Origin of the sequence: Streptomyces sp. NPDC020917, from assembly GCF_044333795.1 — a bacterium.
Classification (GTDB): domain Bacteria; phylum Actinomycetota; class Actinomycetes; order Streptomycetales; family Streptomycetaceae; genus Actinacidiphila.
Genome location: NZ_JBIRRR010000025.1, coordinates 55,168 through 110,039, shown reverse-complemented (window position 1 = coordinate 110,039; position 54,872 = coordinate 55,168). Strand labels below are relative to the sequence as shown.

55 protein-coding genes and 1 tRNA gene (2 of these 56 only partly in view) are annotated in these 54,872 nt (G+C 73.4%); 28 read left to right on the top strand and 28 right to left on the bottom strand.

Features of this window, described 5'->3' with window-relative positions:
* A protein-coding gene (locus tag ACH4TG_RS36200) for a zinc-binding alcohol dehydrogenase family protein (RefSeq protein WP_398246920.1) crosses the window boundary here: on the top strand, positions 1–733 show its 3' portion. The gene continues 239 nt to the left of window position 1, outside the view; the window shows 733 of its 972 coding nt (coding positions 240–972); the start codon falls outside the window, past its left edge; the stop codon is at positions 731–733.
* An 84-nt stretch (positions 734–817) separates the two neighbouring features.
* Here ACH4TG_RS36200 and ACH4TG_RS36195 read toward each other — a convergent pair whose 3' ends face one another.
* Together ACH4TG_RS36195 and cdgB are read right to left on the bottom strand one after the other, a co-directional pair.
* Positions 818–1,987: a threonine aldolase family protein gene (locus tag ACH4TG_RS36195; protein ID WP_398246919.1), complete on the bottom strand. Its 1,170-nt coding sequence runs from the start codon at positions 1,985–1,987 to the stop codon at positions 818–820.
* A gap of 130 nt (positions 1,988–2,117) precedes the next feature.
* Positions 2,118–3,782, bottom strand: a complete 1,665-nt coding sequence (cdgB, locus tag ACH4TG_RS36190) for a diguanylate cyclase CdgB (RefSeq protein ID WP_398246918.1) — start codon at positions 3,780–3,782, stop codon at positions 2,118–2,120.
* A gap of 330 nt (positions 3,783–4,112) precedes the next feature.
* On the opposite strand from cdgB, the gene ACH4TG_RS36185 reads away from it, so the two are divergent.
* On the top strand, positions 4,113–4,625 hold the full coding sequence (locus ACH4TG_RS36185) for a flavin reductase family protein (protein WP_398246917.1): 513 nt from the start codon (positions 4,113–4,115) through the stop codon (positions 4,623–4,625).
* 31 nt (positions 4,626–4,656) lie between these two features.
* Here ACH4TG_RS36185 and arfB read toward each other — a convergent pair whose 3' ends face one another.
* A complete protein-coding gene (gene arfB / locus ACH4TG_RS36180; RefSeq protein ID WP_398246916.1) occupies positions 4,657–5,082 on the bottom strand; it encodes an alternative ribosome rescue aminoacyl-tRNA hydrolase ArfB in 426 nt (141 codons plus the stop codon).
* 140 nt (positions 5,083–5,222) lie between these two features.
* Here arfB and ACH4TG_RS36175 point away from each other — a divergent pair, with 140 nt between their 5' ends.
* The 5 genes from ACH4TG_RS36175 to ACH4TG_RS36155 all read left to right on the top strand — a co-directional run bounded on the left by ACH4TG_RS36175 (position 5,223) and on the right by ACH4TG_RS36155 (position 9,182).
* A complete protein-coding gene (locus tag ACH4TG_RS36175; protein ID WP_398246915.1) occupies positions 5,223–5,798 on the top strand; it encodes a TerD family protein in 576 nt (191 codons plus the stop codon).
* A gap of 113 nt (positions 5,799–5,911) precedes the next feature.
* Positions 5,912–6,400: a hypothetical protein gene (locus ACH4TG_RS36170; protein WP_398246914.1), complete on the top strand. Its 489-nt coding sequence runs from the start codon at positions 5,912–5,914 to the stop codon at positions 6,398–6,400.
* A gap of 114 nt (positions 6,401–6,514) precedes the next feature.
* Complete coding sequence (locus tag ACH4TG_RS36165; protein ID WP_398246913.1) at positions 6,515–7,522, top strand: zinc-binding dehydrogenase; 1,008 nt, start codon at positions 6,515–6,517, stop codon at positions 7,520–7,522.
* A gap of 131 nt (positions 7,523–7,653) precedes the next feature.
* Positions 7,654–8,109, top strand: a complete 456-nt coding sequence (locus tag ACH4TG_RS36160) for a tellurite resistance TerB family protein (RefSeq protein ID WP_398246912.1) — start codon at positions 7,654–7,656, stop codon at positions 8,107–8,109.
* A gap of 41 nt (positions 8,110–8,150) precedes the next feature.
* Positions 8,151–9,182, top strand: coding sequence for a LuxR C-terminal-related transcriptional regulator (locus ACH4TG_RS36155; RefSeq protein ID WP_398246911.1), 1,032 nt, complete (start codon positions 8,151–8,153; stop codon positions 9,180–9,182).
* A gap of 503 nt (positions 9,183–9,685) precedes the next feature.
* Here the strand turns inward: ACH4TG_RS36155 and ACH4TG_RS36150 are convergent.
* A complete protein-coding gene (locus tag ACH4TG_RS36150; RefSeq protein WP_398246910.1) occupies positions 9,686–10,252 on the bottom strand; it encodes a GNAT family N-acetyltransferase in 567 nt (188 codons plus the stop codon).
* A gap of 841 nt (positions 10,253–11,093) precedes the next feature.
* On the opposite strand from ACH4TG_RS36150, the gene ACH4TG_RS36145 reads away from it, so the two are divergent.
* Entirely contained in the window at positions 11,094–11,312 is a 219-nt protein-coding gene (locus ACH4TG_RS36145) for a hypothetical protein (RefSeq protein ID WP_398246909.1), read from the top strand.
* Between the two features lie 412 nt (positions 11,313–11,724).
* Here the strand turns inward: ACH4TG_RS36145 and ACH4TG_RS36140 are convergent, their stop codons facing one another.
* Entirely contained in the window at positions 11,725–12,306 is a 582-nt protein-coding gene (locus tag ACH4TG_RS36140; protein ID WP_398246908.1) for a hypothetical protein, read from the bottom strand.
* A gap of 366 nt (positions 12,307–12,672) precedes the next feature.
* Between ACH4TG_RS36140 and ACH4TG_RS36135 the strand changes: the two genes are divergently transcribed.
* A complete protein-coding gene (locus ACH4TG_RS36135) occupies positions 12,673–13,173 on the top strand; it encodes a Dps family protein (RefSeq protein ID WP_398246907.1) in 501 nt (166 codons plus the stop codon).
* Positions 13,174–13,185: 12 nt separating this feature from the next.
* Here ACH4TG_RS36135 and ACH4TG_RS36130 read toward each other — a convergent pair whose 3' ends face one another.
* Positions 13,186–13,824, bottom strand: a complete 639-nt coding sequence (locus tag ACH4TG_RS36130; protein WP_398246906.1) for a TetR/AcrR family transcriptional regulator — start codon at positions 13,822–13,824, stop codon at positions 13,186–13,188.
* A 249-nt stretch (positions 13,825–14,073) separates the two neighbouring features.
* On the opposite strand from ACH4TG_RS36130, the gene ACH4TG_RS36125 reads away from it, so the two are divergent.
* Complete coding sequence (locus ACH4TG_RS36125; protein ID WP_398246905.1) at positions 14,074–14,481, top strand: hypothetical protein; 408 nt, start codon at positions 14,074–14,076, stop codon at positions 14,479–14,481.
* 25 nt (positions 14,482–14,506) lie between these two features.
* Here ACH4TG_RS36125 and ACH4TG_RS36120 read toward each other — a convergent pair whose 3' ends face one another.
* Together ACH4TG_RS36120 and ACH4TG_RS36115 are read right to left on the bottom strand one after the other, a co-directional pair.
* On the bottom strand, positions 14,507–14,665 hold the full coding sequence (locus tag ACH4TG_RS36120) for a hypothetical protein (RefSeq protein WP_398246904.1): 159 nt from the start codon (positions 14,663–14,665) through the stop codon (positions 14,507–14,509).
* Positions 14,666–14,707: 42 nt separating this feature from the next.
* Positions 14,708–15,079 (bottom strand): hypothetical protein, encoded by a 372-nt coding sequence (locus tag ACH4TG_RS36115; RefSeq protein WP_398246903.1) that lies wholly within the window; start codon positions 15,077–15,079, stop codon positions 14,708–14,710.
* 481 nt (positions 15,080–15,560) lie between these two features.
* Here ACH4TG_RS36115 and ACH4TG_RS36110 point away from each other — a divergent pair, with 481 nt between their 5' ends.
* The 3 genes from ACH4TG_RS36110 to ACH4TG_RS36100 all read left to right on the top strand — a co-directional run bounded on the left by ACH4TG_RS36110 (position 15,561) and on the right by ACH4TG_RS36100 (position 18,055).
* Positions 15,561–16,388: a DedA family protein gene (locus tag ACH4TG_RS36110; protein WP_398246902.1), complete on the top strand. Its 828-nt coding sequence runs from the start codon at positions 15,561–15,563 to the stop codon at positions 16,386–16,388.
* A 236-nt stretch (positions 16,389–16,624) separates the two neighbouring features.
* Positions 16,625–17,161, top strand: coding sequence for a hypothetical protein (locus ACH4TG_RS36105; RefSeq protein ID WP_398246901.1), 537 nt, complete (start codon positions 16,625–16,627; stop codon positions 17,159–17,161).
* A 243-nt stretch (positions 17,162–17,404) separates the two neighbouring features.
* A complete protein-coding gene (locus tag ACH4TG_RS36100; protein ID WP_398246900.1) occupies positions 17,405–18,055 on the top strand; it encodes a phosphatase PAP2 family protein in 651 nt (216 codons plus the stop codon).
* Positions 18,056–18,091: 36 nt separating this feature from the next.
* On the opposite strand, the gene ACH4TG_RS36095 is transcribed toward ACH4TG_RS36100, so the two are convergent.
* From ACH4TG_RS36095 to ACH4TG_RS36075, 5 genes are all read right to left on the bottom strand, one after another.
* Positions 18,092–18,778, bottom strand: coding sequence for a hypothetical protein (locus tag ACH4TG_RS36095; RefSeq protein WP_398246899.1), 687 nt, complete (start codon positions 18,776–18,778; stop codon positions 18,092–18,094).
* 259 nt (positions 18,779–19,037) lie between these two features.
* Complete coding sequence (locus tag ACH4TG_RS36090; RefSeq protein ID WP_398246898.1) at positions 19,038–19,979, bottom strand: M56 family metallopeptidase; 942 nt, start codon at positions 19,977–19,979, stop codon at positions 19,038–19,040.
* Between the two features lie 3 nt (positions 19,980–19,982).
* Entirely contained in the window at positions 19,983–20,429 is a 447-nt protein-coding gene (locus tag ACH4TG_RS36085) for a BlaI/MecI/CopY family transcriptional regulator (protein WP_398246897.1), read from the bottom strand.
* Positions 20,430–20,651: 222 nt separating this feature from the next.
* Positions 20,652–21,263 carry a hypothetical protein gene (locus tag ACH4TG_RS36080; protein WP_398246896.1) on the bottom strand — a complete coding sequence of 204 codons (612 nt, stop codon included), beginning with the start codon at positions 21,261–21,263 and terminating at the stop codon, positions 20,652–20,654.
* Positions 21,264–21,546: 283 nt separating this feature from the next.
* Positions 21,547–22,392 (bottom strand): universal stress protein, encoded by an 846-nt coding sequence (locus ACH4TG_RS36075; protein ID WP_398246895.1) that lies wholly within the window; start codon positions 22,390–22,392, stop codon positions 21,547–21,549.
* Positions 22,393–22,659: 267 nt separating this feature from the next.
* On the opposite strand from ACH4TG_RS36075, the gene ACH4TG_RS36070 reads away from it, so the two are divergent.
* Both ACH4TG_RS36070 and ACH4TG_RS36065 read left to right on the top strand, forming a co-directional pair.
* Complete coding sequence (locus ACH4TG_RS36070; RefSeq protein WP_398246894.1) at positions 22,660–23,361, top strand: FAD-dependent oxidoreductase; 702 nt, start codon at positions 22,660–22,662, stop codon at positions 23,359–23,361.
* 146 nt (positions 23,362–23,507) lie between these two features.
* Complete coding sequence (locus tag ACH4TG_RS36065; protein ID WP_398246893.1) at positions 23,508–24,203, top strand: response regulator; 696 nt, start codon at positions 23,508–23,510, stop codon at positions 24,201–24,203.
* A 105-nt stretch (positions 24,204–24,308) separates the two neighbouring features.
* Here ACH4TG_RS36065 and ACH4TG_RS36060 read toward each other — a convergent pair whose 3' ends face one another.
* A complete protein-coding gene (locus tag ACH4TG_RS36060; RefSeq protein ID WP_398246892.1) occupies positions 24,309–26,033 on the bottom strand; it encodes a GAF domain-containing protein in 1,725 nt (574 codons plus the stop codon).
* Positions 26,034–26,363: 330 nt separating this feature from the next.
* On the opposite strand from ACH4TG_RS36060, the gene ACH4TG_RS36055 reads away from it, so the two are divergent.
* A complete protein-coding gene (locus tag ACH4TG_RS36055) occupies positions 26,364–27,998 on the top strand; it encodes an MFS transporter (RefSeq protein ID WP_398246891.1) in 1,635 nt (544 codons plus the stop codon).
* Between the two features lie 210 nt (positions 27,999–28,208).
* Positions 28,209–29,252, top strand: a complete 1,044-nt coding sequence (locus ACH4TG_RS36050) for a cation diffusion facilitator family transporter (RefSeq protein ID WP_398246890.1) — start codon at positions 28,209–28,211, stop codon at positions 29,250–29,252.
* Positions 29,253–29,275: 23 nt separating this feature from the next.
* Here ACH4TG_RS36050 and ACH4TG_RS36045 read toward each other — a convergent pair whose 3' ends face one another.
* The gene (locus ACH4TG_RS36045) at positions 29,276–30,217 is read right to left on the bottom strand and encodes an undecaprenyl-diphosphate phosphatase (RefSeq protein WP_398246889.1); all 942 of its coding nucleotides are present in this window, start codon (positions 30,215–30,217) and stop codon (positions 29,276–29,278) included.
* A gap of 550 nt (positions 30,218–30,767) precedes the next feature.
* Between ACH4TG_RS36045 and ACH4TG_RS36040 the strand changes: the two genes are divergently transcribed.
* Entirely contained in the window at positions 30,768–31,040 is a 273-nt protein-coding gene (locus ACH4TG_RS36040) for a hypothetical protein (RefSeq protein WP_398246888.1), read from the top strand.
* Positions 31,041–31,389: 349 nt separating this feature from the next.
* On the opposite strand, the gene ACH4TG_RS36035 is transcribed toward ACH4TG_RS36040, so the two are convergent.
* Positions 31,390–32,442, bottom strand: coding sequence for a PP2C family protein-serine/threonine phosphatase (locus ACH4TG_RS36035; protein WP_398246887.1), 1,053 nt, complete (start codon positions 32,440–32,442; stop codon positions 31,390–31,392).
* 183 nt (positions 32,443–32,625) lie between these two features.
* Between ACH4TG_RS36035 and ACH4TG_RS36030 the strand changes: the two genes are divergently transcribed.
* Entirely contained in the window at positions 32,626–33,444 is an 819-nt protein-coding gene (locus ACH4TG_RS36030) for a phosphatase PAP2 family protein (protein ID WP_398246886.1), read from the top strand.
* 368 nt (positions 33,445–33,812) lie between these two features.
* Here ACH4TG_RS36030 and ACH4TG_RS36025 read toward each other — a convergent pair whose 3' ends face one another.
* Positions 33,813–34,778 (bottom strand): acyl-ACP desaturase, encoded by a 966-nt coding sequence (locus ACH4TG_RS36025; protein WP_398246885.1) that lies wholly within the window; start codon positions 34,776–34,778, stop codon positions 33,813–33,815.
* Positions 34,779–35,516: 738 nt separating this feature from the next.
* Here ACH4TG_RS36025 and ACH4TG_RS36020 point away from each other — a divergent pair.
* A complete protein-coding gene (locus ACH4TG_RS36020) occupies positions 35,517–36,578 on the top strand; it encodes a hypothetical protein (RefSeq protein WP_398246884.1) in 1,062 nt (353 codons plus the stop codon).
* Between the two features lie 42 nt (positions 36,579–36,620).
* Here ACH4TG_RS36020 and ACH4TG_RS36015 read toward each other — a convergent pair whose 3' ends face one another.
* Positions 36,621–37,154 carry a hypothetical protein gene (locus ACH4TG_RS36015; RefSeq protein ID WP_398246883.1) on the bottom strand — a complete coding sequence of 178 codons (534 nt, stop codon included), beginning with the start codon at positions 37,152–37,154 and terminating at the stop codon, positions 36,621–36,623.
* Between the two features lie 333 nt (positions 37,155–37,487).
* Positions 37,488–37,561, bottom strand: a tRNA-Thr gene (locus ACH4TG_RS36010).
* A gap of 218 nt (positions 37,562–37,779) precedes the next feature.
* Between ACH4TG_RS36010 and ACH4TG_RS36005 the strand changes: the two genes are divergently transcribed.
* From ACH4TG_RS36005 to ACH4TG_RS35995, 3 genes are all read left to right on the top strand, one after another.
* Complete coding sequence (locus tag ACH4TG_RS36005; RefSeq protein ID WP_398246882.1) at positions 37,780–38,898, top strand: ABC transporter ATP-binding protein; 1,119 nt, start codon at positions 37,780–37,782, stop codon at positions 38,896–38,898.
* 262 nt (positions 38,899–39,160) lie between these two features.
* Positions 39,161–39,589: a hypothetical protein gene (locus ACH4TG_RS36000; protein WP_398246881.1), complete on the top strand. Its 429-nt coding sequence runs from the start codon at positions 39,161–39,163 to the stop codon at positions 39,587–39,589.
* Between the two features lie 138 nt (positions 39,590–39,727).
* Positions 39,728–40,468 (top strand): NDP-sugar synthase, encoded by a 741-nt coding sequence (locus ACH4TG_RS35995; RefSeq protein ID WP_398246880.1) that lies wholly within the window; start codon positions 39,728–39,730, stop codon positions 40,466–40,468.
* Positions 40,469–40,988: 520 nt separating this feature from the next.
* Here the strand turns inward: ACH4TG_RS35995 and ACH4TG_RS35990 are convergent.
* The 6 genes from ACH4TG_RS35990 to ACH4TG_RS35965 all read right to left on the bottom strand — a co-directional run bounded on the left by ACH4TG_RS35990 (position 40,989) and on the right by ACH4TG_RS35965 (position 47,448).
* A complete protein-coding gene (locus tag ACH4TG_RS35990) occupies positions 40,989–42,758 on the bottom strand; it encodes a DoxX family membrane protein (RefSeq protein ID WP_398246879.1) in 1,770 nt (589 codons plus the stop codon).
* 150 nt (positions 42,759–42,908) lie between these two features.
* Entirely contained in the window at positions 42,909–43,865 is a 957-nt protein-coding gene (gene rlmB / locus ACH4TG_RS35985) for a 23S rRNA (guanosine(2251)-2'-O)-methyltransferase RlmB (RefSeq protein ID WP_398246878.1), read from the bottom strand.
* Between the two features lie 114 nt (positions 43,866–43,979).
* Positions 43,980–45,374, bottom strand: coding sequence for a cysteine--tRNA ligase (gene cysS, locus ACH4TG_RS35980; RefSeq protein WP_398246877.1), 1,395 nt, complete (start codon positions 45,372–45,374; stop codon positions 43,980–43,982).
* A gap of 110 nt (positions 45,375–45,484) precedes the next feature.
* Positions 45,485–46,015, bottom strand: a complete 531-nt coding sequence (ispF, locus tag ACH4TG_RS35975) for a 2-C-methyl-D-erythritol 2,4-cyclodiphosphate synthase (protein WP_398246876.1) — start codon at positions 46,013–46,015, stop codon at positions 45,485–45,487.
* Positions 46,005–46,745: a 2-C-methyl-D-erythritol 4-phosphate cytidylyltransferase gene (ispD, locus tag ACH4TG_RS35970; RefSeq protein WP_398246875.1), complete on the bottom strand. Its 741-nt coding sequence runs from the start codon at positions 46,743–46,745 to the stop codon at positions 46,005–46,007. The genes ispF and ispD overlap by 11 nt, the downstream gene beginning before the upstream one ends.
* Before the next feature lie 220 nt (positions 46,746–46,965).
* Positions 46,966–47,448: a CarD family transcriptional regulator gene (locus ACH4TG_RS35965; RefSeq protein ID WP_033174074.1), complete on the bottom strand. Its 483-nt coding sequence runs from the start codon at positions 47,446–47,448 to the stop codon at positions 46,966–46,968.
* A 440-nt stretch (positions 47,449–47,888) separates the two neighbouring features.
* Between ACH4TG_RS35965 and ACH4TG_RS35960 the strand changes: the two genes are divergently transcribed.
* Positions 47,889–48,497, top strand: a complete 609-nt coding sequence (locus tag ACH4TG_RS35960; protein WP_398246874.1) for a DUF461 domain-containing protein — start codon at positions 47,889–47,891, stop codon at positions 48,495–48,497.
* A gap of 143 nt (positions 48,498–48,640) precedes the next feature.
* Here ACH4TG_RS35960 and ACH4TG_RS35955 read toward each other — a convergent pair whose 3' ends face one another.
* Both ACH4TG_RS35955 and ACH4TG_RS35950 read right to left on the bottom strand, forming a co-directional pair.
* The gene (locus tag ACH4TG_RS35955; RefSeq protein WP_222965041.1) at positions 48,641–49,321 is read right to left on the bottom strand and encodes a response regulator transcription factor; all 681 of its coding nucleotides are present in this window, start codon (positions 49,319–49,321) and stop codon (positions 48,641–48,643) included.
* Positions 49,318–50,652, bottom strand: a complete 1,335-nt coding sequence (locus ACH4TG_RS35950; RefSeq protein ID WP_398246873.1) for a sensor histidine kinase — start codon at positions 50,650–50,652, stop codon at positions 49,318–49,320. Before ACH4TG_RS35950 ends, ACH4TG_RS35955 begins: the two co-directional genes overlap by 4 nt.
* Positions 50,653–50,842: 190 nt before the next feature.
* Here ACH4TG_RS35950 and phoU point away from each other — a divergent pair, with 190 nt between their 5' ends.
* Entirely contained in the window at positions 50,843–51,523 is a 681-nt protein-coding gene (gene phoU, locus ACH4TG_RS35945; RefSeq protein ID WP_398246872.1) for a phosphate signaling complex protein PhoU, read from the top strand.
* Positions 51,524–51,923: 400 nt separating this feature from the next.
* Positions 51,924–52,286, top strand: coding sequence for a cupin domain-containing protein (locus tag ACH4TG_RS35940; RefSeq protein WP_398246871.1), 363 nt, complete (start codon positions 51,924–51,926; stop codon positions 52,284–52,286).
* 128 nt (positions 52,287–52,414) lie between these two features.
* Here the strand turns inward: ACH4TG_RS35940 and ACH4TG_RS35935 are convergent, their stop codons facing one another.
* On the bottom strand, positions 52,415–54,019 hold the full coding sequence (locus tag ACH4TG_RS35935) for an alkaline phosphatase family protein (protein WP_398246870.1): 1,605 nt from the start codon (positions 54,017–54,019) through the stop codon (positions 52,415–52,417).
* A gap of 152 nt (positions 54,020–54,171) precedes the next feature.
* Here ACH4TG_RS35935 and ACH4TG_RS35930 point away from each other — a divergent pair, with 152 nt between their 5' ends.
* Both ACH4TG_RS35930 and ACH4TG_RS35925 read left to right on the top strand, forming a co-directional pair.
* Positions 54,172–54,777, top strand: a complete 606-nt coding sequence (locus ACH4TG_RS35930) for a hypothetical protein (RefSeq protein ID WP_398246869.1) — start codon at positions 54,172–54,174, stop codon at positions 54,775–54,777.
* Positions 54,778–54,797: 20 nt separating this feature from the next.
* Positions 54,798–54,872, top strand: the start of a protein-coding gene (locus tag ACH4TG_RS35925; RefSeq protein WP_398246868.1) for an SMI1/KNR4 family protein. 648 nt of this gene lie beyond the right edge of the window; only the first 75 of its 723 coding nucleotides appear in the window; its start codon is at positions 54,798–54,800; its stop codon lies beyond the right edge, outside the window.

The window sequence follows — 54,872 nt, the reverse complement described above, 5'->3', positions numbered from 1 at the left end:
GGGCCAGGAGGTCGCCGCGTTCCTGAACGGCGGCGGGTACGCCGAGGTGGTGGCCGCGCCGGCCGCGACCGTCTTCGCGGTGCCCGAGGGCCTGTCGCTGCGCACCGGCGCGACCCTGCCCAGCGTGCTGCCCACCGCCTACGGCCTGCTGCACGAGGTGGGCCGGCTGCGCGAGGGCGACACCGTGCTGATCCAGGGCGCGGCCGGCGGTGTCGGCACCGTCGCGGGCCAGCTGGCCCGGATGGGCGGCGCGTCGGCGGTCTACGGCGTGGTGTCCTCGCTCGACAAGGCGGAGCACGCCCTGAAGTCCGGCTACGACCAGGTGTTCGCGGCCGCCACCTTCGACGACGACGTGCGGGCGGCGACCGGCGGCCGGGGCGTGGACATCGCCCTCGACCCGGTCGGCGGCGAGACCTTCACCCGCACCCTGTCGGTCGTCGGCCGCTTCGGGCGGCTGGTCTCGTTCGGCAACGCCGGCTCGGACGAGCCGTGGTCGATCGGCCCGGCCGAGACGTACCCGCTGGCGATCTCGGTCGCCGGCTTCTCCATCCTGAACATGGCCGCGGCCGACCCGCAGCGGCTGCGCACCCTGGCCGCCGCGGCCTTCCGCACCGTCACCGACGGCGGCGTGGAGCTGCCGGTGAGCGCGGAGTTCGCGCTGGAGGACGCGGCCGAGGCGCACCGGCTCGTCGAGTCGCGGACGAGCACCGGCAAGCTGCTGCTCCGGATCTGACCGCACGCCGCCGCGGCCGCCCCCGGACGCGGCGCCCGCGCGGCGGGAGCGATCCGCGCGGGCGCCAACAGCCGTCAACTGGCGTCAGCCGGTGGCGCTTTCGGTGCTGCCGGTGCTCTCGGTCAGGCAGCGCGCGAAGTCGACGGCGGCCGCGCGCACGTCGTCCTCGGTCCACTCCAGGGCGGACGCGCCGACGGTCACCTCGGTCATGGACAGCCCCGGCAGACCCGGCTCCAGGAACCGGCCGCGGCCGAACAGGCTCACCTTGGTCTGCTCGGCCTGCCGCACCGACGCCTCGTCCAGCGCCTCCGCCGGGTAGGGCAGCCACAGCTGGAACTGGTGGGTGTGCGGCTGTTCCGGGTGGATCCGCACGCCGGCCAGGCCGGCCTCGGCCAGTCCCTCGCGCAGCGCCCGCGCGACCGGCCCCGCGTGCGCCACGTACGAGGGCAGCCGCGGCAGTTCGGTGTCGAGCCCGGCCTGCGCGGCGAGCACGGCGGGGAACTGCTCGAAGAGCATGCCGCCGTAGCGGTGCCGCCACGCCTTGGCCTCGCCGATCAGGTCGGCGGAGGAGGCCAGCACCGCACCGGACAGGCCCTCCAGCGACTTGTAGAAGCTGACGTAGACGCTGTCGGCCAGGCCCGCGATCTCCGGCAGCGAGCGGCCGAAGTGCGGCGTGCACTCCCACAGGCGCGCGCCGTCGAGGTGCACGACCGCGTCGCGCTCCCGCGCCGCTTCCACGACCGCGGTCAGCTCGTCCCAGGTGGGCAGCACGAACCCGGCGTCCCGCAGCGGCAGTTCCAGCATCAGGGTGCCGAACGGCTCCTCGAAGTCGCGCACTTCCTCCGCCGTGGGCGTGCGCGGGCTGGTGGTGGGGTGCACGGTCCGCAGACCGCTCACGCTCTGCAGGGCGCCGCGCTCGTGCACCTCGGGGTGCGCCAGCGGGTGCAGGGCGACCACCGGGTTGCCGGTGCGGCCCGCCCAGGACCGCAGGGCCACCTGCTGGGCCATCGTGCCGGTCGGGAAGAACGCGGCGTCCGGCATGCCGAGCAGCTCCGCGACCCGCAGCTCCAGCTCCCGCACGACCCCGTCGCCGTAGTGGTCGGCCTCGCCCTCGGCGGCGGCCGCCGCCAGCCGCTCCAGCTTCTGCCGCATCCCCGGCCGCAGCGCCCCGCTGAGCACCCGCCCGCTTCCCTCGACCGCCGCCCGGCGCCGTACCCTGTCCGCTGCCTTGTCCATCCCCCGATCCTCCCCCATCCCCTTCGCGAGGACGCACGCAGGGACGCACCGGCCGCGGGCGCGAAGGCCCGCCGGGGGGGCGTGCGGGTCGGGGAGGCGGGCCGGGGAGGCGGGCCGGGGCGCGGGGCACCGGGCGGCGCTACCGGGGTCAGCCGGCCCGGCGGTGGCTGGGCTTGGCGGAGCGGCTGCGCTTCTCGACGTACATCCGCTGGTCCGCCGAGTGCAGCACCTCCTCGGTGGACATCCCGCACGCGGCCCAGCCGATGCCGAAGCTCGCGCCGACCCGCACCGCGCGGCCGTCCACCCGGATCGGCGGGATGATCGCGTTGCGCAGCCGCACCGACAGGTCGGCGGCGTCCGCCGGGGCCAGGCCGTCCGCGAGGACCACGAACTCGTCGCCGCCCAGCCGCGCGACGGTGTCGCCGTCGCGCACCGCGCCGGTCAGCCGCCGGGCCACCTCGATGAGGACCGCGTCCCCGGTGTGGTGGCCGAACCGGTCGTTGATCGACTTGAAGCCGTCGAGGTCGCAGAAGAGCACCGCGAGGCCCTTGTGGGCGGACTCCTCGTCCTTCTCGTCGGGCGCCACCGCGTGGGTGTGGGAGTCCAGCGCGCCCAGCGGCGCGGCCAGTTCGTCGGGCCCGTAGCCGTAGGAGAAGGCGAACTCGTCGGGGCCGCCGGCCTCCTCGCTCAGCACGACCGCGGACGCCTCCCGGACGTCGCGGTCCTGCGGGCGCGAGCACAGCCGGGCCGACAACCGGGCGCGCAGCTCCGCGCTGTTGGGCAGCCCGGTCAGCGAGTCGTGGCTTGCCCGGTGGGCGAGCTGGAGTTCGCGGCTCTTGCGCTCCTCGATGTCCTCGACGTGGGTGAGCAGGAACCGCGGGCCGTCGGCGGTGTCGGCGACCACGGAGTTGCGCAGCGACGCCCAGACGTAGGAGCCGTCGCGGCGGGCCAGCCGCAGTTCGGCCCGGCCCCCCTCGGCCGAGGTGCGCAGCAGCAGCCCGACATCCTCGGGGTGCACCAGGTCGGAGAAGGAGAAGCGGCGCATGGTGGACGCCGAGCGCCCGAGCAGCCGGCACAGCGCGTCGTTGGCGCGCAGCAGCTTGCCGTGCTGGTCGCCGCCCATCTCGGCGATGGCCATGCCGCTGGGCGCGTACTCGAAGGCCTGCCGGAAGCTCTCCTCACTGGCCCGCAGCGCCTGCTGGTCGCGTTCCAGCCGGACCAGGGCGCGCTGCATGTTCGCCCGCAGCCGGGCGTTGCTGATCGCGATGCCGGCCTGGAAGGCGTACATCTGCAGGGCCTCGCAGCCCCACGGGCCCGGGTGCCGGCCGCTGCTGGGCTGGTCCACCGAGATCACGCCGATCAGCTCGCTGCCCACGGTCTGCGAGGAGTACATCGGCGCGTAGAGCCGGTCGCCGGGGTGCCACTCGTCGGCGAACCGCGGCAGCGGGCCCTCGGTGTGCCACTGCGGCACGTCGTCGTCGATGAGCACCCAGCCCTCGGTGTGCGGGATGAAGCGCAGCACGCCCCACCGCTCCCCCATCGTCAGCCGCCGCTCCCAGGAGGCGCGGGAGCCGACCCGGCCGGCCAGCAGCGCCTCCCCGGCCGCGCTCCCGGCGAAGGCGGCCACGACGAGGTCGCCGTCCGGGCGCACCAGGTTCACGGCGGCCAGTTCGTAGCCGAGGCCGCGCACCACTCCGTCGGCGACCGCCTGGAGGGTGTCGGCGAGGCTGCGCGCGGTGTTGAGGTCCGCGACGACCTGGTGCAGCTGGCGCAGGGTCGCGAGGCGGACATACGGCTCCGAATCGGTGTCCATGCCCCTCTCCACGCCCTCTGCAGCGGCTCCCGTGATGATCTCCGGCGTTCGGTCTTCCTGGTCCCTGTGGTTACGCATGCGCACTCATCCGATTACACCGGCAACTGAATCACAGCGAGCTGTCCGCCCGGTACACAGGGTCAACAATTCCTCCCCCTTGTGACTCAAGTCACACCATCAGGTAAGCAGTTGAATACACAACGTAGAGCCTTTGGTCCTAGGACCTGATGCGCGGGGGTCGGGACCACAGCCCGATGCAGGGCCGTTCCACCGACCCGTAACGTGAGGAGCGTGCTTCACAACTCCCCGGGACGGCATTCTGGGACCACCATGGGTCCGACCGCCAGCATCGACGACTTCCGCGCCGCCATGACCCGCCTCGCCGCGGGCGTGGTGCTGATCACGGCGCACGACGCCGATGACCCGCCACGCGGCGAGGACGTCGGCATGACGGCGACGGCGTTCATGTCGGTGTCCCTGGAACCGCCCCTGGTCCTGGTGAGCGTGCGGGTGGGCTCGCGGATGGACGAATTGCTGGAGCGGCAGCCGCGCTGGGCGGTGTCCGTGCTCAGCGAGAGCCAGCGGCACATCGCGGGCCGGTTCGCCATGCGCGGCCGGATCAGCGACCGCCTGCTCTTCGAGGACATCGCCTACTACCGCGGCGAGGAGTCGGGGGCGCCGATCCTCGGCGGGGCGCTGGCGATACTCGAGTGCGAGACCCAGCAGCGGGTCCCGGCCGGCGACCACACCCTGCTGGTGGGGCGCGTCATGACCGCCCGCACCCCCAGCGCCGACGGCGGCCCCCTCACCTACTTCCGCGGCCGCTACCGCTACCTGACCTGACGGCCGCGGGCCGGCGCGTACCGGGCGGGATCTAGTCCCAGTTCCCGCGGCGGTTCCGCTTGGTCTCGCTGCGCTGCTTCTTCACCCGCAGCCGGCGCTCGTTGATGCCGCGCGGGATCCGGGTGGCGCGACGGGCCTTGGGGGGCGGCGCGGTGGCCTGCGCGAGGAGCGCGGCCATCCTGGCCTCCGCCGCCTCGCGGTTGCGCCACTGCGAACGGTGCTCGGACGCCCGCACGGTGAGCACGCCGCCGGCCAGCCGGCCGGCGAGCCGCTCCAGGGCCCGCTCCTTCCACACCGGCGGCAGCGACTCGCTCGCCCCCAGGTCGAACCGCAACTCCACCTGCGTGTCACTGGTGTTGACGTGCTGCCCGCCCGGCCCCGAGGACCGGGAGAAACGCCACATCAGCTCGGCCTCCGGCACGGAGACCGAACCGCGGATGTGCAGTGGCCCGGACATGACTCCATGATCCCGCGTCCGCGGTCACCCGTCACGGGGATTTCGTCCCATGACGGAACCTCCTGAGCCGCCCCCGCGTATGGAAGTGATGACGGTACTTTCGTCCGCAACACCTACGAGACCACAAAAGGGGACTTCCCATGGCGGTAAGCCTGACCAAGGGCGGCAATGTCTCACTGAGCAAGGAAGCGCCCGGTCTGACGGCCGTGACGGTCGGCCTGGGCTGGGACGTCCGAACCACCACCGGTACCGACTTCGACCTCGACGCGAGCGCCATCGCGGTCAACGCCACCGGCAAGGTCTACTCGGACGGCCACTTCGTCTTCTTCAACAACAAGCAGAGCCCGGACCAGACCATCGTCCACACCGGCGACAACCGCACCGGCGAGGGCGAGGGCGACGACGAGCAGATCAACGTCAACCTCGCGGGCCTGCCCGCGGACATCGACAAGATCGTCTTCCCGGTGTCCATCTACGACGCCGAGGCGCGCAGCCAGAACTTCGGCCAGGTGCGCAACGCCTACATCCGCATCGTCAACCAGGCCGGCGGCGCCGAGATCGCCCGCTACGACCTGAGCGAGGACGCGGCGACCGAGACCGCCATGGTCTTCGGCGAGCTGTACCGCAACGGCGCCGAGTGGAAGTTCCGCGCCGTCGGCCAGGGCTACGCCTCCGGCCTGGTGGGCATCGCCACGGACTTCGGCGTCAACCTCTGACGTCCGCCGCGCCTTCCCGGCCCCCGCACCCCGGCCCCGCGCCGGGCAGCGGGGGCCGTCGGCGTCCCGGGGCGAGTGTCCGCGACCGCCGGGGCGTCTGACACGATGCGCCCGTGATCGACCTCGGATACGCCCTGTCCCGCCGCTTCCCCGACCCGCCGCAGACCGACTACCGGACGGCCGACGTCCGGGCGCTGCGCCACGACCTGTTCTGCGGGGACGTCTACCTGGCGGAGGGCGAGCGGGAGCTGTCCACCCGGTGGGGCTGGGTGCCCGTGCTGGACTTCGCGTGGGCGCTGTGCACGATCGCCGAGGACCTGGACCGCGACCCGCAGGGCAGCCGCGCCGCGCGCCCGCAGCACGCCGAGTTCGACTTCACCGAGTCCACCGACCGGCTGCGCTTCGTCCGCCGCTTCGGGCACGTGGACGTCACCGCCGACTGGGTCCCGGACGAGCCGCCGCTGACCGTGCGGCACGAGGAACTGCGCCGCGAGGCCCGGGACTTCCTGCACGACCTGGTCGCCGATCTCACCGACATGCACGAGGGCCTGGACGGCAACCCCGTCGTGTGGGAGCTGCTCGCCCGCTACCCGCGGGTCTGACCGGCCGGGCGGCGGCCGCGACTTGACCTCAAGCCCGCTTGAGGTTGTTGGCTGGCGTGGTCCGTGCCGGTGCCCCGCGGGGGAGCCGGCCTCCTGACGCGAAGGGACCCGCCCATGCACGCCGTCCGCCTGCACGCCTTAGGCCCGCCGGAGAACCTGCGCTACGAAGAGGCCCCCGACCCGGAGCCCGGCCCCGGCCAGGTCCGGATCGCCGCGGCCGCCTGCGGGGTGCACCTGATCGACACCGTCCTGCGCTCCGGCACCGGCACCGGGCCGATCCCGCCGCCCGACCTGCCGACCGTGCCGGGCCGCGAGGTGGCCGGCACCGTCGACGCGCTCGGGCCCGGCACCGACCCGTTCTGGCTGGGCCGCCGGGTCGTCGCCCACCTGGGAACGGTGCCCGGCGGCTACGCGGAGCTGGCCGTCACCGAGGCGGCCCGCCTGCACGAACTCCCCGGCGGACTGGGCTTCCCCGAGGCCGTGGCGATGATCGGCACCGGGCGCACCACCATGGCGCTGCTGCGGATGGCAGCGCTGCGCGCGCAGGACACGGTGGTCGTGCTGGCCGCCGCGGGCGGCATCGGCACCCTGGCCGTCCAGCACGCCCGGCAGCTCGGCGCGACCGTCGTCGGAGCGGCCGGCGGCCCGGCCAAGGCGGCCCGCGTGCGGGCGCTGGACCCGGACCCGCGGCTGCACGCCGTGGACTACGCGCGGCCCGGCTGGGCGGACGAGGTCAGGGCGGCCCTGGGCGCGGAGCGTCCGGCGACCGTCGTCCTGGACGGTGTGGGCGGGGAGCTGGCCCGTACCGCCGTCGGTCTGCTGGCGCCCGGCGGCCGGCATCTGGTCTACGGATGGGCGTCGGGAACGGGCGGCCGGGGCGTGTTCGCTGAGGGCGAACTCGAGGCACTGGGGGTCGAATCGGCGACCCTGGTGGGTCCCGCGATGCAGAAGTACACCGGAACGCCGGAGGGGTTGCGGGAACTGGAGGCGGAGTCGCTGGCGGCCGCGGCCTCGGGCCGGCTGGTGCCGGCCGTGCAGACCTTCCCGCTCGCGCAGGCCGCCGCCGCGCACCGGGCGCTGGAGTCCCGCGGGACCACGGGCAAGGTCGTCCTGGTCCCCTGATCGGGGGACCGCGGGGCGCGGACGTGGCGGCTTGGGAACTTCTTTACGCTCTCCGGGAGTTGTTCTGAACGCCACACACGACCGTACGAAACCGTACAAACCGAACACGAAACCGCGTAGGAGAGACCGCCATGGCCCTGTGGGACCGCTTCAAGGAATCCGCCCAGACCATGCAGACCCAGCTCACGGCCAAGAAGAACGACCTGAAGAGCGGCGCGTTCCGGGACGCCAGCATGGCGATGTGCGCCCTGGTCGCCGCGGCGGACGGCACCGTCGACCCCTCCGAGCGGCAGCGCGTCGCGGCGCTCATCGGCAGCAACGACGTGCTGCAGAACTTCCCCGCGCTGGACCTCCAGCGCCGCTTCGACGACTACCTCGGCAAGCTCACCGCCGACTTCGACTTCGGCAAGGTGGCGATCCTGCAGGAGATCGCCAAGGTGCAGAAGAAGCCCACCGAGGCGCGTGCGGTCATCCAGATCGGTATCGTCATCGGCGGCGCGGACGGCGTCTTCGACAAGAGCGAGCAGGCCGTGGTCCGCGAGGCGTGCTTCGCGGTGGGTCTCAACCCCGCGGAGTTCGACCTGTGAGTCGGTGAGTGGGGCTGTCGCTGGATTCGGAGGGCCGTCTGATGCCGGGCGACGAGGACGTAGCGCTTGCGATCTACCAGGCGCTCCGGGCACAGGGCGGCATCTCCTCCGACGAGGAGCTCCGCAAGGCCGCGGGGGTGGACGCGGACCAGGCCGGGCGCGGGCGCAAGCGCCTGAACGAACTGGGCCTGGTCCAGGTCGTCGACGGGGTGCTGGAGGCGGTGGAGCCGGACACCGCGCTGGTGCGCACCATGGACGCCTACCACGCCAACGCGGCCGAACAGGTCCGCAACGCGACAGCCCTCCAGCACCTCACCCACTCCCTGATGACGCTGTACCGGCCGGCGGCCACCCGGGACCCCTCGCAGGTCGAGGTCGAGTACATCGTCGACCGGCGGCGCAAGGACCGCACGCTGGTCGCGTTGGAGACCACCAGCCAGCACTCCGTCGACGCGATGCACCCCGGGCCCATGCCGTCGGCGCAGGTCCTGGAGACGTCCCTGGAACGGGACGTGGACACCATGCGGCGCGGCGCGCACCTGCGGGCGATGTACCCGCTGGTGCTGCTGCAGAGCCCCCGCTACTCCGGCTACCTCCAGGAACTCCACGAGGCGGGCGTGGAGGTGCGGCTGCTCGACCACGCCCCGCTGGACATGATCATCCACGACCGGGCCGCGGTCTGCCTGCCCGCCGACCCCGACGACCCGGGCGTGGCCATGCTCGTGGTCCGAGGGGCGGCCCTGATCCGCGCGTACAGCGCCTTCTACGACGACTTCTGGCTGCGGGCCGTCCCCTATCCCATGGCGGAGCCACCGGGCTCCGGGGCGGCCGGACTGACATTGCAGGAGCGGGCGGTGATCCGCCTGATGGCCGGCGGCCTGAGCGACGACCAGATCGCCCGCAAGATGGGCGTCCACCGCCGCACCGTGCAGCGCGCGGTGGCCAAGCTGATGGAGCGGCTCAACGCATCCAGCAGATTCGAGGCCGGCCTCAAACTCGGCCAGGACCCCGAACTGGTCAAGGCGCTGCGCCCCACCCCGTCCGGTGGGCCGTCCGTTCCCGCCCCCCCATAGGTCCGGGAACGAACGGCACCGTGCGATGGGGGTCGACGGGCCTGGCCGGCCCCCACCAAGTCGGACAGCGCCCCCCCCCGGGGAAAAACCGGGCGAGCGTGCCGGTTTGTGCGCCGCCGTCCGACCGCCTGGCCGCGGCGACTCGGGGGAGCCGCGTCCAGGTGGCACCTTCGGTGCTGCGGCACGCTCGGTCGGCGTGGAGTAACGCCTGGAGGGCCGCCCTTGATTGGTACCCGAAGGCACCCGTCCGTGCCTAGCCGGTTACCGGGGGCCCGGTGGCTCGCGCGCGCGGTGAAAGCGTTTCCTACCTGCGTGTTCACCCGCGAGGAGTGACACGTGTCCAAAAAGGGACACGTACCAATCTGGACAGGCTTCAGGCCGTGCGGCGGCCGGTGCCGGCCCGGCCCGCCTCACGGGGCGTCACGGAAAGCGGTTGAGCCGGAGGCGGTCTCCGGCGGCTCCACCGGTCCCCGCGCGACCTCGCCGGCCGGTCCTCGCCCCGGTCAGTCGCCCTGCGCGGTGCCCCGCGCGGCACGCCACTCGGGGGCCAGCACCGACCACACCTCGGTGTCCTGGCGGACGCCGCGGTAGGGGTGGTTGGCGCGCAGCACGCCGTCGCGGCTCATCCCCAGGCGCTTGGCCACGTTGATGCTCGGGGTGTTCTCGGAGGACACCTGCCACTCCACGCGGTGAATGCCGCGCTCCTCGATCGCCCAGTCGATGAGCAGGCGCACCGCGCGGGTCACCAGGCCGCGGCCCACGGCCGAGGGTTCCAGCCAGCAGCCCGCCTCGCAGGTGCCGGCCGCCGCGTCGAACACGCGGAACAGGACGCCGCCGACGAGGACGCCGTCGAGGCGGATCCCGTAGAGGCGGCCGGTGTCGGAGGCGGCTTTGTCGGCGTACGACTGCAGCCAGGCGCGTGCCGCGGGCAGGTCGGGGGTGGCGTCGGGCAGCCCGACGTGCCGGCCGATGTAGTCGCGGCCGCGGTCCATGTGGGCGAGGAATTCCTCGGCGTGCCAGGGTTCGAGTGGTTCGAGCGTTGCGCTGTCGCCGAGGGGGGTGGCGAACATCCTCGCTTCTCCTTTGTTCGCGGTGGCCTGGTGCTGCCAGTTCCTGGATCTTCGCACCCCGGGCCCTCCCTGAGCGGTACCGGCCCGCGCCCCCAGCGGCTCCCGGGCTGCCCCCGGATGTGCGCTGCCGCCTGCCGCGCCGTCGTGGCTTGTCGCGCAGTTCCCCGCGCCCCCAGCGGCTCCCGGGCTGCCCCCGGATGTGCGCTGCCGCCTGCCGCGCCGTCGTGGCTTGTCGCGCAGTTCCCCGCGCCCCTGGCGGTGCACGTTCGGTGGGTGGGGTCGGGGCCGCCACGGGAGTATCTCCTCGGAACTGTGCGTGCGGGTTCTTCCATCGGCTTGCCCGGGTGGATGCACAGTTCCTGCGGGGACACTCCCGCACCGTCCCCTCCCGGCCCGGCCCCCGTCTGCGGGAAGAAATTGGGCCGGGCTCCCCTGCCCATCGGGCGCACCCCAAGGGGCGCGGGGAACTGCGCGCCCAGCCACCCACGCACCGTGCACCCGGCAACCCACCCCCGGAGGCAGCCCGGATTCCCGCCCCGGAGGGGCGATGCTCCAGGAGCGCGGGGAACTCCGCGCCCAGCCACGATGCATGTCGCAGACGGCAGCGGCGCCCAGGGGGCACCCCGGTTACCGAAGGGGCGCGGGGAACTGCGCGCTCAACCACAACCGGTCCGCACCCGGCAACGCACCCCGGGGGGCAGAGTGCGGGCCGGTGCATACTCGGGGGGTGGGTGGAGCCGTGAGGACAAGGCCGTGGGGGCCAGGGGAACGGACCGGGGGTCCGGCCGACGAGGTGTTCGCCCGGGTGCGGCACGCAGTGCCCAGGGTGCTCATCGAGCGGATGACCGTCACACGCCCCGGTGACGACGACAACGTGTACTTCCTGGGCGACGCGTCAGTGCCGGATCGCGTCCAGCTCGATACGTGGCCGGACGGTCAACCACCGTTCGTGGTCGAGGCCGACGCCCGGGTGGAGACCTCCGACGTCGCCGAGGCGGTCGCGATCGCCGTCGCATGGCTGGGGCCGGGTGACGTCGAGCAGCCCCTTGCCCCCGGCTAGAAGGGGACCTCCGGGGAAGGGGTGACGCAGTCGGTGCCCGGGGGCGGGGGGGCGAGCCCATGCCCGCACGGGAAGCGGCATCGCCAGGCCCCACACGGCCAGTTGACCGCAGGTAACCGCCGGGTCCCGGCCGGATACCCCAGCACCCAAGAGAGAGGCACACCCGCCCCGACTCCCCCGCTTCGCGCAGCGGTTCCCTCCGACTGTCAGAAGGGGGAACTAGGTTCGGAGGTGCGCGGCCAGTTCCGAGGTATCCAACTCCGTAGAGCGGCGGCATCCCCGGCTTTGCCAGGGGGCGGCCCGGGTTCGGCCCGGGACCCAACCGGCGGCCGGGCTCAGCTGATGGGCCCAGGCGTAACCTGCCCGCACCGGCCGCGCACCCCCTCGGCACCCCCTCGTCCCAACGGCCGCGTCAGGCCAGCTCGCGGACGACCGGGCCCAGCCAGCGGTGGTACGCCGCGATGTCGTCACGCAGGGCGCGGCTGACCGCGACATGCTGCGACGAAACCCGCCAGCCGGCCGCGCCGGCGACCGGCAGCTCCGTCACCTCGAGCTCGAACGGGTGAGCCTTGCGCCCGAGTTGGGTCTCGATGGCGCGGATGAGGTCGCCCTCGCGGCCCCGGTCGCGGCCGAGCGACGCGGCCTCGTCGTGCTTGCGCACGCCGGCCCACCGCACCGCGTCGTACCGGCACACGCGGAACAGCTCCTCCAACTCGCGGCCGTCGCCGAACCGGGCGTCGGGAAGGAAGAACCCGCGGTCCGCCGTCCCCTGCCGGGCGAGTTCCTGGCTCCACCAGCGGGCCCACTGCGCGGAGACCTCCGCGGTGGCCATGACGGCGAGGGACGCCCGCAGCTCCACGGCGGGCTCGGCTGGGGGCACGTCCACGGTCGCCCGCGGGTGGAGTCCGGCCGCGTCGCGGACGAACAGCCCGATCAGCAGGTGCTGCGGCGCGCTGATCCGCACCATCCAGCTCGACGCCCAGCTACCCCGCATACCGCCCATTCTGCGCCCGCCGCCACTGAACAGCCAGGAGGCGTAGGTCAGTTGACGCCACAAGCGGCGGGGGGACGCCCGCACCCAGGGCGCGTACCGGGCAGACCCCGGGGCGGAGTGGCCGATCATCGCTTCACCGGTCGTTCGCCCATCTCCCCCAGCGGCGATCTCGTATGTCTCGCCAAGATAACGGGTCCATACCGAGCGCTCCGCAGGAGAACCGAGCGCCGAAGGGCGGTCACGCGCCTGGCCCCGGCCGTCCGCCAAGCGGATCAAGCGCGGTGGCGGGGCGGTCGGACGTCGCGGAGGCTGGGGCGCATACCGCTCGCGACATCCCGTTCCGCCGCTTCACCGAGGAGTCACGCCATGCCCGCTTCTCCCGGGGGTTCCCGACGCGCCGAGTCCGACGTCCCCGGGTTCACCGCCTCGCCGCAGTTCGCACAAGCCCTGCAGCAGATCCTGGTGGACCTCGTCGAGCTGCACCTGCAGGGCAAGCAGGCGCACTGGAACGTGGTGGGCCACAACTTCCGCGACCTCCACCTGCAACTCGACGAGATCGTCGACGAGGCCCGGGAGGCCGCCGACACCATCGCCGAGCGCATGCGCGCCCTGGAGGCGTGGCCCGACGGCCGCACGGACACCGTCATGTCCAGCACCACCCTGCCGGCGTTCCCTGAGGGGGCGGTGAGCGTGAGCACCGTCGTCGACCTCGTCGCCAACCGGCTGCGCGCCACCGCCGCCACGCTGCGCACCCACCACGACCAGGTGGACGCCGAGGACCCCTCCACCGCCGACCTGCTCCACGCGATCATCGACTCGCTGGAGAAGTACGCCTGGATGGTCGGCGCGGAGAACCGCTCCGCCTGACGGAGCCGCTCCTCAGGGGGCGGCGTGGTGCGGCGGCGGCGCGTGGCGCGGGCGGGCCGGCCGGCGGGCCGGCGGGGTCGCGGACGACCGGAGCCCGGTGAGGGTGAGGCCGACCAGGCGCAGGACCGCCGCCTCCGAGGGCAGCGCGGCGGCCGCGTCGAGGGCGTGCAGGCAGTAGGCCGCGAGCTCGCCCGGCGCGGTGTCGTCGCGCACCGCGCCCGCCGCCGCGGCGTCGGCCAGCACGTCGCGGAACAGGTCGAGGAGCCGCCGCCGGGCCTGCGCGGCCGGCTCGCCCCGGTGGACGAGGGCGGCGATCTCGGCGTCGTGGCCCGCTCGGTGGTGGGCAATGAAGGCGTACGCGGTGAGGACGGCCGCCAACTGCTCGGCCGGCAGCCCGCCTTCCTCGCGCAGCGCCGTCAACTCGCCCAGGTGCGCCTCGACGTGGCCTTCGTGCCAGGCGATCAGGATGGCGTCGACGTCCGGGAAGTACTTGTAGAGCGTGGCCCGTCCGATGCCGGCCTTCTCGGCGATCTGCGCCATCTTCACCGAGGCGAGGCCGCGTTCGGCCACGAGGTCCGCCGTGGCGGTCAGGATCGCCTCGCGCACCGCGGCCCGGTGCGCGTCCACCGTCTCGTTCCACAGCTTCGGCACGCTTCGAGTCTACGGGATGCCCGGATCATGACACTACGCATTGACAGCGACACTCTGTCTCGTAAAACTCGGTGCCGTCGGCTGGACACGACGACCTGAGGACGGGCTGCCATGTACGCCACCCCCACCGTGCGGGCCGCTGCGGCGCTCCAAGCCGGCGCCGAACGGCTCGGCGGCCTCGTCCCGCGGCGGGGAAAAGGGACCGGGGTGCGGGACGGGGGGCGCCGCCCGGCTGGAAGGATGCCTGCCATGCTTCTGGAGCCCGAGAACACCCTGTTCGTCCGCGGCACGCTGCCGGCGCTTCTGCTGGCCGGGGCGCCGATCCACGACGCGCTGCCCCAACTGGCCGTGGCCGAGGGGCCGATACCCGCCTGCGAGGGGTGGACCCTCATCCCCCAGCTCACCATGTGCGTGGTGGACGGCCCCGGGGAGCACGGCCTCCTCGTCGCCGCCTTCGTCGCCCCCGTGGCGGACGGCCCTGACGCGCGCACCGCCCCCCAGCCCGGCGCCGCCGGCATGTCCGGCTGGTGCGAGGACGCGGAACGGGCCGGCGGCGCCGTCGTCCTCTCCCTCGCCCACCTCCCCGCCACCCCCGACTGGCCCGCCCTCCTCCCCACGGGCTCGCCCCGCGGCGGCTTCGTCCCCACCCCCACCTGACCCGCAGGCGCCGCCCGGAGAGCCGTCAGAGGGCCGGCCCCGACGGCGCGCCCCCGGCTCCCGGGTGCAGCACGAACTGGTGCAGCACGAACTCGGCGATCCCCCGCACCCGCTCCCGGGACCACACCTTGCCGCGGAACACGTCCCGCTGAACCGCCGTCTCCCCCGCCAGGAACCGCCGCACGGGCCACCACCTCCGCCTCGATACCGCCCGAGGCACAGCAGTTCACCCCACCATGCGCACATAGGCACGCTGGATCTCGGCCATGTACGGGCCGAGGGGGAACCTGACCTCCTCGACGACTCCGGAGTCGCGCCCCGGGTACATCAGCTCCGACCAGACGACCGTGCCGCCGCGCAGCCCTATCCGCAGGGCCAGTTCGTCGACGCCGGCTTCGACGCCCGGCGGAGCCGCCACGCTCACCCACCGCGCGACATCCGCCGGATACAACGGCCCGCCCGGACGCAGAAGCCGCGCGGGCTCGAACCCCACAACCCTGCTGTCGCTGCGGGCGATCACGTCGAGACCGTCGACGAACAGGTACGTGTGCGGGCCCGTGCACGCGGGCGCCCCGCCGCAACTCCCGACCAGCAGCATGCTGTCCGCCCCACGCCCTGGCCCACTCCCGACCCGCGCCCCCGGCGCCGCCCGCCTCGGGGACCTACGCGCCATCCGCCCCGGTAATCGTCATACCCACACCCTATGCGGCCCCTCTACGAGCCAATCCGCCGCAACCACCCCTACTCCAGGAGGCGTTCCACCTCGTCCGGGAACAGGGGGCCACGCCGAGGCACTCGTTCGTCCCCTGGACCTCCCGGATGACCTCCACTTTCCAGACCAGGCCGTCCGGAACCGGACCCGCCGGATACGGCTGTCCCGCCTCCGGCCGCCCCGCATTCCGCCGGGTTGCGGCCGGTCCGGGGGCGGGATGGCTTGATCGGGGCGGCGGCGTCGGGGGGAAGTACTACATGATGTAGAAATTGGGGGGAGGTCGGTTGGCGGGAAGGCCCGGCGGAGGGCGGACGGCGAGGGTCCGGCGCGTCCGGGCGTGCACCGGGGAATCTACTACAGGAAGTAGATGCGACGGCGGGCGCAGGAGCACCCGCAGGGGGAGGGCGCGGCGATGGCACCAGGTGGTTCCCTGACCGTTGCGGCCGGCGCGCTGGATCCGCAGGCCATGCTGGCCCGATTCGGCGCCTGGGCGGTGCTGGCCGTGGTCTTCGCCGAGACCGGGATCCCGGGACTGGGCGTGTTCCTGCCCGGGGACACCCTGCTCCTGCCCGCCGGGCTCGCGTGCTCCGCCAGCACGCCGCACCCCGCCCGGCTGCCGCTGCTCCTGGTGCTGGCCTGCGCGGGCGCCGGCTCGCTCGCGGGCGCGCAGACCGGCTTCTGGCTGGGCCGCCGCGGCCGCGACTCCCTGCGGCTCGCCAGGTCGGGCACCCGCGGCAGGGCCCGCATGGCGCGGGCCGAGGCGCTGTTCGCCCGGTACGGGCCGCGGCGCGCGCTGGTCCTGGGGAGGTTCGTCCCGGTCGTGCGCACCCTCGTCCACCCGGCGGCCGGGCTCCTGGGCATGCCCACGGCCACCTTCACCCTGTGGCAGGTCGTGGCCGGGCTCGCCTGGTCGCAGTCGCTGGTGCTGGCCGGATACGCCCTCGGCGAGACCGGGCGGCGCGGATCGGCGTACCTGACGCCGGCCATCGCCGCGGTCGTCGCCATCGGGCTCCTGCCGGCCGTCACCCAGTGGCTGCGCGGCCGCCGGGCCGACCGCCGGGCGGAACGGGCGGCACAGGCGGCACAGGTGGCACAGGCCGACGGTCACCCCGCCGTACCGGATCTCGCGCCGCCGCCCGCGGCGGACCCGGACTCCCCGCCCCAGCCGGGCCCCGGACAGGCGACGCGCCGGTGATCCGTGCATCGTCGTTCCCGGCGGAGGAGTGCGCCTCCGGCCCGGAGGAGCATGGCGGCGGAGCGGGGGAGCCCGGCGCCGAGCGTGAGGGCCCCGCCACGGAGGCGGAGAGCCGCACAACCGAGGCGGATCCGGGCACCTCCCCCGCGGGGACACGCGCCACCCCCGCCGCACCAAGTCCCGCCCCCACGGACGCACTTGCGGCCTGCCCCGACGCCGACTCCGCCCGCCTTCCGGTGCCCGGCACGGCGGGCCGGATCCGCCGCGGCATCGTGATCACCCTCCTCGTGCTGATCCCCGCGGGATACCTCGTGATCTCCGCCGGCCAGAGCCACAACGAGGCGGCCGCCCGCGAACTCAGCGCCGAGCAGGCCGGGTTGGTCAACGGGCTCCCCTCCCCCGTACAGCTGGCCGTCTACCGGGTCCCGGTCCCGGAACAGGCAGGCGGCGTCGCGTTCTTCGAGGCCAACTCGTGGTCCACGGACACGCTGTACGTGCAGTTCACGACCACGCAGGCCGGGCTCGCCGGCTTCCTGGGCCAACTCGGGGCCGGCCCGGACGACTTGCGGGCCGGCCTGCGCGCCGTGACCGTCCCCGCCGCGCAGGCCGCCCAGGTCCCCTGGGCGTTCCCCGACGACCACCGCTGGGCGGGCCTCACGCTGACGTCCCGGGAACCGCACCCACCGCACCCCGCGTACGCGATCACCGTGGACCTCGACGACCCGGCCAGTCCCGCGGTGTTCGTCACCTCGACGGTCCGGTTCGCCCGCTGACCGTAGTGACCAGGAGGCCCCCGGCGGGTCTCCGAGGGGGCCGCCGGCACAGAGTTCTACAACATGTAGTAAATTAACCGGGCAGTCACCTTCACATCACTGCGATGCCATCGGCACGCCTTCGTACGAGGGGGCGGAGGGGGCACACCGCGCTGCCTCGGACTCACGCCGTACGCGCCGTACCCGGCGTGCGCGACGGCTCGACGTGCCCAACGACGTGCTCACACGGAAGGACGTCTCGCTATGACCGCGGCCGCCACCGCGCAGCTGGCCTTCGACGGATCCGGGATCGACGGCTCGCTCTTCACCTCAGTCACCGACTTCGCCCGCGACACCAAGTGGCTCAACACGCCCATGGAGGTGTGGACCAACCTGGGGCTCGGCGTCTTCGCGGTGCTCATGGTCATGGGCTGGTGGACCGCGCGCCGCCGCGACGCCCGGACGATGACCGTCGCGCTGGCCGCACCGGTCGCCGTCCTGACGGCGTTCGCCGTCGCCGAGGTGGTCAAGAAGATCGTGGGCGAGGTGCGGCCCTGCCGTTCGATGCCGCACGCCTACCTGGTCGACACGTGCCCGGCGCCGTCCGACTACGCCTTCCCCAGCGGGCACAGCACGGTGGCCGCCGCAGCGGTGGCCGCGCTGTTCCTGCTGGACCGCCGGCTGTGCGCCATCGCCGCGGTGTTCGCCCTCATCGAGGGCTTCAGCCGGGTCTACGTCGGGGCCCACTACCCGCACGACGTCCTCGGTTCCGCGATCCTCGCGCTGCCCGTGGCCTACCTCACCACCCTGGCGCTCCGCCGCTGGGCCACGCCGCTCGTGGCGAACCTGAGCCGGGGCGCGCTGCGCCCGCTGCTGACCGCGGAACCCGCCGCCGTCACGCCGACCGCAAGCTGAGGGACCGCTCCTGGGCGGCCTCCGCGCCGGTCGCCCTCAGCGCGGGACCGCACCCTCCCGGTCCGCCTCCGCCCGGTGCGCCGCCTCCTCCTGATCCCTCTCCGCCCGGTAGGCGCGCAGGGTCAGCGAGGAGGGCGGCCAGGGCTGGGGGACGGGGCGCAGCCGCCGCCAGTCGTACGGGGGATGCCCCAGCTTCGGGCGGTGCCGGTCGTAGAGGTTGATCAGCGCCCAGCCGCCGACGCACACCACGATGCCGACCCGGCCGGCGACGTCGCCCGGGCCCGACCCGGGAGCCAGCAGGCCGCCGAGCCCGGCCGTCCACAGCCCGTACCCGAGCAGGGGATAGACCACCAGCTGGTGCCAGACCTTCGTCGGCGCGAACGCCTGCTCGCGCGTGAAGAACCCGGCGCGCAGCTCGCCCCGCCACTGCACGAGGCCGAAGCACAGCCATGCCGCTGCGGACGCCAGCGCCCACCACGGTCCGGCCGCCCCCGCCGGCGTGCCCGCGCCGATCCGCCACACACCCAGCCCGACCGCCACGGCCAGCAGCGGATCGCCCAGCAGCACCGCGACGAACCCCGTACGCACGCCCATCAGCCGCCGCTCCAGCAGCAGGGCCAGCAGCCACAGCGCGCCGGGCGTGACGGCGAACGCCGCGCCCGCGGCGACCCAGGGACCGTGCCGCAGCGGCACGCCCAGCCAGGGAACAAAGCCTCCGCTCACATGGAAGACGATCCCCGGGCGGGCCCGCGCTCATGCCGGGCCGGCCCACGGTTCACGCACGGGGCGCAGCCGTACGCGGTGCGGACCGCCCCCCGGGCGACGTACCTCGCTGCGGCGGGCTGCCGGGCCGCCGGGCAGCCGTCACCGAGACGACGGCCGGGGGCCGTGGCCACAACCACAGCCGCAGCCCGCACCCGCACCCGCACCCGCACCCGCACCCGCGAACCGTCGCCCAGGGGCGCCTAGGACACCGGCGCCGTCACCCCGCCCGCAGCTGCGCGGCGGTCGCCCGGTGGGCGTGCATGGCGGCCTCGAACAGGCGCTCCGTGTCGTGTGCCGTCAGGGCGAGGCTGGCGCAGCAGGCCGCCATGAGGAGGGCGAAGGCCACGGCAGAACCGTTGCGGCGCGGCGTCGGCGGTGCCAGCAGGGCCCGTACCCGCTGCGGCACCGGGCCGCCCGTCGCGGCCAGGGCCGCCGCCTTCCCGGCACGACCCGACGCCAGGGCGGCCCGCGCTATCGCCCGGGCCACCAGGGGCCGGTCGGCCACGACGGCGCCGGCGTCCTCGTCCGCCCACCGTTCGACGGCGAAGGAACCCGCCCGCTCCAGCGGCCGCAGCAGCGGCTGGAGGACCGCCGCGAGGTGCAGGGCCAGCGAGAAGAGGTGGTGCCGGTGCCGCAGGTGCGCCCGTTCGTGCGCGAGCAGCGCCCCGCGTTCGCGGGCGTCCAGGACGCGCAGCATCCCGGAGGAGACCACCACGCGCCCGGGCAGGCCGAGCACGGCGAACGCCGCGGGGACGGGATCGTCCACGACGGACAGGTCACCGCCGGCGGCCAGGTGCCGGCACTCCCGCCAGGCTCCGACCATGGCCCGCCCCCGGCGCCAGGACGCCACCGTCGCCATGACCAGCACGACCAGCACCACGCCCGCGCACACCGCGGCGAACTCGCGGTCCACCGGGTCCTCCGCCGCCAGCACGCTCACCGACCACGGACCCTGCGCCGCCACCAGCGGCACCTGCCCCACCGCCGTGAACGCCAGGATCGCCAGCTCGGTCACCCAGGTGCCCGCCGCCACGACGGCGGCGCACGTCATCGCCCACGCGCCCGCACGCGGCGGCATCCTGCGCCCCACCCGCGGGGCGACGACCGCGAGCACCGCGCTCACCAGCAGCGGCAGATACATCTGCACCGGCCAGAACACGGGTCACCCCAGGTGGGGCCGGGCGGGCCGGTCGGGCCAGGCCGGCGCCCCGGGCAGTCCCGGCCGGACGGGCAGCTCGGCGTGCAGGAGGTGCTCCAGCAGCTCCTCGTCCTCAGCCGAGAGGTCCGACACGAAGCGGGCCAGCACGGCCGCGCGGTCGCCGCCCTCGTCCAGCAGCGAGTGCATCCCCGCGGCGACGACGCCCGCCTGGTCGTCCACGGGCGCGTACACGTGGCTGCGGCCCTCGCGCCGCCGGGTCACCAGGCCCTTGTCGCACAGCCGCGTCAGAATCGTCAGCACAGTCGTGTACGCGGTGCCGGGGACGCTCTCCTGGACCACGGCCGCCGTCACCGGCCCGTCCGCCGCCCACAGCGCGGCCAGCACCTCTCCTTCGAGCTCCCCCCGGGCCCGCCGCCGGGCCTCCCCCCGGCCGCCCTCCAGCGCCACCACCCGGCACCTCCTCTTTCCCTCAGCCGTACGGCGTCGTCTTCCCGCTCAAGCTACTACGACTCGTAGAAACCAACCACGGTGGATGCGGGCGCCGGGGAAGGGGACGGGGAGACGCGCCCGGGGCCGCCGGGCGGGAACGCGACAGGGGCACCGCCGGTCGCGGCGGTGCCCCTGGGATGACGGGCTGTGTCGGGCGGGCGTCGGGCCGGGGGCCCTATCCGGCTAGAGGAGCCAGCGGTTGCGGCGGACGAAGGGGATCCGGGCCCAGATCCGGCCCAGGCCCCAGGTGTTGCCCGCGTAGGCGGCGGCCATCAGGACCATCACCGCGGCGTAGAGGACGTGGTAGTCCATGAAGGGGTTGCTGGACATGGTCGGCGCGCCGGTCGACAGGTGCTGGGCGGGCGGCCACTCGGCGGCCCACATCATGGCCATCAAGGCGGTTCCGGCCACGGCGGTGAGGCGCAGCGCGACGCCGCTCGCCAGGGCCAGCCCGATGCCGAGCAGGCCGAGCATGAACAGCGCGTCGGCCCAGCCCTTGCCGGCGATGTCGTGGAAGAACGACTGGAGCGGGCCGGCCTGGACGCCGGACAGGAACCCCTTGGTGGGCGAGCCGCCGTCGATCCAGCCCTTGCCGGAGCCGGTGGCGTAGTGCCAGCCGAAGGTCTTGTCGAGGAAGGCCCACAGGAAGACGAATCCGGTCGCCACGCGCACCACGGCCGCGGCCTTCGCGGCGATCGGGGTCATGACGGCGCCGTGCCGGGGCGCGGTGTCCGCGGCCTCGACGGCCGGCACCTGCATGCTGGAGGTGAGACGGGGCTCCTCGCGAACGGCCATGACGGCCTCCTTCGTCGTGAACGGTGCTGGTCGTTTGGTGACGGCATCACTGTCCTGCGCGGGGCCGGGCCGTCGCTGGGGGCCGAGGTCCCGCCGCGCTGGGCCGAACGTCCCTGTGTGCGAGGCCGGTTGGGGCCGGGAGCGGACAGCACGAAGGCCCGCCGGCGGTACCGGCGGGCCTGAACGGCTGGGCAGGCGAGGCGGGTTGGGTGCCATGACCCCGAAGCGGGCGGGCTCCGGCTCCCCTTGTCCCGCCCACGGGCCCCGGACGTATGCGGTCCGGTCATGCGCCGGGCACCGGCACCACGACCACCGGGCACAGGGACTGACGCAGCAGCACATCGGTCACCGGGCCGAGTTGGCGGCCTTTCCAGGGGTGGCCGCCGCGGTGCGCCGCGACCACGATCAGGCCGGCGTTCCCGGTCGCCGTGATCAGGCCGCCGCACGGCCGTATGCGTGCGGCCGCCGCCCCCGTCCCGGGGCCACGGCGGACGGCACGCGGCGGCGCGGGCCGGTCCGCCACCGCGGGCGAGGAGGCACCCGGCCGCTCGGCCGCGTCGGCAGGCGGCGGCCCGGGCAGGTTGCCGGCGGCTTCCGGGGCCGGCGGCCGGTAGGTCCACGTCTGGACGATGTTCAGCGGCGCCTGCCACAACTGCGCCTCCTCGAAGGCGAACAGCACCGCCTCGGCGTCGTCGTCGCTTTCGAGGCCCATCAGGACCCGGCGCGGGCCGGCCGCCCGCGCGCTGAGGCCGCCGCGGCCGCGCACGACGAGCAACGGCCCCTGCGTGCGCGCCGCCAGCCGCCGGCCGACCGAGTGCGGCGGCAGCCCCGGAAGGCCGGTGCGGCCTCGGGAACCCACCACGGTGAGGGCGCAGGACCGGCTGCGCCGCGCCAGCACCCCGGCCGGATCGCCGGCCTGCGCGCAGGCGGTGACCGGCAGCCCCGGCAGCCGCCGGGCCACCCGGGCGCGGGCCGCCCGCAGCACGGGCCCCGCCTCGTCGGCGTCCCGCACGCAGTACACGATCTCCAGCCGTGCCCCGCGGACTTGTGCCTCGGCGGCTGCCGCGTCCAGAGCGCGGAAGGCGCCCACCGAGCCGTCCATCCCGACCGTGACCAGTGGTGCGTTCATGCCCGTTCCCCTCCGCGTCCCGTGCGTTCTCACCCTGTGGTGTCTCGATGCTCGGGAATCGCCGCCGTCCCCGACAGAGCCGTTGGACGGACCCGTGCAGGTCCGACTCGCCCTCGTGGCAGGGCCGTTCGGCACTCCGCGCGGGCACCGCGCCGGAGGCAGCGTGGTGGTGCGGCGGCGCCCCGGCAGCACGGGCCGCAGGCGCCGCGGCAACAGGTGCGGGGGACAGGCCCGTTGCACCGGCAGGACTGGACGGAGGGCGAGGTCATGAGCGCACACATCGTGGTGCTGGGCTGCGGCCGCAGCGGCAGGCAGACGGCCAACCGGCTGCGCCGCCACTGCGCCCCCGGCACCCGCATCACCGTCGTCGACCGGCGGGACACCCGCGACCCCGAGGCCGAACTCCTCGCCGAGATCGGGCTGTACGGGCCCCACGCGCTCAACGCGCCGGACGACCTCCGGCTGTTCGACGGCATCGAGTTCCGGCACGTCGAGGCGGCGTCGGTGGAACTGGGCCGCCACGAGGTGTGCCTCATGGACGGCACCACCGTCCCGTACGACGCCCTCGTGGTGGCCACCGGCAGGCACCGCCCGGCGGACCGCGGGCCGGAGGCGGAGGGCCGGGGCGCGTCCTGCGTGGCCCGCTCGGCCGGCCTCGGCGACCGTGACGCCCTGGTGCGCGTCGACGCCGCCACGGGCCGGTCGAGGACCGAACGCGACGTGTACGCCGTGGGCGGCGCGGCGAGCGGCCCCGCCGCGTCCGGCCCCTCGCTCCAGGCGCGGATCGAGCGGACGGCCCAGCACCTGAGCCGGCTCACGTGCCCGTCGGCGCCCGGTCCCACGGACCCGGTTCCTCATCCGGCCGCCGGCGCACCGGCCCGGCCCCCCGGCGACGCAGCGACGCTCCGGCTCACCAACTCAGCCGATCCACAACGGCGGAGGCCGACCAGTTCACCGGAGTCGCCGTGAACGGAGGGGAGTTCCGCCTCTGGCCCCGGGCCGGGGGCGATCGGGTCCGTTCGGCCCTATGAGCACGGCGCGCGGCGAGCGATGATCGAGGCCGAGGCCGGCACCGGGCGGGCCGGCGCACCCGACGGCGAAGGTCCTTCCCCCTCATGACCGAGACACGGCAGTTCTCAGCGCAGTCCCCGATCCGGGTCTTCCTGCTGGACGACCACGAGGTCGTCCGCCGCGGAGTCCTCGACCTGCTCGACGCCGAACCCGACATCGAGGTCGTCGGCGAGGCGGGCACCGCCGACCAGGCGGTGGCCCGGGGCCCGGCGCTGCGCCCGGACGTCGCCGTGCTGGACGTGCGGCTGCCGGACGGCGACGGCATCACCGTCTGCCGCGAACTGCGGTCCGCGATGCCCGGGTTGGCGTGCCTGATGCTGACGTCGTTCGACGACGACGACGCGCTGCTGGACGCGATCATGGCGGGCGCGGCCGGCTACGTCCTCAAGCAGATCAAGGGCTCCGACCTGGTCTCCGCGGTGCGCACCGTCGCGTCCGGCCAGTCGATGCTCGACCCGGCCACCACCGCGCGGCTGATGAGCAGCCTGCGCGCCGAGACTCCGGCCGCCGACCCGGGCCAGGAGGCACTGGCGGGCCTGTCCCCGCGCGAGCGGGAGATCCTCGGGCTGATCGGCGAGGGGCTGACGAACCGCCAGATCGGCGAGCAGCTGTATCTGTCGGAGAAGACGGTCAAGAACAACGTCTCGCGGCTGCTGGCCAAACTCGGCGTCGAGCGCCGGGTCCAGGCCGCGGTCATCGCCACCCAGGGCAGCCCGGGGAGCGAACAGGCCCGGCGCTGAGGGCCGTTCGGTCCCCGGCCGCCGGCCATCCGAGCCGCACCTCGCCAGCGCGACGCCGCCCGCGTGACGCCCGGGCCGAGCCGCCTCCCCCCGGGGAAGGCCCCGTCAGCCTCTCGTGCCGAGCGGCACCGTCCACAGCAGGCGGGTGCCGCCGTGCGGCCCGGGGCCGGCGTCCAGGCGGCCGCCGAGCCGCTCCGCGCGGGTGGCGAGGTTGCGCAGGCCGCTGCGGCGGCCGTCCTGCGGCAGCCCGACGCCGTTGTCGGTGACGGTCACCGTGAGCGTGCCGCGGGCGACGACGAAGGTGACGTCGGCGGCCGTGGCCCGGGCATGCCGGGCGACGTTCGACAGGGCCTCGCTGAGCACCGCGACCGCGTCCTCGGCGACGGCCGCCGGCACGTCGGTGTCGAGCAGCCCCTCCATGGCCAGGGAGGGGGTGAACCCGAGGTTCCCCGCGGCCCGTTCCACGCCCGCGGCGGCCCGGGCGCGCAGGCCCTGCGGCCGGCGCTCGGCCTCCGCGGTCCTCAGCCCGAAGATCGTGGACCGGATGATCTTGATGGTCTCGTCGAGGTCGTCGACGGCCCGCAGCAGCCGCTCGCTCGCCTGCGGGTGGTCGACGAACCGCAGGGTGCTCTGCAAGGTCATGCCGGTGGCGAACAGCCGCTGGATGGCGAGGTCGTGCAGGTCCCTGGCGATGCGGTCGCGGTCCTCCAGCAGGGCGATCTGCTCGGCGGCCCGCCGCCGCTCGGCCAGTTCCAGGGCGAGCGCGGCCTGGCCGGCGAACGCCAGGAGCGGGCTCGTCTCGTCGTCCGTGAACGGCGCTCCCCGCTCTCTGCGGGCCAGCAGCAGCGCCCCGGGCGTTCCGCCGTCGGTGACCATCGGCACGGCCACGGCCGGCCCGAGGCCGCCGAACCGGGGCGGTCCCGCGGTCACCCGGGCGTCCTTCTGCACCTCGGCGGTGGTGATCGACTCGCCCGCGGTCACGGCCGCGCCCATGAAGCTGCCGTCGCGGGGCAGGACCAGCCCGCGGTGGTCGTCCGCGTCCGTCCCCGTCGCGATCATCACCCGCAGATCCGTGCTGTTCTCGACCTGCAGCGCGACGGCCGCGAGATCCGCGCCGACGATGGACCGCGCGTGCCGGACGATGCCCTCCAGCACCTCGAGCTCGCCGGCGCCGGACAGCAGGGCGGCGACGATCTCCGCGTTGGCCTCCATCCAGCGCTGCCGTTCGCGGGCCGCCCGGTACAGGCGGGCGTTCTCGATCGCCACGCCGGCGGCCACGGCCAGGGTCTGCAGGACCGTCTCGTCCTCGCCGTCGAACTCGCCGCCACCGCGCTTCTGCGTCAGGTAGAGGTTGCCGAACACCTCTTCCCGCACACGTATGGGGACGCCGAGGAAAGTGTGCATCGGCGGGTGGTCGGGCGGGAAGCCGTACGACGCGGGGTGGCCGGAGATCTCGCTCAGCCGCAGCGGCTCGGGGTGGCGGATCAGCTCGCCGAGGATGCCGTGGCCGGACGGCGGCGCGCCGATCACCGCGGCCTGCTCCTCGGAGACGCCCACCGTCAGGAACTCCGACAGCCGCGATCCCTCCACCACGCCCAGGGCGCCGTACTCGGCGTCGACGAGGACCACGGCGGCCTCCACGATCCGGCGCAGCACATGCGGCAGATCCAGTTCCCGCCCGATGGACAGCACCGCCTCCAGGAGGCTGTGCACCCGGTCCTGCGTGCCGCGCGCCGCGTCGATCCGCACCTGCAACTCGTCGAGCAGCTGGTCCAGTTGCAGCCGTGGAAGCTGCGCACCGTCCCTGCCGGCCCCCGGCTCGTCGTTCACCCGTTCCTCCCCTCGCGCCGCCCCCGGACGGAACGCGCCAAGCTCAGCACACCCGCCCGTCCATGCGGAAGACCGCGCGCGGCGTTCGCGGGATGAGCCAGCCGCATATGCGCCGGGGCCGGCGCGTGGCGTGTGCCGGGCGGAGGCCCGCTGCCCGCCCCCGCCACCTGCCCCCACCCGCCACCCGGACGGACGGTCCCGGCTGCCCTTCCCGCCCGTCCGGGCCCTCAATAGGGGGTAACCGCTGCTCGGAGCCCGGAGCGGTCGCGAGCGGTCGCGCGGGGGCCGGCGCCCGCGGCCCGCGCCGGGGGAACCGGGGAAAGGGGCCTGATGAGCGCGAGCGATCACGGCGACGCCCGGGAAGCCTCCCGGGCGGGGCACTGGCGGGCGCTCGTCGTGCTGGGCACCGCCCAGTTCCTGATGGTGCTCGACACCTCGGTGATGAACGTGTCGATCAGCCAGCTGGTGAAGGACTTCGACACCGAGGTCACCGCGATCCAGGCCGTCATCACCCTCTACACGCTGGTGATGGCCGCCTTCATGATCACCGGCGGGAAGCTGGGCGACATGATCGGCCGCCGCCGCGTCTTCGCCCTGGGCCTGGTCGTCTACGGCACCGGGTCGCTGATCACCTCGGTCGCCCCCACCCTGGCGGTGCTGGCGGTGGGCTGGTCCGTCATCGAAGGGCTCGGCGCCGCGCTGGTCCTGCCCGCGCTCGCCGCGCTGGTCGCCGGCACCTACCGGGGACGCGACCGCGCCGTGGCCTACGGCGTCGTCGGCGGCCTGGCGGGCGCGGGCATCGCCGTCGGGCCGCTGCTCGGCGGGTGGGTGACCACCTATCTGACCTGGCGCCTGGTGTTCGCCGGCGAGGTCGTGATCGTCGTGGCGATGCTCGCGGTGCTGCGCTGGATCCCGCAGGACCCGCCGCGCACCGGCCCGCGCCCCCGCCTGGACGCCGTCGGCGCGCTGCTGTCCGTCGCCGGCCTGGCGCTGGTGGTCCTCGGCGTGCTGCAGAGCAGCTCGTGGGGCTGGCTGCGGCCCCGCAACCCGCCGTTCACGATCCTCGGCTTCTCCCCCACCGTCTTCGTGATCGCCGCGGGCTGCGTGCTGCTGTTCGTGTTCCGGGCGTGGGAACGGCACGAGGAGGAGCGCGGCGCGATCCCCCTGGTGCGGTTCGCCGTCCTGCGCGTTCCGCCCCTGCGGTCGGGCCTGGCCATGCTGCTCGCCCAGAACCTGATCCTGCTCGGCCTGTTCTTCACCATCCCCCTGTACCTGCAGATCGTGCAGGGCTTCGACGCCTTCCAGACCGGGCTGAGGCTGCTGCCGGTGTCCGCCACGATGCTGGTGTCCGCGATGAGCGGCCCGCTCCTGGGCCGCTACGCCACGCCGCGCACGGTCGTACGGATCGCTCTGCTCGTGCTGCTGATCGCGATCGTGTGGCTGCTGGGCACGGTCCAACCGCACATCGACGACGTGTCCTTCGGCTTCGCGATGGCCTTCCTCGGCCTGGGCATGGGGCTGCTCGCCTCGCAACTGGGCAACGTCGTGCAGTCCAGCGTCGAGGAGAGCGCGCGCAGCGAGGTCGGCGGCCTCCAGTACACCGCCCAGAACCTGGGATCCTCGCTGGGCACCGCGCTGATCGGCTCCATCCTGATCGGTGCCCTGGCAGCGGCGTTCACCACACAGATCGAGAACGACCCGGCCATCTCGGCGGCCACCCGGCAGCAGGCCGGGATCACCCTGGAGGCCGGGATCAGCTTCGTCAGCGCCGACCAGGTGCGGGCCGGCGCCGAGAAGGCCGGGCTGCCGGCCGCGGAGACCGACGCCGTCGTCCACGCCTACTCCCAGGCCCAGCTCAACGCCCTGAAAGCCGCGATCCTGGCGACCGGCGTGATCACCCTCGCGGGCTTCGCGTTCACCCGCCACCTGCCCACCGAACGGCTCGCCGCGAAGGAACCGGGCTGACGGGGCGCCGGCACGAGGACCGGCGGCGGCCGGCCCGAGGCCGTCGTGGCCGTGGCCGTGGCCGTGGCCGTGGCCGTGGTCGTGGCCGTGGCCGTGGCCGTGGCCGTGGTCGTGGTCGTGGTAATCGATGTCGTTGCAGCCTTTGACCTGTGACGACGCCAGCGATTGACTCGTCGGTGAGACCATCGATTCCCGGCATCAGGAGGTCCTGTGGCCCACGACCACGCAGCCGGCGGGCACGGCGGGCACGAGGGCCACAGCCACGCGCTCGCGGCCGACGCCGACCGGCGGTGGCTGACCGGGGCGCTGGGGCTGATCGTCGCCTTCATGGCGGCGGAGGTCGTCATCGGCGTGCTGGCGCACTCGCTGGCGCTGCTGTCGGACGCGGCGCACATGCTCACGGACGCCGGTGCGATCGTGCTGGCCCTGGTGGCGATGCGGCTGGCGGCGCGGCCGGCCCGCGGCGACTACACCTTCGGCCTCAAGCGGGCGGAGATCCTGTCCGCCCAGGCGAACGGCATCACCCTGCTCGTGCTGTCGGTGTGGCTGACCTACGAGGCGGTGCGGCGGCTGATCTCGCCCCCGCCGGTGGCCGGGGGCCTGGTGCTGGCCACCGCGCTGGTCGGCGTGGCCGTCAACATCACCGCGGCCTGGTTCCTCTCCAGGGCCAACAGGACCTCGCTGAACGTCGAGGGGGCCTTCCAGCACATCCTGACCGACCTGTTCGGGTTCGTCGCCACCGCCGTCGCGGGCGCGGTGGTGCTCGCCACCGGGTTCACCCGCGCCGACGCGCTCGCCTCGCTGGTCGTCGTCGTGCTCATGCTCAGGGCCGGGATCGGCCTGGTCCGCGCATCGGGGCGGATCTTCCTGGAGGCGGCCCCCGCGGGGCTGGACCCGGACGTGGTCGGTGACGCGATGGCCGCCGCCGACCAGGTGGTGGAGGTACACGATCTGCACATCTGGCTGATCACCTCCGGCCAGTCGGCGCTGTCCGCGCACGTGCTCGTCCAGCCGGGCGGCGACTGCCACGCCGTACGCCGGAATCTGCAGGGCTGGCTCCGGGAGACGCACGGCATCACCCACGCCACGCTCCAGGTCGACCACCTCGGCGAGGAGCAGGACGACGGCTGCGGGAGCCTGCTGCAGATCACCGGCCCCGAAGGCGACGGGCAGGAAGGCCGGGGCCACGACGAGCCCGAGCACGGCGAGGACATCCACGGCCCCGTCCACCGCCCCGGCCCGCACAGCCACTGACCCGGGTGCGGTGCCGGTCCGCGTCAGGCGAACCAGAGCATGCTGCCGACGCCGGCCACCAGGCAGTAGATCGCGAACGGCGTCAGCGTGCGGGTGGTGAACCAGCGGGACAGGAACCGCACCGCCGCGTACGCGCAGATGCCGGCGGTGATGAAGCCCACCGCGACCTGGCCGTGGATGTGGTCGCCGGCCGACCCCGCCAGGCTCGGCAGCTTCAGCAGCCCGGCCGCGAAGATCACCGGCGTGGCCAGCAGGAACGAGAACTTCGCGGCGTCCTCGTGGTCCAGCCCGCGCAGCAGCCCGCCCACCATCGTGATGCCCGAGCGGCTGATCCCGGCCAGCAGCGCCAGCGTCTGGAACAGGCCGATGATCCCGGCCTCGCGGTAGTTGAGGGTGTCCAGCCGGCGCTCTCCGCCGTGGGCGCGGACGTCGGCCTCCGTGGCCGCGCCCGGGCCCGCGCTGAGCTGCGGCGCCGGTGCCGCGGCGCGGGCTTCCGAGCCGCGCCGCAGGCGCTCGCCGGCGATCAGGATCAGCCCGTTGATGGTCAGGAAGACCGCCGCGGCCATGGGCTTGGCGAACAGGGTGCGGAAGGTGTGCTCCAGCGCCAGCCCGGTGATGCCGACCGGGATCGTGCCCACCACCAGGAGCCAGGCGAGCCGTTCGGTGGAGGTGGTCACCTTGCGGGTGCGCAGGGTGGTGAACAGCGCGCGGATGATCGCGACCCAGTCCTTGCGGAAGTAGGCCAGCAGGGCCAGGGCGGTCGCCACGTGGAGGGCGACGATGAAGGCGAGGTAGGGGGAGGACCCGGAGTCGCCGGAGGCGTTCTCGGTGACCAGGTGCTGCCAGGAGCCACCGATCCAGGCCGGCACGAGCACGGAATGGCCCAGGCTGGAGACCGGGAACAGCTCGGTCACGCCCTGCAGCGCGCCGATGGTGACGGCTTGGAGGTAGGACAGATCAGACACGGGGCAGTCCTCATGGAGCCGAGATGGACGGGGCGGAGGCGTCACTCAGGCGCGGCGACGCCGGGCCGCCGATGTCTACACTGCTGTAGACGTTCCAGGCGAACGTAGGAGCCCGCACGCCGGCCCGCAAGCCAAACCGGGTGAATTCCCCCTGAACTCCGCATGACGGCGGGGCCGTTCCCCGGCCCATTCGGGCGACGTACCCCCGTCCCGGCCTCGCGACGGCCGGGCACCACCTGCCGCTGCTTCTACATCATGTAGTAACTTGCCAACGTTGAGCCCTCCGGGCGAAGGAGCACTCGCGGTGAACGTGCCGGTCCGACACATGCTGGGCCTGGCTGCCGTACGCGCCGAGCAGACCGTCCGGATACTCATCCCCCCGGTGGCGCTCGCCTTGTTCGCCGCCCTTCTCAGGCCGCAGGTGTGCGATCGGCCAGGCAGGGGAGGAACGCTCACAGCCCTTGCATGCGCACTGCCGGCGGCACCGGCCGCCGTCTACGCCGCCGCGCGCATGTGAAGGCCCGAAGGTGACCTACCGAGGGGACGATCCGTGTCGCATTCCGCCGACTCCCGCGCCGCACCGAGGCGCCGACGCGCCGCTCCCCCTGGGCCCGCCCCCAGCGGGCAGCCCGGACGGCGCCCCCAGCAGGAGCCGGCGCGTCCGGGACCGGGGCCCGACGACCCCTACGCCGGCACCTTCCGCGGCGCCCTGACCCGCACCGCCGAACTACTGGCCTGCTGCGCGACCTCCGCCATCATGAGCCTGGTCGTCCTCGGCCTGGTCTTCGGACTCGTGATCGGCATCTACACCCTCCTCGGCTGACCCCGGCCACCCGGGCGGTGCGCGCTCCCCTCGGCGTGAACGAATTCCCCCCGCCGCCGAGCGGGCCCCACCGCCCGGGTGCCGTCGTTCCCGTGCGCGCACGTCCGTCTTGCCGCGACGGGTACGTCCCGGTCGTCGCCGAACCGCCGTGAACGGCGCCGTGCCAGGCCGAATCCAGGGGGGAGCCCGAGCCATCGAGCGCGCCCTGCGAGAGGGCTGGTCCCCCACCACCCCCGGCTCCCCCTTCCACCTCGACCTGTCCGCCGGCTACACCCCGTCGCCCTGACCGGCGCGGCGACAGCCTAAAGTGCGGCCTTGCCTCGCCCGACTGCGGCCGCAAGGCCGGAGATCATCCGGGGAGTCGTTTCACGGCGAGGACGGCGACGTCGTCGGCGAGGCGGCCGCCGGTGTGGGCGGTGAGGTCCTGGATGAGACGGCGGAGCAGTTCGTCGGGGCCGACGGACGGGAAGGTCACGGCCCGCTCCTCCAGGGGGTAGAAGACGCCCCGGGGTGATCGCGCCTCGATCACCCCGTCCGTGTAGAGCAGGAGCGTGTCGCCGACGGCGAAGGCGAACCCGTCGCTCTGCAGCTCGGAATCGTCCCTGCCGACGACGCCCAGCGGCGGTGCGGGCACGCTCGGATGGACGACGTCGACCGACCCGTCGCGCAGCACCAGGGGCGGCGGGTGGCCGCAGCTGATCATGGTGCCGTGCTCCGAAGCGTCCGGCAGGTCCAGGACCAGGGCCGTCACGAAGTGCTCGCCGGGGTCCTGTTCGGTGTCGGCGGCCTCCTCGATCTCCGCGTTCACACTGGCCTGCATGGACTTGACGAGGCCGTCCAGCGTTTCGCAGTTGCGGGCGCCCTGCCGGAAAGCGCCCAGGACCATGGACGCCTCACCGATCGCGGGCAGCCCTTTGCCGCGCACGTCCCCGATCAGGATCCGGCTACCGCCCCGGCCGCTCCTGACGACGGCGAACAGATCGCCGCCGATCTGGGTGTCGGCGTCGGCCGTCAGGTACAGCCACGCCACCCGCAGCGGCCCCACCTGCTCCGGGGGCGGGCGCAGCAGGGTGCGCTGGGCGGTCTCGGCGACCACGCGCATCCGGCTCAGCTCCCGGCCGCGCCGGTCCTTGAGGTAGCAGAAGAAGACCACCACGATCGACAGGATCACCAGCGCGATGAACTGCCACAGGTGATTCGCGGTGCCCAGCCCGCCGTTCAGGACCGCGACCAGGGCCTGGGCCCCCACGGCCACGGCCCCGACGATGGCCGTCCGCCCGGGTCCCGCGAAGGAGGCGGCCAGCGCCGGCGCGATCACCAGCAGCGGGCTGAGATGGACGTCGCTCGGGGACTCCAGGCCCGCCACCGTGATCACGACGATCAGCGCCAGCGGAATGGCCATCCACCGCCCCGACACGGGACTCGGCGAATCAACCAGCCTCCGGAAATCCATTCGTTCATTTTGTACCGATTTGCCCCGATAGTGCTATTGCCAGGGGATCGGAGGCCCCTGGTGCCCGGCCCGCCCGCCGGCCGTACCGTCTACAGTCTTGTAGACGGATGGGGACGGTCAGGAGTTGCCCGCATGAGGACATGGCCGCGCCGGTGGCCCGTGACGGCGGCCGCCGCCTGGGTGCTGTTCGCCGCGCTGGCGGCGGCACTCGCGCTGCACGGATGGCGGCCCTTCGGGTTCGAGCGGGCGGCGATCGACTGGAGTACCGGGCACCGGCCCTCGGGCGCCCGGCACGCCGCGATCGCCGTCACCGCGCTCGGCACCGGGGCGCCCCCTTACGTCCTCGCGCTGATCGCCGGCGCCGTCCTGACCCGAGGCGCCCGCGGGGATCGCGGGGATCGCGGAGATCGCGGGACCCGCAGGGACCGAGGCACCCGCAGGGACGGAGGCACCCGCACGCGCCGCCGCGCCGCCGCCCTCCTGCTGACCCCGCTGCTCTGGCTGATCGCGGGCCAGCTCCTCCGCCAGGCGCTGATGCACGGCTTCGGGCGGCCCCGGCCGTCGTCCGCGCACTGGGCCACCACCGTGACGGGGTTCGCGTTCCCGTCCGGCCACTCGTTCACCTCGGCGGTGTGCGCGGGGCTCCTCGTGCTGGCCGTCGCCCGCCGCCGTCCGGGGTGGACCCGCCGGGCCGCCGCCGTGGCCGTCCCGTACGCGGTCATGGTCGGCCTCAGCCGCGTCTACCTGGGCGTGCACTGGCCGCTGGACGTCGTCGGCGGCTGGCTCCTGGCCGCCGGCTGGCTGGCCTGCGGGGCCGCCGTCCTCACCCGCGTCGACCGGCGCCCCGGCGACGTCACCGCGCCGGGCGGGCGAACGCCCGCACGCCGAGCGGATCCCGGCGACCCGACGGTCCCGGCGCGCCGGGCCGCGCTGATACCGGCGGTGCGGTGACGAGCGCCGCGGAGCCCGCGGGAGCGGACCTGGCGCCGGCCGAGCCGGTGCGTGCGGCACCGCCGGGACGCCATGTGCGGCCGCTGTACGCCGCGGGCTTCACCACCGCCTTCGGCGCGCACGGGATCGCCGCCAACCTGGGCGCGCACGCCGCCGGCGCGGCGGTGTCGGTGCTGGCGGCGTGCGCGGCCGTGCTCCAGCCCGGGGCCGGACGGGCCCAGGACCGCGGCCGCCTCGGCACCGGCTCCCGCCGGCGGGGGCCGCACGGCGGGTACGGCCGGCACATCGCCTGCGGGCAGCGGCACGGGCGCGGGCCGGACGCCTGCGGGCAGCGGCACGGGGCGGGCCGGACGCGTGCGGGCCGGACGTCAGGTGCGGGCCGCCCGGCGGGCGAGGAGGGCCGCGCGGCGCTCGTCGAAGCGCGCGGCCTGATCGTTCAACCCGCCCATGAAAAGCCCCAGTTCCTCCTGGGTGCGCAGTCCTTCGGGGCCGAGCCCGGTGCGCTCCAGCACCTTGAGGTGGCGCAGCACCGGGATCAGCACGTCGTCGTGGTGTACCCGCAGGTTGTAGATCCCGCTGACGGCGATCCGGGCCGCCGCCCGCTCGAACCCCGGCATGCCGTGCCCCGGCATCCGGAAGTCCACCACGACATCGCGGATGGCGACCATCGCCTCGTCCGGGGCCAGTTCGAGGGCCGCGGCCAGCAGGTTCCGGTAGAAGACCATGTGCAGGTTCTCGTCGGTGGCGATCCTGGCGAGCATCCGCTCGCACGCCGGATCGCCGGACTCGCGCCCGGTGTTGCGGTGCGAGACCCGGGTGGCCAGCTCCTGGAACGCCACGTACGCCACCGAGTGCAGCATGCTGTGCCGATGGTCGTGCTCGAAGCCGTCCGACATGTGCTGCATGCGGAACCGCTCCAGCTCGCACGGGTCGACCGCCCGGGTGGCCAGCAGGTAGTCCCGCATCACGATCGCGTGCCGGCCCTCCTCGGCCGTCCAGCGGTGCACCCAGGTGCCCCAGGCACCGTCGCGGCCGAAGAGGGTGGCGATCTCGTGGTGGTAGCTCGGCAGGTTGTCCTCGGTCAGCAGGTTCACCACCAGCGAGATCCGGCCGACCTCGGAGACCTTGGACTGCTCGGGCGCCCACGCCTCGCCGCCGAACACCCCGTCGAAGTTGCGGCCGTCGCTCCAGGGCACGTACTCGTGCGGCATCCACTCCTTGGCCACCCCCAGGTGCCGGTCCAGCTCGCGCGCCACGATCTCCTCCAGGGCGTGGAGGAGGGCCGCGTCGCTCCAGCCCTCGGAGCGGGCGAGGTACGGCGAGGTGAGGGGCACGAGTTCTCCTGTGGGGTTGTGGCCGGTCCGCGAGGCACGGGGCGACCGGAACGAGGATGCTTCCTCGCGGGGCAGCGGACCCAGCAAGCTACTACACAAGGTAGAAACCGGCTGGGTATGCGGACCGCGAGATTCCGCGGCTCGCGCCGAGTGCGGCGGCCGGGGCCTCGGCGTCCGCGCGGCCGCCCTCAGCACACCCCTGCTCCCCGACACCGGGCTGGGCGCCGCCAGACGCTACAGCGCCCACGCGAGCCACCGCGACTTCACCGGCCGGCTCGGCGTGGCCCGCAAGCGCGGTGAGGCCGCGGATCGTACCGGCGATCAAGCCGAGGGACCCGGATGCCCGCTTCCCCGCCATCGGCCGCCCACCACTTGCACCCTGGGCCGCCGATCGGCCCCATCGGGCGACCTGCCGTCAGCGGTCGAGCGACGAGCGGCGCTCGCGAGAGGAAGAGGCGCTCGGCGATCTCCTGGTTCGTCGCGCCCGATGCGGCCAGTGCCGCCACCCGACCCGGTCAGCACCGACCACCAGCCTCCCCCTGAACGGCGCCCAGGCCAACGTCCAGGACCTGGCACTGACCCGCCCCTCCTGCTGATCCCTGCGACCGCCGCCGCCACAAGCGACGTCCTGCACCGCACGCAGCCGGCATCGCGACCCGCGACGCCGGCTGCGTCGTCCCCACCGGCGGGGCCGCACGACCGATGACGCCTGACGGACCCCGGGCCTAAGGTGTGCCGGTGATCTTCAAGAAGAAGCGGGGGGCTTCGGACCTCGCCACCACAGTTTCCGAGCTGGAAGAGGCCGTTGCCGAGCGCGACGGCGACCGCACCGGGCGGGCCTTCACCGCTCTGATGAACGGCGTGCAGTCGGCGTCGGACGCCGAATGCGAGCTGGCCGGGCCCCGGTTGGCGGCGCTGCTCCCGGCCTTCCCGCCGATCGGCCCGCGGCCGATGCTGGCGATGGCCGCCGGCTTCTGCGTCGAGCGCGGGGCGGATCCGGTGGCCTGCGCCGAGCCGATCCTCGACGGCGTCCACCGGGACCTGCTCGACTCCCTGGAGTTCGGCCGCCGTTGGACCGCCGGAGGCGGCGCCGAGGACGAACTGCCGGAACCGGACCAGAAGATCATCGACGAGGCGCTGCTGGCCCGCGTCGGCGGCGACACCTACGAGGCCACACGGCTGGCGCTGGCCTGGTGCTCGATCCAGGAGTGGCAGCCGCCGGCGCTGGCCGTGCTGTGCCGCAGCGCGGAGGTGCGCCGTCGGTATGCGTCCGCGCTCCTCCCGGCCTGCCGCGAGCTGAACGGCCTGGAGCGGCACGACCTCAAGTGCCTGGCATACGCGCTGGCGGTCCTGGACGACGAGCCCCTTGTCGTGCTGCACCGGCCCACCGGCACCGGATTCGAGATACGCATAGGTGGGATCGGCGACAACTTCCAGTTGCACACGCTGCTCGCGCACGTCCTGGTCGGCGGAGGCCACGTGCCGGGCACCCCGCCCTCCCCGGAAAGCGTTCGTCTGGCCACGGACCCGGCACCCGCCCGGGGACGCACCGACGTCGTCGCGACCGGAGCCTTCGAACTCCTCGCCCCGGACGGCACGCGCATCTGGAACGAAGGACTCCCCGACGACATCCCCGTGGTCGACGGCCGCCGCCTCCTCGTGCTCGACGAGCCGATGTACCAGCGCAGTTGGAACGCCGACCGGTTCTTCCCGCATCTCGCCGGCACGGCACAACTGACCCGCGTCCTGACCGCGGACGAGACACGGACCTGGTACGCCCGGACGTCGCCGAGCGCCTGAACACGTCGGAGCGCGGCTGCTGCACGTACCCCGGTCCCGCGCTCACGCCTTCAGGGACCGCCCGGCGCCGGGGTTCGCGGACCTGGCCAGGCTCTGGGCGGCGAGCAGGGACATCAGCAGGGCCGCCCCGCAGCTGTAGGCCAGCAGGACAGCGAAGGAGATCGGCGGGTCGGACGTCATCGCGCCCACCAGGTCGGCGGGGTCGCGGAGGATCTCGTAGCGGTCGCCCGGGCGGGTGTCGGAGCGGCACTGCTTGCTGCCCTGGAGGGTCGACGAACGCCCCTGCGCGTCACGGACCTTGCAGGTGTACGAGACCCTGCCGGTCTGTGCCGAGGTACTGCTCTTCACCGCGGTGACGGTGGCCTGCTCGTGCTCACCGCGCCAGTCGAGGATCGCGCTGCGGAAGCCGTACGGGACCATGACGAGCAGGAAGATCCCGAGGACCAGCAGGCCCGCCAGGCGCGCCGGCGACGGCACGCCGAGGATCAGCGGCAGTCCGAGGAGGACGGCCGCGCAGAGCAGGAAGGGGCCGGCCGTCACGAGTGCGGGCAGGTTGTGCGCGACGTCGAACAGCACGCCGCAGCCGATGATAACGGCCGCGCCGGCCAGCCCGAGAAGCGCTCCCGTCGACCGGGGCCGTCGCGGAGTCCACGAGCCGGGCCTGGTCAGCACCTCCCGTATCCACCGCCCGGTCGCCACCACCCGTCCCTCCACCCTCGACGCCCCCGTCGCCCGCATCCTGTAACGGCCTTACCCCCCGGGGTGGTTGACCACGCCTGAGCACCGGCACCCACGGCCGCGGCAAGCACGCGGGCCGCGCTGATCCACCCGCATCTGGAGGGCGTGACCCCGGTCACGACGAAGGGCCAGGCACCGGAGACAACCGCTCCGGCCTGGCCCTTTTGCGCGAGCCCCCTGTCGGGTTCGAACCGACGACCCCCGCTTTACAAGAGCGGTGCTCTGGCCAGCTGAGCTAAGGAGGCGCAGTCGCAGTGTACCGGGGCCGGGGGTGGGCGGGGCGGGGTCCCGCGGACGGGTCCGGGAGGGACGGCCAGGGGAGGTCAGGGGGAAATCAGGGACGGGGGCCTGGTGACAAGGGGCGTTCCGGCAGGTAGCGTCACGGCAGGTCCGCGCACGGTGGACCAGACCTTTACTCGGATCGTCCGGCACGTTCCTGCCGGTGAAGGGACTGCACTCAGTCATGGCAACTGTCACATTCGACAAGGCGACCCGCATCTACCCGGGTGGCGACAAGCCCGCCGTCGACGGGCTCGAGATCGAGGTCGGGGACGGCGAGTTCCTGGTTCTCGTCGGCCCCTCCGGCTGCGGCAAGTCGACCTCGCTCCGCATGCTCGCGGGGCTCGAGGACGTCAACGCCGGCGCCATCCGCATCGGTGACCGCGACGTCACGCACCTGCCGCCGAAGGACCGGGACATCGCGATGGTGTTCCAGAACTACGCGCTGTACCCGCACATGACCGTCGCGGACAACATGGGCTTCGCCCTGAAGATCGCCGGCGTCAACAAGGCCGAGATCCGCAAGCGCGTCGAAGAGGCCGCCAAGATCCTCGACCTCACCGAGTACCTGGGCCGCAAGCCGAAGGCCCTGTCCGGTGGTCAGCGCCAGCGTGTCGCGATGGGCCGCGCGATCGTCCGTGAGCCCCAGGTCTTCCTCATGGACGAGCCGCTGTCGAACCTCGACGCCAAGCTCCGTGTGCAGACCCGTACCCAGATCGCCAGCCTGCAGCGCCGCCTGGGCGTCACCACGGTGTACGTCACCCACGACCAGGTCGAGGCCATGACCATGGGCGACCGCGTCGCGGTGCTCAAGGACGGCCTCCTGCAGCAGGTCGACAGCCCGCGCAACATGTACGACAAGCCGGCCAACCTCTTCGTCGCGGGCTTCATCGGCTCCCCGGCGATGAACCTGGTCGAGGTGCCGATCACCGACGGCGGCGTGAAGTTCGGCAACTCCGTGGTGAACGTGGCGCGCGAGGCCGTCCAGGCCGCCGCCGACAAGGGCGACCGCACGGTCACCGTCGGCGTGCGCCCCGAGCACTTCGAGATCGTCAACGGCGAGAGCGGCTCGCTCTCCAAGGACGGCCCGGCGGGCCTGGCCGTGACCGTGAACGTCGTCGAGGAGCTCGGCGCCGACGGTTTCGTGTACGGCTCCGCGGAGGTCGGCGGCGAGCACAAGGACCTGGTCATCCGGGTCGGCGGCCGCGAGATCCCGGAGAAGGGCGCCGTGCTGCACGTCGTCCCGAAGGCCGGCGAGAGCCACGTCTTCGCCACCTCCACCGGCGAGCGCCTCAGCGACTGACGCAGGCGTCGCCCACCGGGCGAACGTCGCCACGTCCGACAGGGCGGCCGGCCGGTACGCACACCCCGTGCGTGCCGGCCGGCCGCTTTTTCGTGCCCGTTCCCGCACCCGGTGCGCCCGCACCCCGCCCACTCCCATACCGCCCCATATCCGGCTTTTCGGGTGCGTTCGTCAACCTGCGCCCGCCACCCGCCCCGGTTCCCCTCCCTCGTGAGGGTGACTAAATGTCGCCAAATCATCACCAGTCGCTACCATCCGATGCGTGAACCAGGTAGCTCGCCGTCTCGGCAAGACATTCGCTCTCGTTCTTCCGGTCGTTCTCGTCCTGTCGGGGACGCTCGCCGTCACCCGCGTCCCGTGGGCGGCCTCCTCCTCCGAGGCGCAGGTGCTGACCGCCTCAGCGAAGAGCACGCAGCAGGTGGCGGCCGCGAAGGCCGCGACGTCGCCCCAGGAGGCGCTGCGCCAGCGCCTCCTGGCCGAACTCCAGGAGAAGGACCCGGGCGTGGCCCTGACCGATCTGCAGATCGCCATGGCCCAGCACCCGTCGCTCGCGAAGTACTGCGTCTCCCTCGCCCGTTCGCTGGGCCGCGCGGCCGTCGCCAAGTACGACGGCGTCACCCGCCGGGCCCAGGCGTGGTCGCGGCCGGTGTGCGACACCGCCTTCGCCACGGGCGTCGCCTCCGTCGGCTGAATGCCCCCGGCAGTCCCCCGGTAGACCCCCGGCAGGCCGCCGGAACCCCTGCGACGCCCGTGCCCCCGACCCGGCACATGAAGGGCGTGCGGCCCACCCTCCGCGGGCCGCACGCCCTCGTCGCATAAGGTGCGCTGCATGACGCCCGCCCAGCATCACGCTCACACCCCCGTCAAACCGGTCACGCAGGCCGTGCTCCTGGCCGGCGGTCAGGGCTCGCGGCTGCGCCCCTACACCGACGACCGGCCCAAGCCCATGGTCGAGATCCCCGGCACCGGAACGCCGATCATCGGCCACCAGCTCGCGTGGCTCGCCGCCGAGGGCGTCACGGACGCGGTGGTCTCCTGCGGCCACCTCGCGGACGTGCTCCAGGAATGGCTCGACGCCACCCCGCTGCCGCTGAACGTCACCACGGTCGTCGAGCACGAGCCGCTGGGCCGCGGCGGCGGCCTGAAGTACGCCGCGGCCTCACTCCCCCGCTCCGACGAGCTCTGGTACGCCACCAACGGCGACATCTGGACCCGGTTCTCGCTGCGCGAGATGGCCGCCTTCCACGAGGAGCGGGACGCGGTCGCCACGCTCGCCCTGGCCCGCCCCCGGATCCCGTGGGGCGCGGTGGAGACCAACGAGTTCGGCCAGGTGCTGGACTTCATCGAGGCACCGCCGTCGCCGTTCCTGATCAACGCCGGCGTGTACGTCTTCTCGCCCGAGTTCACCACGATGCTCCCGGACCAGGGCGACCACGAGCGCACCACCTTCCCCCGCCTCGCCAGGGAACGCCGCCTGGCCGGCTTCCCCATCCCCCAGGGCGCCTACTGGCGCGCCATCGACACCGCCAAGGACCTCACCGAGGCCGCCAAAGAACTCGGCACGGCCTGATTTTTTGCCGGCCCCTTTCTGCCGGCCTCTCGCCGCCGGGCCCTTAGACCCGGTGTCTGCCGGTCGATCGTGCTCGCTCGCTGCGCTCACTGCGCGCGTTCTCCCTCTAGACACCGGCGGGCCCTTTGGCTCGATGCCTACACGGAGCAACCGGGAGAATTGGTGCGGGCCCATGGGGCACCCCAGACAGGTAGTCCAGGGTCACCCTGACAGCGAACCCTGCGAACATTCGAAGCGTCCTGCCTCACCCGTTTTTGTAGCGCCCGAGCCGAAGGGCCCGCCGGTGTCTAGAGGGAGAACGCGCGCAGGCCCGTGAGGAACGAGCGGGCCGAGCACGATCGACCGGCAGACACCGGATCTAAGGGCCCGGAGGCGAGGGCGCGGCAATAAGGGGCCAGGACGTCCACTCTGCGGACTCGGGCAACCGATCACGTCCAGCCGAATCGTCCACGCTGCGAGCTACGCCCACCGATCACGCCCAGCCGATCCGTCCACATTGCAAGCTACGCCCCCTCGCCCCCTACGCCACGCGATCAGTTCCCCCCGACCCGCCGCCCGAGCCCTCGCCCGCCCCGCCGGAAGGCAGGCCGAGGAGGAGGCCGGTGGGCGAGCCGCTGCCGAGGAGGCCGCCGATCGCGCCGGGCTGGGTGGGCTTGGGGGCGGGCTGGGACGGCGGGGGCGGGGCCTGGTGGGTGGGTGCAGAGCCGGTCGGGTCCTGCGAGCCGCCGCCTGAGGAGGAGCCGGAGCCGCCGGGCGCCGTGCTCGTCGAGCCGCCGCCCGAACCGCCGCTGCTGCCGCTGCCGGTGCTGTGGCTGGTCGGCCGGTGGGTCGGCGGGACGACGGCCGACGGGGTGTGCGCCGCGGGCGGCTTGTGGGTCTTCGTGGGCGCCGCGGTCGGGGACGTCGGCGCCGGTGAGCCGCCGGTGCCGGCGCTGTCGCCGCCGGAGACCTCGGGGAGCGGCGAGCCCGGCAGGTTGTTGGTGGGTGTGACCTGGGGGTCGGGCCGGTCGAGGTGGGTGCTGCTGGCGCGCACCGCGGCGCCCAGCACCGAGCCGATGAGCAGCGTCAGGCCGATGACGACGGTGGCGAGCACGGCGCCGCGGCGCAGCACCCGGCGCCGCAGGTCCCACAGGTCCACGCGGGGGCCGAGGGTGCGCCAGGCGTCGGAGGCGAGCCGCCCGTCGACGGAGTAGACCGGGGCGCCGGCGATGACGAGCGGGCTCCAGGCGGCCAGGTAGATGAAGTCGGGGGCGTCGTAGACCGGGACGGTGCGCCAGCTCACCGTCACCAGCAGCGCCACCGACAGGGCCGCGCCGATGGTGGCGGCGACCCGCTGCCACAGGCCGAAGACGGTCAGCACGCCGACGACGACCTGCAGGAAGGCGATGCTCAGGCCGGCCCCGACGGGGTGGTTGAGCGCGGCGTCGCGCAGCGGCTCGGCGAGCGCCCAGGGGTGCAGCGACCGCAGCCAGGTGACCATCGAGCCGCGCTGGCCGCCGTCGAAGTAGACGCGGTCGCACAGCTTGCCCATGCCGGCGTAGATCGAGACGAAGCCGAGGAACACCCGCAGCGGCAGCAGCACGATGCCGAGGTTCATCCGGCGGCCGGGGTACCAGGCGTGCTTGACCGGCTCGCCGCGTCGGTTGCGCGGCCGGCGCTCGGGCTCCGCGCCGTACGCGTCCGCCGCGTACCGGCCGGCATCGCCGTCGCCGAAGCCGCCGCTGTCGGTGCGGCCGCCGCGCCGGCCGACCACCGGCTCGCGGTCGCCCGCGCCGGGGTACGCGTCGGCCTGCCCGGGCTGCCCGTCGTCGTACGTCTCGTAGGGCGGCGCGTACGCCTCCCGGTACCCGCCGCCGTAGCGCTCGCCGTCCGCGGGCCCGTAGGGGCGCGGCAGCAGGCCGGTGGGGACGTCGCCGCCGGTGCGCTGGCCCACGACGGTCGGCAGCACGGTCGTCTCGTCGATCCGCGGCAGCACCTGGGTCGCCGCGCCCGAGTCGGCGCGGTGCACCGCCTGGAACAGCTCGCCCGCCAGGGCGTCGCCGGAGGCGCCCTGCCCGGACCAGACCACCGGCGCCCTGCGCCGCCCGGTGCTCTGGGGCACGACCGGGATGCTGGCGGTGTCGTCGAGGCCGAGGGCACGGGTCGAGGTCGCCCCGAGCCTCACCCGGAAGCTCGCGTGGTTGACGATGACCTGCGCGGGGTCGCTCGGCACCCGAGGCATCGTCAGCACACGCTCGTCGTAACCGGGCGCGCCTCCCCCCGTGGGAGTGCGGGGTGTTCTGGTGTCCACGCTCAACTAACCGAGTGACACACCGTTTAGAAACGGCCTCGGAGCGTCATCGTGTCGGCGCTCCGACAATCGGGGGTTCCCGCCCCGCGGCCCGCGGGCCAGGTCCCGGCGGCCTCAGGACCGCCGGGTCAGGCACGCGTCACGCGCGGGTCACGCGCGGCGGCGCGACGCCTCGTAGAGCACGACGCCCGCGGCCACACCGGCGTTCAGCGACTCGGCGCCGCCCGGCATCGGGATCCGCACGCGCAGGTCGCAGGTCTCGCCGACCAGCCGCGACAGGCCCTTGCCCTCGCTGCCCGCGACGATCACGACGGGCCCGGACAGCAGCTCCAGGTCCTGGAGTTCGACGTCGCCGTCGGCGGCCAGGCCGACGACGGTGAGACCGGCCTTCTGGTACGCCTCCAGGGTCCGGGTGAGGTTGGTGGCCCTGGCCACCGGCACCCGGGCCGCGGTGCCCGCCGATGTCTTCCACGCGCCGGCCGTCATCCCGGCCGCACGCCGCTCCGGCACCACCACGCCGTGCCCGCCGAACGCGGCCACGGAGCGGACCACGGCGCCGAGGTTGCGCGGGTCGGTGACGCCGTCGAGGGCGACGATCAGCGGGTCCTCGCCGCGGTCGGTGGCCTCGACGACCAGGTCGTCGGGGTGCGCGTACTCGTACGGCGGGATCTGCAGCACCAGGCCCTGGTGGTTCAGTCCTGCGGTGATCCGGTCGAGTTCGGGCCGGGCGGCCTCCAGCAGCGGGACGCCGCGGTCGGCGGCGAGCTGGACGGCCTCGCGCACCCGGTCGTCGTTCTCGATGTACTGCTGCACGTAGACCGCTGTCGCCGGGATGTCGGCGCGCAGCGCCTCCACCACCGGGTTGCGGCCGACGACCAGTTCGGCGGTGGCCTTGGCGCCGCGGCCCGACGGCCGCCGCGACTGGGCCGAAACCGCCCGCTTGGCCTGTGCGTTGGCCACGCGGTTCTTCTTGTGGCCCTTGCGCATCTCGGCGGGCGGCGTCGGCCCCTTGCCTTCCAGGCCCCGGCGCCGCTGCCCGCCACTGCCGACCGTGGCGCCCTTCTTGTTGGTCGTACGGCGGTTCCTGCGCTGGCTGTTGCCGGCCATGGGAGGCACTCTCATTCTTCGGTGAAGCTCAACTAACGTCGTGCGGTGCCGTGTCGGCCCCGCGAGGGGCCGGGGTCACCCCCGGCCCGAGGGCCTCCCCCGGGCCCGGGGCGGTCACCCCTGCAAGGTCCAGCGGGACCCGGTAGGCGTGTCCTCGATCTCCAGGCCCGCCTGGACGAGCCGGTCGCGGATCGCGTCGGCGGTGGCGTAGTCCTTGCGGGACCGGGCCGACTGCCGCTGCTCCAGCACCAGCGTGACGAGGGAGTCCACGACGCCGTGCAGGTCGTCGCCGCGGTCCGCGCCGGTCCAGTGCGGGTCCAGCGGGTCGAGACCCAGTACTCCGAGCATCGCACGGACTTCGGCCAGCCGCGCGACCGCCGATTCCTTGTCGTCGGCGTTCAGCGCGCTGTTGCCCTGGCGGACGGTGGTGTGCACCACCGCGAGCGCCTGCGGCACGCCCAGGTCGTCGTCCATCGCCTCGGCGAAGGCCGGCGGCACCTCGGCGGCCGGCGGCACGTGCTTCCCGGCCTTCTCCGTGACGCGCTGCACGAAGCCCTCGATCCGCGCGAACGCGGCCTCGGCCTCCCGCAGCGCCTCCTCGCTGTACTCGATCATGGAGCGGTAGTGCGGGGTGCCCAGGTAGTACCGGAGCACGATCGGGCGCCAGTTCCTCACCATCTCGGACACCAGCACCGAATTGCCGAGCGACTTGCTCATCTTCTCGCCGCTCATGGTGACCCAGGCGTTGTGCACCCAGTACTGCGCGAACTCGTCGCCGTACGCCTTCGCCTGGGCGATCTCGTTCTCGTGGTGCGGGAAGATCAGGTCGATGCCGCCGCCGTGGATGTCGAAGGCGCTGCCCAGGTACTTGTGGGCCATCGCCGAGCACTCCAGGTGCCAGCCGGGCCGGCCGCGGCCCCACGGGGTGTCCCAGGACGGCTCGCCGGGCTTCGCCGCCTTCCACATGGCGAAGTCGCGCTGGTCGCGCTTGCCGGTCTCGCCCTCGCCCTCGGGCTGCCGCAGGTTGTCCAGCTCCTGGTTGGACAGCTCCAGGTAGTCGGCGTACGAGCGCACGTCGAAGTAGACGTTGCCGTCGGCGACATAGGCGTGGCCGCGCTCGATGAGGCCCTGCATCATCTCGATCATCTCGGGCACGTGGCCGGTCGCCCGGGGCTCGTAGGTGGGCGGCTGGCAGCCGAGGACGTCGTAGCCCGCGTTGAACGCGCGCTCGTTCTCGTAGCCGATGGCCCACCACGGGCGGCCCTGCTCGGCCGACTTCCGGATGATCTTGTCGTCGATGTCGGTGACGTTGCGGATGAAGGTGACGTCGTAGCCGCGGTAGCGGAACCACCGCTGGAGGATGTCGAAGTTGAGCCCCGACCTGATGTGCCCGATGTGCGGGGCGGCCTGCACGGTGGCGCCGCACAGGTAGATCGAGACGCAGCCCGGCCTGAGCGGGGTGAAGTCACGGACCTGGCGCGCGTTGGTGTCGTACAGGCGAATAGTCACGCACCAAGGGTATCGGCCCCGGACGGGTGCCTCGCGCGGATCGGTCGAGCCCGGCCGGGGTGCGGCTGAAGCGGCGTTCACCGCCGCGGCCGCGGCGTCCGGCGGCGAGGTCAGACCCGCACCACCAGCGCCGTGGCGATCGCGGCGAGGCCCTCGTCCCGGCCGGTGAAGCCGAGCCCGTCGGTGGTGGCCGCGCTCACCGCGACCGGTGCGCCGACCGCCGCGGACAGCACCTGCTGCGCCTCGTCCCGCCGCTTGCCGATCTTCGGGCGCCGGCCGACCACCTGGACGGCGACGTTGCCGATCTCGAAGCCGGCGGCGCGGACGATGCGGGCCGCCTCGGTGAGCAGCGCGACGCCGGACGCGCCCGACCACTCGGGGCGGCCGGTGCCGAAGTGGGCGCCCAGGTCGCCGAGGCCGGCCGCGGAGAACAGCGCGTTGCAGGCGGCGTGCGCGACCACGTCGGCATCGGAGTGGCCGGCGAGCCCCGGCCCCTCGCCCTCCCACAGCAGGCCCGCGCACCACAGCTCGCGGCCCTCCTCGAAGGCGTGGATGTCGGTGCCGATGCCGACCTGCGGCAGCGCCGGGCGGCCGACAGGAGTGGCCGAGGCGGCCGCGGAGGCGGCGGGCTCAGTAGGCATCGGTGGCCCTCCGGCGGGCGAGGACGGCCTCGGCGAGCACCAGGTCCAGCGGGCGCGTCACCTTGAACGCCTCCTCGTGCCCCGGCACGACCAGCACCGGCACGCCGAGCTGCTCGACCATGCTCGCGTCGTCGGTGACGTCGCGGGTGACGGTGGCGTGCGCCTTGGCGAGCGTGGCCCGGTCGAAGCCCTGCGGGGTCTGCACGACCCGCAGCAGGGAGCGGTCCGGGGTGCCGGTGACGATCCCGGTCTCCGGGTCCACGCTCTTGACCGTGTCGGCCGCGGGCAGTCCGGGGACGACGGCGGCGGCACCGCCGCGCACCGCCTCCACCACGGACTCGACGGTCTCGACCGGCACCAGGGGCCGGGCCGCGTCGTGGACCAGGACCACGTCGACGTCCTCGGGCAGCGCGGCCAGGCCCAGCCGCACGGACTCCTGCCGGGACTCGCCGCCCGGCACCACCCTTATGTCCGTGGACTCGGGCAGGCCGTGGGCGTCGAGCAGCGCCCTGACCTCGGCGGCGCCCTCGGGCGGAGCCACCACGACGATCACCTGGACGGCGCGGGCGCGGGCCATCGCGCGCACCGCGTGGACGAGGATCGGGACCCCGCCCAGGGTGCGCAGCGCCTTGGGCGCGCCGGGGCCCAGCCGGACGCCACGTCCGGCGGCGGGAATGACGGCTGCGGTACGCAGGTTTGTGTCCTTGTATGAGATGGGTATCGCACTCAACGTGCCGGGCACCGCGTTCTCGGGACCCCTTCCGTGAAGTCCCGGGGAGCGCGAGCACAAGCATGCCGCAGCACCCGGCGATTGCGCTCGGCCGGGTGCCGCGGCGGTGTCCCCCGGCGGTGTCCGGGGGATGCGTCTGCGTAGGTCGGTACCCCAACGTCGGTGTGCAGGCGGCACACCGTCAGAAGCGCGACACGAGAGCGTCCGAAAGGGGACGGTCTTACGACGCGAGGACCTCGTCGAGCAGCGCCTCGGCCTTGTCCTCGTTGGTGTTCTCCGCGAGAGCCAGCTCGCTGACCAGGATCTGCCGCGCCTTGGCGAGCATGCGCTTCTCGCCGGCCGACAGGCCGCGCTCACGCTCGCGACGCCACAGGTCACGCACGACTTCCGCGACCTTGATGACATCGCCGGAGGCGAGCTTCTCCAGATTTGCCTTGTATCGGCGGGACCAGTTGGTGGGCTCCTCGGTGTACGGCGCGCGCAGCACCTCGAAGACCCGGTCCAGACCCTCCTGACCGACAACGTCGCGCACGCCGACGAACTCCGCATTGTCCGCGGGCACACGCACCGTCAAGTCGCCCTGGGCGACCTTGAGCACCAAGTAGGTCTTGTCCACGCCTTTGATCTGGCGAATTTCGATGGCCTCGATCAGCGCGGCCCCGTGATGGGGATAGACCACGGTGTCGCCAACCTTGAACGTCATGTGACAGGTACCCCTTCCGTGGCTATCCAGGGTAACACGGGAACGGCCTCATCTGAATGGCGTTTTCGCAGGTCAGGGCATATCTCGGGGCTTGACAAGCGACCCCGGAACGTGCTGCGCGGTACCTCGCGGCAGGGGTATCCGCAGGTCGGAGCCGGTATTCACGACGCCTGAAACACGGCCGTCACAGGCCCGGATGCCTCCGAACAAGGGGCGATACGTCCTGGTTTGTCACCCCCGCAGGAGTGGCCGATCGCTACTCCGTTCGGGCCAGCGGCGTGAGGAAGATCCAATTTTGCACAGTCATGGAAATCCGGCCGGGGAAGTGATCACCTTAAAGGCGGGGCCGGTGCGCGGTCTGCTGGACGGCTCGGTAATCTAAGGCCGCTAGAAGATCTTCCGATACCTGCTAGGTACCTGCCCAAGGAGATGCCGCCGCCGTGGTCCGCAGCAGCTTCCGTCGCGGCGCCCTCGCCGCCGTACTCGCGCTCTCGCTCGCTCCCCTCGCTGCCGCATGCGCCGCCGGGAACGACGCGCAGACCCTGGAGGTCAAGCCGGACAGCGCCGCCTCCAGCACCGGCAACGTCAAGGTGCAGAACGCGTTCGTGCTCACCGATCCGACCGGCCCGGCCAGCGTCACGGCCCGGGTCTTCAACAACGGAGCGGCGCCCCAGGCGCTGCAGTCGATCGCCCTGGCCGGCACCGTGAGCGCCACCCTGAAGGCTGCCGACGGCAGCTCCACCGTGGTCATCCCGCCGCACGGCTCGCTGCTGCTCGGCGGCAAGGGCAACCCGTCCGCCATCATCGAGGCCGGCGGCGAGTCGCTGCGCAACGGCGACGTGCAGCAGGCGACGTTCACTTTCAGCCAGGCCGGTGCGCTGAGCCTGCCCGTCAGCGTGGTGCCCGCGGTCAGCTACTTCCAGCCGTACGGCCCCAGCTCGACGCCCGGCACGGCGACCCCGCTGCCGACCGGCACCACCACGCCGACCACCAAGCCCAACACGCCGGCGACGCCCACCACGCCGGCCACCGCGACGCCGACCGCGTGAGCAGCGTCACGGCGTCACCCGCGCCGTGACGTCCTCGAGTTCACGAGGAATTCATCAGGGGAAGGGCCCGGCGGATTCGCCGGGCCCTTCCCCTGATGCCGTATTGCGGTGTTCCGGAGTTCCGGTGTTCCGCCGGATCTTTCTTAGGGCTCGAACTTGTAGCCCAGGCCGCGCACCGTCACCAGGTAGCGCGGCGCGCCCGGGTCCGGCTCGATCTTGGCCCGCAGGCGCTTGACGTGGACGTCGAGGGTCTTGGTGTCGCCGACGTAGTCGGCGCCCCAGACCCGGTCGATCAGCTGCATCCGGGTGAGCACCCGGCCCGCGTTGCGGAGCAGCATCTCCAGCAGGTCGAACTCCTTGAGCGGCAGGTCGACCTTGCCGCCGCCGACGGTGACGACGTGCCGGTCCACGTCCATCCGGACCGGGCCGGCCTCCAGGGCCGCCGGCGACACCTCCTCGGGCTCACCGCGGCGGCGGAGCACCGCGCGGATCCGGGCGACCAGTTCCCGGGAGGAGAACGGCTTGGTGACGTAGTCGTCGGCGCCTATCTCGAGGCCGACGACCTTGTCGATCTCGCTGTCCTTGGCGGTCACCATGATCACCGGGACATTGGACTTGAGGCGCAGTTGGCGGCAGACCTCGGTGCCGGGCAGGCCCGGCAGCATCAGGTCGAGCAGGACCAGGTCGGCGCCGTTGCGCTCGAACTCGTCCAGACCGTCGGGCCCGGTCGCGGAGATGGCGACCTCGAAGCCCTCCTTGCGGAGCATGTAGGACAGCGCGTCGCTGAAGGACTCTTCGTCCTCGACGACGAGTACGCGGGTCACGGAAGGACCTCCGGGGCGGGGATGTGTTCGGGGAGAGTCTGGAAAAGCTGATCCGCGGTGGGCTCGTCGGCGGGCTCGTCGCCCGATTCCGGATCCACCTCGGCGTCGGGGTCGAGACCCTGCTGGAGCGCCCTGTCACGGGCGATGCCGGCCTCGGGGAGCCGCAGCGTGAAGGTGGAGCCCTGGCCCTCGGCGCTCCACACCGCGACCTCCCCGCCGTGCGAGGCGGCCACGTGCTTGACGATGGACAGGCCGAGCCCGGTACCGCCGGTGGCCCGCGAGCGCGCCGGGTCCACCCGGTAGAAGCGCTCGAAGATCCGTTCGCGGTCCTTCTCGGAGATGCCGATGCCCTGGTCCGTCACGGAGATCTCGATGAGGTCCCCTCCCCCCGAGCCGGCGGCCCGTGAGGTGCCTCCGGGCACGCTGATCCGGCGCCCGGCTATGCCGACCCGGGTGCGGGCCGGACTGTAGTTGACGGCGTTCTCGACGAGGTTGCCGAGGGCGGCGGCGAGCTGGCCCCGATTTCCCCAGATGAACAGGTCGGGGGTGGTTCCGGTGGCCATGGTGATCTGTTTGGTGTTGGCCTGGTGGCGGCAGCGGTCGACCGCCTCGGCGACGAGGTCGTCCACGGCGACCGGCTCGGCGTCGTCGAGCAGGTCGTCGTTCTGCACCCGGGACAGGTCGATGATCTCCTGCACCAGGCTGGTGAGGCGGGTCGCCTCGATCTGCATCCGGCCGGCGAAGCGGTTGACCGCCTCGGGGTCGTCGGCCGCGTCCATCACGGCCTCGGACAGCAGGGACAGGGCGCCGACCGGCGTCTTCAGCTCGTGGCTCACGTTCGCCACGAAGTCCCTGCGCACCGCTTCGATCCGGCGGGCCTCGGTGAGGTCCTCGACGAGCAGCAGCACCAGCCGCGAGCCCAGCGGGGCCACGCGGGCGGAGACCGCCAGTCCCTCGCCGCGGCTCGCGCCGCGCCGCGGCAGGTCCAGTTCCACCTGCCGTATCTCGCCGTCCCGCCGGGTCTCGCGGGCCATCTGCAGCATCTGGTCGACGGCCAGCCGGCCGCCGCGGACCAGTCCGAGGGCGTATGCCGCCGAGCTGGCCTTGACCACCGTGTCGCCCTCGTCGAGGACGACCGCCGAGGAGCGGAGCACCGACAGCACGGTGTCCACGCCGGGCGGCAGCACGGCGGTGCTCTGATCGGAGCGCAGTGCGGTACGAGTCGGGCGGGACAGCTCCCGCTCGCTCCAGCGAAACGCGAGCACAGCGATCACGCCGGTCAGCAGACCGGCGATCGCACTGGCTGCGGCGACTGCCGCGTTCACGTCCATGGCTCCAGGTTAGGTGGACTGTTCACGCAGCCCACAAGCCTGTGAGAGAGCTCTCGGATGTACGTTGCCAAGAGTTCACCTTCATGTGGGTGGTGGTTCACTCCGGGTGCGCGACCGGTACGCGAACACCCGCCAGCGTGACAGCGTGGCCGTGTGCCATCGAAGTCTCTGTTCAGACGGAAGGAAAGCGATGCGCGACGCATACCACGAGGAGCTCGACTCGATCGGTGACGGCCTGGTCGAGATGGCGCGGCTCGTCGGCTCGGCGATCGGCCGGGCCACCACGGCGCTGCTCGACGCGGACCTCAACGTGGCCGAGAGCGTGATCGCCGCGGACGAGAAGGTCGACGACCTCCAGCGCGAGCTGGAGAACCGGGCGATCACGCTGCTCGCCCGCCAGCAGCCGGTGGCCACCGACCTGCGGATCGTCGTGACGTCCCTGCGGATGTCCGCGGACCTGGAGCGGTCCGGCGACCTGGCCCGGCACGTCGCCAAGCTGGCCCGCCTGCGCTTCCCCGTGTCCGCCGTCCCCCGCGACCTGCACAGCACCATCCTGGAGATGGGCCAGCTCGCGCAGCGCCTGATGGCCAAGGCGGCCGAGGTCATCGTCACCAAGGACATCGACGACGCCCTGCAGCTGGAGGCGGACGACGACCGCATGGACGAGCTGCACCGCACCCTCTTCCAGCACCTGCTGGACGACCGCTGGAAGCACGGCATCGAGACCGCCGTCGACGTCACCCTGGTCGGCCGCTACTACGAGCGCTTCGCCGACCACGCGGTGTCGGTGGCCAAGCGCGTGGTGTACCTGGTGACCGGCGAGCACGCCGACGAGCTGTCGCCGGCGCCCACGCCGGTCGAGGGGGCGTAGCACCGGCGGGGTAAACGTGGGGGGATGCGGCGCTCGAAGTGCGCGCGACGGGGCGGGCTGCCCCTGTGCGCCGTTGATGCGCCGTATCGCCCCCGGCTTCACTGGGGGAAGGCAAGCCTGAGGAGGGTGTAACTCATGCCGGAATCCCCCACGCCCCAGCCCGTACGCGACCAGTCCACGCCTGACGCCGCCCCGCTGCGGATCCCGCTCCCCCTGGCCGCCGCATGCGGCTGCGGATCGGGCTGTGGCTGCGGCTGCCAGTCCGGCGGCCCCTGCCAGTGCAGCGGCTGCACTCACTGACCCACGCGCGACCTGACCCCCGCGCGACCCGGATGCGCCCGTTCCCGGACAGCGGGACCATGGAAGGAAGTGCTGACGCTCGATCCGGGAGCGTGTCCTCATGTCCGGCATGATCCGCAAGAGTCTCGACAAGCCCGATGAAGTCCGGCCGTTCGAAGCGAGCACCGGCCAGCTGGAACTCGTCACCCTCGACACCGGCCCCGTGGGCCGCGCGACGTTCGCACCCGGGTGGCGATGGACCTCGCACGTCAAGCCGATCGCGGGAACCGACAGCTGCCAGGCCGCGCACCTCTGCTACTTCGTCTCCGGCCGTATGAAGGTCGTCATGGACGACGGCGAGGAGGCCGAGTTCGGGCCCGGTGACGTCGCCGTCATCCCGGCCGGCCACGACGCCTGGACCCTCGGCGACGACGACTGCGTCGTCATCGACTGGCAGGGCTTCGCCGACTACGCCAAGCGGTAGCCCCCGCGGCCGGGGGCCGGCGCCTGCGGGCGCGGACCCCGCCCAGGAAGCACCGACGCCCCCTTCCCACGGTTCAGACCGCAGGTCGGGGGCCGGGTGCCGTGGCGCCGGGCTACGGGCTCGCCCGGTTACGGGGTGGGGAGGGTGGAGGCGTTGACGCCGACGTCGACGGTCTGCCAGCCGACGCTGCCGTCGGGGCCCTCCGCCTTGATCCGGTAGAAGCCGGGGCGGGTGAAGGTCGTGGTGAAGGACGCCCAGCCGGCGGTGAGGTCCACGGTGCTGGGGAAGTTCGCGGGTACGGCCACGCCCTTGGGCGGGACGATCGTCAGGTTGACGGTCCCGCCGGCGGAGGCGTCGAGGGTGAGCCCGCTGCCGTTCGCCTCCAGGTAGAAGGTGGCCGGCGCGTTCTGCTTGGGGATCGGGGCGTGGGAGGTGTCCTTGCCGCCCCGGAACGCCAGCGTGTCCGCCGGCGCCACCGGCATCCGCGGCGCGGGCAGCGGCGCCTGGTGGAAGTCGAAGGCGTCGCTCAGGTTGTTCTGCTGGGCGTTCAGGCTGTTCAGCGGCGGCAGCCCCCACTGGTTCTGCATGAACGACAGGATCGACATGTTCGTCGTCTCCTGGTGGAAGACGCCCGGGCGCACGTACGGGGAGACGATCATCGTGGGCGTGCGCTCCCCGTAGCCGTACGGGTGGACCACCCGCGGGGAGACGTGGTCCCAGAAGCCGCCGCCCTCGTCATAGGTGACGAAGACCGCCGTGGAGTCCCAGTAGGGGCTCTTGGCCACCGCGTCGACGATCTGCCCGATCCAGGCGTCGGGGTTGCCGAGGTCCTCCTCGGGTTCGCCGCTGTAGTCGACGCCGGGGCGCAGGAAGGAGAAGTCGGGCAGGCTGCCCGCGGAGACGTCGGTGAAGAACTGGTCCGCGGTGGACAGGTCCGCCAGGTCCGGCGGAACGATCTTCTCCCAGATGGTGCCGGTCAGATGGGACCGGGGCACGCCGTAGTACACCTTGCCGGTGCGGCCGTGGTCCGCGAGCTCGTCGAAGATCGAGTTCCAGGGCTTGGTGTCGTCCGGGTTGAGGTTGTTGTACATCCAGCCGTGCGCGTCGGCGTTCAGCGCGTACATCACGTTGGGCTGGGTCGGCGCGATCGCGGGCTGGAAGTTGCGGTCCTCCAGCGCGTAGGTGCCGGCGAGGTACTGCTGGTTCGGGGTGAACTGCGGCCCGAACTCGGTGATGGACGCCATGCCGTTGTTCGGGACCATCGTGTAGTGGTCCATGAGGTAGCCCTGGTGGGGCGCGTAGTCCATGGACATCTGCACGGCGGCGCGGCTGTTGTCGATCCCGGCATAGACGTCGCCCTCGTTGGGCGAGGCCCACACCGGGCTGACGTCGGGGGCGGAGTCGTACGTGGCCTTCGGGTTCTGCAGCGTGGTGCCGGCCGGAATCCCGTCGGCGCCGGGGAAGTTGCCGAAGAGGTTGTCGAACGAGTGGTTCTCCAGCATGACTTCGACGACGTGCTTGATCGGCGAGGCGGAGTTGTGCGCGGTGGGCGGGGGCGGGCTTTGCGGCGTGGCCGCGGACGTGGCCTGAGGCGTGGCCGGGGACGTGCTTTGAGGCGTGGCCTGGGGCGTGGACGTCGGCTCGGCGGACGCGATCTGCGTCGTCAGGCCGACGAGCGCGGCGATCGTCCCGGCGGCCACCATGAGCCGCGTGCGCATGACAGGTCGGTGCATCCACATTCTCCCTGGAATCTCGCGGTTCGGGCTCGCGCCCTGGACGGGGACCGGTTCACGCTCGTCCTTCCCTGAGAACGGGAGTGATCATTCAGCCAGCGGCAATGTGAAGGCTCGGCGGATGGGGCGGGGTTGGGACTAGGGTTCGGGGCATGGCGAAGGTCCACCCGGGCGCAACGCTCACCCCGCACTTCCGCGACTTCCTGCCCGGCTGGGTCGCCCGGCAGGAGTGGTACGCCGGGAGCGGCGTGCCGTCGCTGGCTCCGGTCGGCTACTTCCGGTTCGAGGACCCGGCGGGCGAGGTCGGCATGGAGACGCATCTCCTGTCGGACGGATCGGCCCTCTACCAGATCCCGTTGACATATCGCGGCGCCCCGCTCCGGGACGCCGTGCCGGGCGCCGCCGACCCGCTCGTCGCCACAACCGAGCACAGCGCGCTCGGCACCCGCTGGATCTACGACGGCCTGGCCGATCCGGTCTGGCGTGACCAGCTCCTGGACCTGGTCCGCACCGGCGGCCTCTCCGACCCGAGCAGCAAGCGCGGCGTCGGCCCCGCCGAAGCCCGCGGCCACCAACTCGTGCCCGGGGAATCGGCCTTGACCGCCGCCCGCATCGACCTCAAGCGCATCGTCACCGCCGGCACCCCCGCCGAGGACCCGTCCGCCCTCGGCATCGTCACCGGCACCTGGCACCCGGCCGGCCCCACCAACCCCCCGGCCCACGGCCTCCTCGCCGTCCTCCACCCGTCGAACCCCTGAGCCCCGCGAACCCGCCGCCCATGACAGCCGGTTTCGACGTGGCAACCGCCCTGAGCGGCGGGGTCCCCACCCCTGTCCACGCCTGGGACTTCGTG

Excerpts from the sequence above, each read along its gene's own strand:
- ACH4TG_RS36110 (WP_398246902.1), top strand. The coding sequence starts at position 15,561 with ATGCGACGGCGGGCGCAGGAGCACCCGCAGGGGGAGGGCGCGGCGATG.
- ACH4TG_RS35950 (WP_398246873.1), bottom strand. The coding sequence starts at position 50,652 with ATGGACGTGAACGCGGCAGTCGCCGCAGCCAGTGCGATCGCCGGTCTG.
- cdgB (WP_398246918.1), bottom strand. The coding sequence starts at position 3,782 with ATGGACACCGATTCGGAGCCGTATGTCCGCCTCGCGACCCTGCGCCAG.
- ACH4TG_RS36140 (WP_398246908.1), bottom strand. The coding sequence starts at position 12,306 with ATGCGGGGTAGCTGGGCGTCGAGCTGGATGGTGCGGATCAGCGCGCCG.
- ACH4TG_RS35965 (WP_033174074.1), bottom strand. The coding sequence starts at position 47,448 with ATGACGTTCAAGGTTGGCGACACCGTGGTCTATCCCCATCACGGGGCC.
- rlmB (WP_398246878.1), bottom strand. The coding sequence starts at position 43,865 with ATGGCCGGCAACAGCCAGCGCAGGAACCGCCGTACGACCAACAAGAAG.
- ACH4TG_RS35930 (WP_398246869.1), top strand. The coding sequence starts at position 54,172 with ATGGCGAAGGTCCACCCGGGCGCAACGCTCACCCCGCACTTCCGCGAC.
- ACH4TG_RS36185 (WP_398246917.1), top strand. The coding sequence starts at position 4,113 with ATGGGTCCGACCGCCAGCATCGACGACTTCCGCGCCGCCATGACCCGC.
- ACH4TG_RS36055 (WP_398246891.1), top strand. The coding sequence starts at position 26,364 with ATGAGCGCGAGCGATCACGGCGACGCCCGGGAAGCCTCCCGGGCGGGG.
- ACH4TG_RS36070 (WP_398246894.1), top strand. The coding sequence starts at position 22,660 with ATGAGCGCACACATCGTGGTGCTGGGCTGCGGCCGCAGCGGCAGGCAG.
- ispF (WP_398246876.1), bottom strand. The coding sequence starts at position 46,015 with ATGCCTACTGAGCCCGCCGCCTCCGCGGCCGCCTCGGCCACTCCTGTC.
- phoU (WP_398246872.1), top strand. The coding sequence starts at position 50,843 with ATGCGCGACGCATACCACGAGGAGCTCGACTCGATCGGTGACGGCCTG.
- ACH4TG_RS36150 (WP_398246910.1), bottom strand. The coding sequence starts at position 10,252 with ATGTTCGCCACCCCCCTCGGCGACAGCGCAACGCTCGAACCACTCGAA.
- ACH4TG_RS36065 (WP_398246893.1), top strand. The coding sequence starts at position 23,508 with ATGACCGAGACACGGCAGTTCTCAGCGCAGTCCCCGATCCGGGTCTTC.
- ACH4TG_RS36075 (WP_398246895.1), bottom strand. The coding sequence starts at position 22,392 with ATGAACGCACCACTGGTCACGGTCGGGATGGACGGCTCGGTGGGCGCC.
- ACH4TG_RS36155 (WP_398246911.1), top strand. The coding sequence starts at position 8,151 with ATGCCGGGCGACGAGGACGTAGCGCTTGCGATCTACCAGGCGCTCCGG.
- ACH4TG_RS36035 (WP_398246887.1), bottom strand. The coding sequence starts at position 32,442 with ATGGCCATTCCGCTGGCGCTGATCGTCGTGATCACGGTGGCGGGCCTG.
- ACH4TG_RS36115 (WP_398246903.1), bottom strand. The coding sequence starts at position 15,079 with ATGCTGCTGGTCGGGAGTTGCGGCGGGGCGCCCGCGTGCACGGGCCCG.
- ACH4TG_RS36175 (WP_398246915.1), top strand. The coding sequence starts at position 5,223 with ATGGCGGTAAGCCTGACCAAGGGCGGCAATGTCTCACTGAGCAAGGAA.
- ACH4TG_RS36165 (WP_398246913.1), top strand. The coding sequence starts at position 6,515 with ATGCACGCCGTCCGCCTGCACGCCTTAGGCCCGCCGGAGAACCTGCGC.
- ACH4TG_RS35940 (WP_398246871.1), top strand. The coding sequence starts at position 51,924 with ATGTCCGGCATGATCCGCAAGAGTCTCGACAAGCCCGATGAAGTCCGG.
- ACH4TG_RS35935 (WP_398246870.1), bottom strand. The coding sequence starts at position 54,019 with ATGCACCGACCTGTCATGCGCACGCGGCTCATGGTGGCCGCCGGGACG.
- arfB (WP_398246916.1), bottom strand. The coding sequence starts at position 5,082 with ATGTCCGGGCCACTGCACATCCGCGGTTCGGTCTCCGTGCCGGAGGCC.
- ACH4TG_RS36145 (WP_398246909.1), top strand. The coding sequence starts at position 11,094 with ATGACCGTCACACGCCCCGGTGACGACGACAACGTGTACTTCCTGGGC.
- ACH4TG_RS35995 (WP_398246880.1), top strand. The coding sequence starts at position 39,728 with ATGACGCCCGCCCAGCATCACGCTCACACCCCCGTCAAACCGGTCACG.
- ACH4TG_RS36135 (WP_398246907.1), top strand. The coding sequence starts at position 12,673 with ATGCCCGCTTCTCCCGGGGGTTCCCGACGCGCCGAGTCCGACGTCCCC.
- ACH4TG_RS36195 (WP_398246919.1), bottom strand. The coding sequence starts at position 1,987 with ATGGGGGAGGATCGGGGGATGGACAAGGCAGCGGACAGGGTACGGCGC.
- ACH4TG_RS36160 (WP_398246912.1), top strand. The coding sequence starts at position 7,654 with ATGGCCCTGTGGGACCGCTTCAAGGAATCCGCCCAGACCATGCAGACC.
- ACH4TG_RS36100 (WP_398246900.1), top strand. The coding sequence starts at position 17,405 with ATGACCGCGGCCGCCACCGCGCAGCTGGCCTTCGACGGATCCGGGATC.
- ACH4TG_RS36005 (WP_398246882.1), top strand. The coding sequence starts at position 37,780 with ATGGCAACTGTCACATTCGACAAGGCGACCCGCATCTACCCGGGTGGC.
- ACH4TG_RS36125 (WP_398246905.1), top strand. The coding sequence starts at position 14,074 with ATGCTTCTGGAGCCCGAGAACACCCTGTTCGTCCGCGGCACGCTGCCG.
- ACH4TG_RS36080 (WP_398246896.1), bottom strand. The coding sequence starts at position 21,263 with ATGGCCGTTCGCGAGGAGCCCCGTCTCACCTCCAGCATGCAGGTGCCG.
- ACH4TG_RS36030 (WP_398246886.1), top strand. The coding sequence starts at position 32,626 with ATGAGGACATGGCCGCGCCGGTGGCCCGTGACGGCGGCCGCCGCCTGG.